The organism is Paenibacillus tyrphae, assembly GCF_027925525.1.
In the GTDB taxonomy this organism is placed as follows: domain Bacteria; phylum Bacillota; class Bacilli; order Paenibacillales; family NBRC-103111; genus Paenibacillus_G; species Paenibacillus_G tyrfis_B.
In genome coordinates, this window is sequence record NZ_BSDJ01000010.1 from 230,686 (window position 1) to 274,843 (window position 44,158).

Here is a 44,158-nt window from a genome sequence, read left to right on the forward strand (position 1 = left end):
TTAAGAACAACCTGCTGGGCACCAGCCTGCAAACCAAGCTGCTATTGGCGGTATTGCCGCTTGCCATTATTCCGCTCGCTGTATTGGGAACGTTTTCATATAACAAATCGGCGCAGGTCGTACAGCAGCAAGTATGCCAGACCATTCTGGAAAGCTTGTCGCAGGTGAATTACAGTCTGGACTATTTTGTAAAAGATATCGAGCAGCTCACGATGTACATCTACAGCAGCCGCGACATTCAGGACGTGCTGTCCAAGCCGGCGGACCGGCCGCTTGCGGAGAAGCACCGGGACAAGCAGCGGGTGGGCGAGGTGCTGGACACGTTTCTTGGCTTCAAGAACTGGGACATTTCCATTTATTTGCTCGGGGAAAACGGGGACCGTTATTTCACCGGCGATCTACTGCCTGGGGCCTATGACGATTACAACGCTTCCTGGGGGCTTTTTCGGAAAATGAGGCTTGCGGGCGGCAACGTCGTCTGGGATACGCATTACAGCATGAAGAAGACGGACGATTTCGGCATCGTGCTCAGCAGCGGCCGGCTTCTGAAGCGCATCGATACGAACGCGCCGCTGGGCTATCTGGTCGTGGACATGATGGAAAATGCGCTTGCGGACAAGTACAAAAAAGCCCATTTGCAGCCGGGCGGACAGATGCTGCTGTTGGACCGCAACGGCTATATCATCTCCAGCACGCCGTCCAAGCACAAGGTCGGGACGAAGCTGGAGGAGCCGTTTGTGGACCGGGTGCTGGCGGGCGGCAAAGGCTTCTTCGAGCAGGCCGGCGAAGGGACGCCGCCCGTCATGGTCGTGTACGATACGTCGGAGGTAACCGGCTTCAAGCTGGTAAACGTGCTGCCGGTAGCGGCGTTGACGCGGGAGAGCAGCAGCATCCGCAATCTGACCCTGCTTGTCATTGCCGTCGGCGCAGCCGTTTCGTGCGTGCTGGCTTACCTGCTGTCCGTGAACATCACCCATCCGCTGCGCAAGCTGAAATCGCTGATGCGTACGGTAGAAACGGGCAATCTGGACGTCGCCTTTCCGACGAAGTACAAGGATGAGGTCGGGCAGCTTGGCCGCAGCTTCAATGCGATGGTGCAGCGCATCAAGCAACTGATCGACGAAGTGTACAAAAAGCAGCTCATGCTCCAGGAAGCGGAGATCCGGGCGATTCAGGCGCAGTTCAATCCGCATTTTCTGTACAATGCGCTCGATTCCATCAACTGGATGGCCCGCATTCATAAGCTCGATCACATCAGCCGGACGGTCGTCTCGCTCGGCGAGCTGCTCCGGTTCAGCATCCGCAAAGGGCAGGCGCTGATTCCCGTGCGCGAGGATATGCAGCAAATCCGTAATTTTCTTACGATCCAGCAGATGCGCTACGGGGACAAGCTGGAGGTGCATATCGAGCTGGACGAGGAGGTCGAGCGGCTCTACACGCTGAAGCTGATGCTGCAGCCGATTGTGGAAAATGCGATCACGCACGGGCTCGAGATGAAGCGGGGACCGGGGCACCTCTGGATTACCGGCAAGATATTGGGGGAGCAGGTCCGTTTTGAAGTGCGCGACGACGGCGTCGGCATCCCGCAGGAGAAGCTCGAACGCATCACATCAGGACAGTTTGTGTCGGCTGACGAGCGGAAGACCGGGATCGGCTTGGAAAATGTAAAAAAGCGGCTGCAGCTCTATTTCGGAGATCGCTATGTACTAAGGCTTAGCAGCCAGCCGCAGCAGGGAACGATAACGACGATCGAGATTCCGATCATTCGGACGCCGGGGGAGGATACGCATGTATAAGGTGCTCATCGTGGAAGACGAATGGCTCGTTCGGGAAGGGCTTAAGCATACGATCGACTGGGAAGACGTCGGCTGCCGCATCATGGGCGAAGCGTCCGACGGCGAAATGGCGCTCCGGCTAATGGAGGAGGAGACACCGGATATCGTGCTGACGGATATCCGGATGCCGGAGATGGACGGCATTCAGCTCGCCAAGGAAATTGCGTCTCGGTATCCGGGAATGAAGGTCGTCTTTTTGACCGGCTTTGACGAATTTGCGTACGCACAGCAGGCGCTCAAGCTGGGAGCCGCGGACTACGTGCTGAAGCCGACGAATCCGGACGAACTGACGCAGCTGATGGGACGCATGGCGGCCAAGCTGGACGAAGAGCGGCGGCGGCGGACGGAGCGGGAACGCATGGAGCACAAGCTGGCGTTCGGCCAGCCGCTGATCGTCGAGAAGATGCTGTATGACTTGATGCTGGACCATGCGGGAGCGATGGAGCAGGAGCTGTTTCTGGAATATGCGGCCGAGCAAGGGGAGGTATTGGACGCGTTCCGCATTGCCCTGCTCTATGCGGAGCCGTCTCCGGGGGAATCCGTACCCCCAGGCGAGCTGTACCGGAGCGTCGCGGCCTGGAGCTCCGGGTTGTCGGCATATCCGCTCGTGCGCATGAACGACGCCAAATATGCGCTGCTGCTGGACCGGGAGACGGAGCGCGCGGAGCTGCACCGGCTGCTGGACTTGGCCCGTTTCAGCGTGTCGCAAGCGACGCAGCGGCAGCTGGTGCTTGGGGTCAGCGGGCGCCACAACCGGCTGGATCAGATTCCGGCCGCGTTCCAGCAAGCGACGCACGCCTTGGTGACGTCGTTCTTCTGGGGCGGGGAACGGATCGCCTGGTTTGAGGATACGGACCGGCTTGCGGCGGAGGTGCCGGCGCTGCCCGGCTTGACGGAGGAACTGATCGAGGCGGTCAAGTGGGGAACGGAAGCGTCCATCCGGGCGAAAAGCCAGGCTTGCTTCACATGGATCGTGCAGCACCCGACGAACGAGCTGGAGGCGAGAAAGGCGTTTTTCGGCTGGATCGTATCGCTCTACACCATGCTGCTTCACGAGGACGAGCTGCGGCTCATCGTGCAGGATTCCGCCCTTTTGTTGACCTCTCTGGAACGGACCGTCCGGCTGGAAGACGGGCTGGAGCGGCTGAACGGGATGCTGCTTTCTTGGAGCGTACGCTATCAGGAACAAACGAAGCCGCAGTCAAGGAGCGGGTTCGAGGAGATCGAGGACTACATCGGGCGGCATTATGCCGAAGACATCACGCTCCAGAGCATTGCGGAGCGCTGCAATATGAGCGAAAGCTACTTTAGCCGCTTGTTTAAGAAGCAGGTCGGCACGAGCTTCGTCGATTATTTGACCGGATTGCGGATGCGCCGGGCGAAGGAGCTGCTCACGAACCCGCGGCTGAAAATATACGAGGTCGGGCTTCAGGTGGGCTATCAGGACTCGCGTTATTTCAGCCAAATTTTCCGCAAATATACCGGGGAGACGCCGACGGAATTCCGCAAGCGGCTCGGGATCCCGAACGTTCCAATTTAAGTGTTTAGCTTGGCAGCGTGAGGCCGCCGGACGCCCATGTCCCGGTAGCCTCGTTAATCTGCCGATAACAAAAAGCCGGATAGCTGCGTTCCAAGCTTGCCGCTCTTCGCGGCTAAAGAGACGGATCTTTTAAAATCCGCAATCGGCAGAGCAAAAAGGTTAAGATGGCCTATGTTCATGGCTACGATTTCAGGCACAATCGCAAATCCCATGCCGGCCATGACATAGCCAAATATAAAATCTCCGAAGGATACTTCATTCACGATATGGGGCTTGTGCCCAAGCGCCTCCATTTGCCCATGAATATGGCTCCGCGTATCGCATGGAGCTTGATGGACAATGAGCGGCTCCCCGCACAGATCGGAAAGGGTCACGGTTGTTTTCGAACGAAAACGATGGTCTACCGAAAATACCGCATAATAACATTCCGTAAACAATTTGCAGTGCCACACCGAATCGTCGGTATACAAGCTATCCACCAACACGGAATCAAGTCTTCCTTCCTTCAACGATTGTAAAAGGTCCCCGGATGTGTTTTGAATCATTAACGTATGAGAGCGTTGCAAGGCTTTTATTCTTGAAGGCAGGTAATAAGTAGCCAGACTGGGAAGGCTTCCTAGTGCCAAGTGATCCGTTTGCCGATATTGTCGCAGTTCCCGGCGAATTGAAGCCAGATCGGAAATGACCGGAACAATTCTCGTATAGAAACGTTCGCCCGCTTCGGTAAGCTCGATCCCGCCGGACGTTCGATAGAACAAGGTCACATCCAGATCATGCTCCAGATTCCGAATGTGCTTGCTTAAGGCCGGTTGCGTAAGATTGAGCTCTTTTGACGCCTTGGAAAAGCTTTTGAGCTTGGCGGCTTCGGCAAAGCTATGCAGCCACTCCGTATTCATCGATCTCTCCTCCTCCATAACGATACGTTATATCCCTATAGCATAACGATTATTCTTCATGCCTTGAAGGTATGGTACCTTTTATAGTGATCCGATCTTCTTGATCATAACATAACGTTATAGGGTTCGGTCTACGGCAATCCAATCCACATAACGGATCGGTGCTATAAAAGGAGGATAACGATGAACAAGGTTTTGCTTCTTACCATAGGCATGTTTGCTCTTGGTTTTGACGCTTACGTGGTCGCAGGCTTGCTGCCCGATATCGGCGCGGCCTTTAACAAAAGCGATTCACAAGCAGGACAAGTCGTGAGCGCATTTACTTTATGCTACGCGCTGGCCGCTCCCGTCTTTGCGACGTTGTTGGCGGGAAAATCCATTCGAAAGAGTTTAATTTTTGCGCTTGCCGTATTCTCTGTCGGCAATGGAGCCAGCGCTCTCGCTCCTAATTTTTCGCTGCTGCTTATCGCACGGGCCGTGGCAGGGATCGGCGCCGGTCTGTTTTCCCCTTTGGCTTCGGTTGCGGCGGCCTCTCTGGTTTCCGCGCAAAAACGCGGCCGGGCGCTCGGGATGATCCTGGGAGGAATGAGTACAGGAACGGTTATAGGCGTTCCCATCGGGTTATTCGCTGCCGGGAAAATAGGATGGCAGGGAACGCTTTGGCTCATTACGGTCATTGGTCTTGGCGCCATGGTGGGGATTCTATTGTTTTTTCCGAACTTTTTGGCTGCGGCTCCGCCGTCTCTGCGCCAGCGCGCGGCGATGCTGACCGATAAAAAGGTATTGGCGATTGTCGGAATTACCTTTCTGGCCAGTATTGCGAGCTTAGGTCTTTACACGTATATCTCTTCCGTCTTGTATGAAATCGGTAGGATTGCCAATACCGCTCCCTATCTGTGGGCTTGGGGGATAGGCGGGGTTGCTGGAAGCTTTACCATAGGATTTCTGATCGACCGAACGGGCCATCCGGCGCGGCTCATGGCTGTGCTCCTGTCCATCTTGGCCTTAGCCATGTTCGGCATCCCCTTCGCGCTTAACATCCCGGCACTGGGCTTTCTGCCATTTCTCTTGTGGGGAGCGTCGGCATGGGCTTCGTTAGCCCCGCAGCAGCATGCCTTGCTGCTTGCACAGCGCGATCACGCTGAAGCGGTTGTCGCCTTAAACAGCTCGGCCAACTATTTAGGGAGCGCCGTAGGCTCATTTGCCGGAGGCGTTGCCCTGTTCGCGGGCTTTCGTCCATCCTTTCTTCCTTTTGCCGCGGGGAGTGTGATCTTGCTGGCCGTTCTCGGCCAATTAAGAATACTCGCGTCCGCACGTGCAACTGCGGCCAAGTCTACCCCTGTGCACCGATAAACCGTCCATATTTATGGACGCAGAGTTTCGAGAAGTGGTCTTTATAAAAATAGAGATGCAGACGGAGGTGGGGTATCCACTGGAGAAGCGATAGCGGCCGCCTTTGTCTTCGGGAAATGTCCGCTACTAAGCGGCTTCTAATCAAATTTCCCGAGGACAAGAGTGGTCGGAAGTGGATACCCCGCCCCTTCGTAACCTCTATCATCCCATTTCTCGACAAGCTTAACCGTCCATACTCATGGACGGTTTTTCTGCCTTCCCACAAAATTAGTGCAAAAAATTAAACAAAGAAGAAATTTCACCGCATTGAGAGCGTTTACTTTAGCGATTATAGTAAATAACAAGAACAAGAAATCCGGCGGGACACATCAAGCGAAGTTGACGAAAGCGCTTTTTTACGAAAGCAAGGTCCCGTTGTCCCGGATTTCAATCCACAATAAATATAAAACGGAGGGGTTCTACAGATGAAAAAAGCGTTCACGGGCATTCTCGCCTCGCTGCTTCTGGTTACGACGCTGGCGGGCTGCGGTACGGAGTCGGCGGCACCGAAAAACACCGCATCAGGAGATACGGGCACGAAAAACGAAGCGAAAAAAGGAGGCAAGCTGACGCTGTACTCGCCTAACGCCGCCGAAGTCAATAACCCGATCATCAAGGAATTCCAAGACCGCACCGGCATCGAGGTGCAGCTGATCTCCGGAGGCACGGGCGACCTGTTGAAGCGGGTGCAGGCGGAAGCGGTTTCCCCGCAGGGCGACGTGTTCTGGGCCGGCGGCGCCGATTCGCTGGAGGCGTACAAGAAATTTTTCGAGCCGTACAAAACGAAAGAAAACGACAATCTGCTGCCGGAGTACATCGACAAAAACGGTGTATGGACGCCGTTCGCCGCGCTGCCGATGGTCATCATGTACAACAAGGAGCTCGTGAAAGCGGGCGAAGAGCCGAAGAGTTGGAACGATCTGCTCGATCCGAAGTGGAAGGGCAAAATCGCTTACGCCGACCCGGCCAAATCCGGTTCGTCGTATACGCAGCTTGTGACGATGCTGACCGCTTTCGGCAAGGATGACAAGGGCTGGGACTTCGTCAAGAAGTTCGTGAAAAACCTGGACGGCAAAGTGCTGTCGGGCTCGGGCCTCGTGTATAAAGGCGTCGCGGACAAAGAGTTCGCCATCGGCATCACCCTGGAGGAAGCGGCGCTTCGCTACGTGGAAGGCGGAGCCAAGGTAGGCATCGTGTATCCGTCCGAAGGCACGTCCGCCGTACCGGACGGCGCGGCGATCATCAAGGGCGCGCCGAACATGGAGCAGGCCAAGCAGTTCATCGATTTCCTCGTCGGCAAAGACGTGCAGTCCCTGATTCAAAAAGAATTCAAGCGCCGCTCCGTCCGCAAAGACGCCGAAGCGATCCAAGGCATCGTCCAAACGAAGGACATCAAGCTGGTGAACTATGACTTCGACTTCGCCGCGAGCAAGAAGGACGACAATATCAAACACTTCTCCAAAATTATAACCGGCGCGGAATAACGCAGTCCGCCCAGGTTCCACGGGTGCCTTTGACGATCGTCCGACGAGGCGCCCTTTTTTTCCAAAGAAACGGAGGCTCGATCCATGCAAAAGATCGTATTTGACCATGTCACCAAATATTTCGGCACGCACAAAGCGGTCAACGACGCTCATTTTACGATAAACGAAGGCGAGTTTTTCACCCTGCTCGGCCCGAGCGGCTGCGGCAAAACGACGCTGCTGCGCACGATCGCCGGCTTTTATCGCCAGGAAGAAGGCGGCATTTACTTCGGAGACAAGCTGATCAACGACGTGCCGACCCATCAGCGCAATATCGGGATGGTGTTCCAAAACTACGCGATTTTCCCGCACATGACCGTGTTCGAGAACGTGTGCTACGGGCTCAAGGCGCGCAGCGTCCCGAAAAAGGAAATGGAGCAGCGTGCGATGGAAGCGCTTGAAATGGTACAGCTGACGCATCTGCGCGACCGCGTGCCATCGGATATGAGTGGCGGGCAGCAGCAGCGGATCGCGCTCGCCCGCGCGATAGTCATTCGTCCGGGGCTGCTGCTCATGGACGAGCCGCTGTCCAACCTGGACGCCAAGCTCCGGGTCAAGATGCGCTCCGACATCCGTCGGCTGCAAAAAGAGCTGAACATCACGACCATCTACGTGACCCACGATCAGGAAGAGGCGCTGGCCGTCTCCGACCGGATCGCCGTCATGAGCGAGGGCGTGATCCAGCAGATCGCTTCTCCCGAAGACATTTATTCGTATCCCGCGAACAAGTTCGTGTCCAATTTTATCGGCACCTCGAATTTTATCGAAGGCCACTGCTCCGGCTATAACGAGGCGGCGCAGGAAGCGAGCCTGCGGCTGCTGGAGACGCAGTGGAGCCAGAAGCTGTCGAGACCGTACGAGGGAAAAGTATTGTTCTCGCTTCGTCCTGAACGGATTAGGCTGCACGGCGAAGAGCCGGGAGAACGGCTGGTCCGGGGCACGATCGACAGCGTGACGTTTCTGGGCGAGAAGGTCAGCTATGCGGTCCGGCTTTCCGACGACTCCGTCATCGAAATTCAGGAGCATGCGATCGAGCCGCACCGGATGAGAAAAGTGCATCAAACCGTGTACGTCGATCTGCAGCTCGACAAGGCGACCTTATTCGACGAATCGGGCAAGGAGGTTCTGTACCGTGCAGCCTACTAATGCCGCCCCGGCGCTGCGGCCCAATCCGTTCAAACGCCTGCTTCAGCCCAAACAGTGGGATTTCTGGACTTGGGTAACGGTGATCGTGTACGTATTCCTGCTGGCGTTCATTTTGTACCCGCTCGTGTCGTTGTTTTGGAACAGCTTTTTCAATGACAAAGGGGATTTTTCTCTAGAAAATTATGGTAATTTCTTGAAACTAAAATATTACTACGGCTCGCTATGGAATAGCTTGAAGGTGTCGGCACTGGCGACGGTGTTCGCGATTCTCGTCGGGGTTCCGCTTGCGTACGTGACGGCCCGATACAACGTCAAATTTAAAGGTCTGATCCAAATTCTCGTCATCATGTCGCTGCTGTCCCCGCCGTTCATCGGCGCTTATTCCTGGATCTTGATGCTCGGGAACAACGGCTTCATTACCCGGTTTCTGCAGGACATCGGGATTCCGTTCCAGTCGGTGTACGGCTGGAAGGGCATCGTATTCGTGTTTACGCTGCAATTTTACCCGCACATTTACTTGTACGTGTCCGGTGCGCTCAAGACGATCGACACTTCGCTGGAGGAGGCCGCCGAAAGCTTGGGACGCGGCGCGTTCCACCGGCTGATGACCGTGACACTTCCGCTGATTTTCCCGACGCTGTCGGCCGGGGCGCTGATGGTGTTCATGGCTTCGTTCGCCGACTTCGGTACGCCGATGCTGCTGGGCCAAGGGTTCAAGGTGCTGCCGATTCTCGCGTACGAGCAGTTTATCAGCGAAATGGGCGGCAATCCGGCGATGGCGAGCACGCTCAGCGTGATTCTGATCTTCTGCTCGACGGCAATCTTGTTCGTGCAGCGGTATTTCGTCTCGCGCAAAAATTATTCGATGACCGGCATGCGTACGCCGAAGGTGCAGCCGCTGAAGACGCTGCCGAAGTGGCTGCTGACCTTCGGGGCGCTGCTGGTGGCCTGCATTTCGATCATTCCGCAGGCGACGGTTATCGTAACGTCTTTCATTAAAACCAAGGGGCCCGTGTTTCACCCCGGGTTCAGCTTGAACAGCTATAAGGAAATTTTGTACCGGGTGCCGAAGGCGATCGCCCATACGTACAGCTTCTCGCTCATTTCCATCGTCATTATGATCGTGATGGGCATGCTGGTCGCTTACGTGCTCGTCCGCCGCAAATCGAAGATTACCGCAATGCTTGACGGCATCCTGATGATTCCTTATGTCATGCCGGGCACGGTGCTCGGGATCAGCTTGATTATCGCGTTTAACAAGCCGCCGGTCATTTTGACGGGGACGTGGGTCATTCTGGTGATCGCTTATGTGGTCCGCAAGCTGCCGTATACGATCCGCTCCAGCACCGCCATCCTCACGCAGCTCGATAAGAGCGTGGAAGAAGCGTCTATCAGCCTCGGCGTGCCGCCGATGAAGACGTTCTTCAAGACGACGGGACGGATGATGGCGCCCGGCGTCATGTCCGGAGCGATTCTGAGCTGGATTACGACGATCAACGAGCTGAGCTCGACGGTCGTGCTGTACACCGGGGCGACCGCGACCATTTCGGTCACGATCTACAGCGAAGTGTTCACGGCGAATTACGGCACCGGCGCGGCGCTCGCTTCGATCCTGTCCATCAGTACGTTAATCTCGCTGCTGATCGCCAGCAAGCTGAGCAAAAAAGGGCTCCAGCTGTAATGAACGGGTGCCTGAATTCCGAAGGCATGTTCGTGATACAATGGAAGTAAGAAGCCGCTCGTATCAGGAACTGGAGGAATCACCATCATGAAGCTGCGTAATTGGGCGGTTCGGCTTGTCCTCGGATGCATCGCCGCAGGCGCTTTGGTTTACGGGTTAACTCACGGAAAGCTGTCGGAGGACGAGCCGAAGCCGCCGGCCCCTCCCGCGTCGCTGTCGATTTGGGTATACAGCAAAGGCTGGGAGGACGTGGTTCGCGCCTTCGGGCAAAGCAACCCTCATATCGATGTCCAAATCCGCTCGTTTCGTTCTTACGAACAGTTGTATACCGAGCTGCTCGCGTCGATCTCGGCCGGCGCGGCTCCGCAGCTTGCGGAAATCCATAGCTTCTACGGCATCGCCCAGCTTGCGGCCACCGGTGCGGTGCTGCCCGCGGGGGATGTGTTGACCGCCGGGAAGCCGGCATTTCTTCCGGCTTTTTCCGCCGCGTTCCGGTATCGGGACGAGGATTGGGCCGTCCCTTTCGGAGGCAGCGTGCCTGTGCTTTATTACCGGGAGGAGCCGTTCAAGCGGCTGGCCGGACGCGCCCCGGCGTTAGGCACCTGGGAGGAGGTCCGGCAGACGCTGTCGCTCGCCAAGGAGCCTCCGGGGGAAGAGGTGTCGAAGGGCTACGGCACGATGACCGTAGATAAAGAGCTGCCCTGGTATTTGGCGAGCCTGAGCTACGCCCCGAAGAAGTCCGGCGGACCTGCGGCGGAACGTATGCGAAGCACGCTGGAGCTGTGGCGGAATTTGACGCACGAATCCAAGCTCATGAAGCCTTTGCAGCATGATAAGGCGGCAAGCGATTTTATTAACGGCAAGGCTGGCATGTACGTCGGCTCTTCCGATAAGCTGCCCACGATCGAACGCTACATCGGCGGGAAGTTCTCGTTCGATCTGGCGAAGCTGCCTGTCTGGAAGCAGGAGGCGCTTTTGCCCGGCGTGCACGGGCTTGTGGCATTGAAGAGCGACCCGGAGCGGCTGAAGGCCGCGCAAAGCTTCGTGCAGGAACTCACGGCTCCGGAGGCGCAGTCGGCCTTGTGGAATACGGTGGGACTGATTCCGGCACGCGCGGAAGTGATCGGGAAGCTGGAGGAAGAGCCGGCTTTAAGCGAAAGGCTGAGGCGAATCTTGAGCTGGCTCCCCACCTTGGTCGGCCGCGCGCCGCGGTACGACGATTACGAGCGATGGAAACGGACGGAACGCATGCTGGAGCAGATCGAGCTGAATCCGCAAGAGCTGGTGGAGGACGTCGGAATGCTGTACTAAAGCCTTACCACTATAAGCAGAGGATCGGGTGGAGGAGACTATGAACATACAAACGTTAACCCTGAAGGGAACCGCCGAATGGAACGAGGACGCGCTGGTCGTTAACCCGGGCGTATCGATGTACGGGGTGCTTGACGGAGCGACCTCTCTGCATCCGTTCCGCGGGCCTAACGGGGAAACCGGGGGATATTTGGCTTCCCGGACGATTCAGCAGTATCTGGAATCGCTGCAGGCGGAAGACTTGGCGGGCATCGATCTGAAGGAAGCGGTTGTCCAAGCGAATGTCCGTCTGAGGGGAAAAATGAAGGAAGCGGGCATCGATCTGGCCGATCAGGCGGCGCTGTGGACCAGCGCGCTGGCGGTTGTCCGGATTCACGACCGTTATATCGACTACGCGCAGGTAGGGGATTGCATGATCGCCGCCTCCTATGCCGACGGAACGATCCGCACCGTATCCCGCGACCAGGTCGCGCACATCGATTACGAGTCCAAGAAGATTTGGGAGGAAGGCCTCCGCACCGGCGTCCAGACCCGGGAAGAGCTATGGGAGCTGGTGAAGCCGCACATCCGCGGCAACAAATCGCGGATGAATACGTTAAGCGGCTACTCCGTGCTCAGTGGGCAGCCCGAGGCGAACGATTTTATCGAATACGGCCGGATCAACCGCATCCAGCTGCAATCGATTCTGATCGTAAGCGACGGACTGTTCCCTCCGAAGACGAGCGCTCAGCCGCCAGCCGATGGCATCGGCGAACTCGTCACCCTCATCAAGGAAATGTCACTGGAAGGGTATGCGAAGTGGCTGATGAATTTGGAGGCGGAGGACAAGGAATGCCGCAAATATCCACGGTTCAAAATATCCGACGACAAAACGGCGGTACTGATTCGCTTTGACGCCGAATAGCACACAGAAGATGGGCGATCCTGAGGGACCGTCCGTTTTTTTATTGCCCGGGGTTTCTCATGAACGCAGCATCGATTTACCAGAAGAAGTCATCGTTCTCTCTATTGAATCCGAAGGCCATTGAATACAATGAGGGGGAAGAACATTCTCAAATCGCATTTGCATTTGGGGGAGGAGTCTAATGAAGCTTTCGTTAAGCATGTGGAGCTTGCATCGTACGGTAAGGGCAGGCAGTTGGACGGTCATCGATTTTCTGTCGTTTTGCCGTAAGGAGGGCATCGATTCGGTCGAGCTGCTGAACGTATTCTGGCAAAATCAAGCTGTGGAGCTTGACGAGGTCGTTCGCTACACCCGGGAGAGCGGCATCCGGGTCGCCAGCTATGCGGTCGGCAACGATTTCGTCAGCGCCTTGGAGGAAGGGCGGTCAGCGGCCTTGCGGGAAATTACGGACGCGTTCCCGGTGGCGAAGGCGCTCGGCACGTCTGTCGTTCGCGTCTTCTCCGGCAGTCTGCATCCCGGAATCGACTACGATCAGGCGCGCGGTTGGATCATAAGCGGCCTGTCCGAAGCGGCGAAGCGGGCGGAAGAAGCCGGGATTACGCTCGCTCTGGAAAACCACGGCCAGTTGGCCGGGAGAGGCGGACAGGTGAAGGACATCATCGAGCAAGTCGGGTCAAAAGCATTACGCTCGACGTTCGATACGGGCAATTTCCTGCTGGTCGACGAGCATCCTTCGCAAGCGATCGAGCCGCTGCTGCCTTATATTGCGCATGTGCATGTCAAGGATTTCAAGCGGCATCCCGAAGGACGATACATATCGCTGGGCGGCCAGACGTTTGAAGGCGCCGTGGCAGGCGAGGGCGATACGGGGCTGGCTTCGCTGATCGAACGGCTCGAAGCATCCGGTTATGCCGGGAAGTACGTGCTGGAGTACGAAGGGACAGACGATGAAGCCGAGGGCATTCGCGGAAGCTATGCTTTCGCAGACGAGTACAACCGTACGCACGGGGAGGGCAGGCCATGATCCGGGAGCGGGAGGCGGAGATCGTCGTCATCGGAGGCGGAACCGGCGGATGTGCGGCGGCGCTGGCCGCGGCCAGGCTCGGGAAGCGCGTGATCATGACCGAGGAAACGGAATGGATCGGCGGACAGCTGACGAGCCAGGCGGTGCCGCCGGATGAGCATCCGTGGATCGAGCAGTTTGGCTGCACGCGCAGCTACCGGCAGTTCCGGGACGGCGTGCGGGGCTATTACCGGCGGTATTTTCCGCTGACGGCCGCGGCAAGGGCGAATCTGCTGCTGAATCCCGGCAGCGGCGGCGTCAGCCGGTTGTGCCATGAGCCGCGGACGGCCCTCGCCGTTCTGCAGCAGATGCTGGCACCGTACGTTCACAGCGGACAGCTAACGATTTTGACGAGACATACGGCGAAAGTGCCGAAACCGATGGGGATCGCGTCGTTTCAGTGACGGTACGCTGCCTGCGGACCGGGGACCGCACCGTGCTGACCGCGCCTTATGTGATCGACGCAACCGAGTGCGGGGATGTACTGCCGCTGGCGGGAGTCGAGTACGTGACCGGCGCGGAATCCCGCAGCCAGACCGGCGAGCCGCACGCCTTGGACGGAGCGGCCGACCCGCTCGATATGCAGGGCTTCACCTACTGCTTCGCGATGGATTATTTGCCCGGCGAAGATTATACGATTGCGATGCCCGCCCAATACTCGTTCTGGCGGAACTATCGGGCCGACTTCTGGCCGGATAAGCAGCTGAGCTGGACCGGCGTGCGCCCGTCTACGCTGGAGCCGGTCACTTACGAGCTGTTCCCGGGCACGGAGCGCTATTCGCTGTTTCATTACCGGCAGATTGTCGATAAAACGCACTTTGCCGAAGGCACGTACCGCAGCCATGCGACGCTCGTCAATTGGCCGCAAAACGACTATTGGCTGGGCCCCGTCATCGAGGTGAGCGAGGAGGAGTGCCGGCGCCATCTGGAGGGCGCCAAGCAGCTCAGCCTGTCGCTGCTGTACTGGCTGCAGACGGAAGCGCCCCGACCGGACGGCGGTCAGGGTTACCCGGGCCTGCGCCTGCGTCCCGACATCGTCGGCACGGAGGACGGACTGGCGATGTATCCGTACATTCGCGAATCGCGGCGCATCCGGGCCGAATTTACCGTATTGGAGCAGCATGTGGGCGCCGATTGCCGCCCTGGCGGCCAAGCGGCGGCGTTCCACGATTCGGTCGGCATCGGGGCCTACCGGATCGATCTGCATCCGAGCACGGCCGGACGGAACTATATCGATATTTCGTCGCTGCCGTTTCAAATTCCGCTCGGCAGCCTGATTCCGATCCGCGTGGAGAACTTGCTGCCCGCCTGCAAAAATTTGGGCGTCACTCACATTACGAACGGCTGCTACCGGCTTCATCCGGTCGAGTGGAACATCGGCGAAGCGGCCGGCGCTCTTGCCGCCTATTGCATCGACAAGCGGCTCAGCCCGCGGGCCGTCCGCGGAAACGCGCAGCAGCTCTCGGCGTTCCAGTCGCTGCTGGCAAGGGAAGGCGTGGAGCTGGCTTGGCCATCGATGCACGCCATTTAGCCGAGCGGGTAAACCTTATTTGATCATAAAACGAGGTGTAGCTTTCATGAGCAATAAAATCCGCATTGCCATCATCGGAGCGGGTTCGATCTCGGAATTGCATCTGCAATCGTATCGGAACAATCCCCGAGCAGAACTCGCAGCCATCTGCGACCTGAACGAAACGAGAGCGCAAGCGAAGGCGGAAAAATACGGCATTCCGCACGTGTATACGGATTATCGCGAGCTTCTGTCCCGCCCCGATATCGACGCTGTCAGCATCTGCACGTGGAATAACGGCCACGCGCCAATCAGCATTGCAGCGCTCGATGCGGGGAAGCATGTGCTCTGCGAGAAGCCGCTTTGCAAGACGGTGGAGGAAGCGTTAGCCGTAGAACAGGCCGTGCGCCGCAGCGGGAAAACGCTGCAGGTCGGCTTTGTGCGCAGATACGCCGCCAACACGCGTATCGTCAAGCAGTTTGCGGACAACGGGGAGCTCGGCGACATTTACTATGCCAAAGCGTCCTGCATCCGCAGACTGGGCAACCCGGGCGGCTGGTTCGCGGATATCGAGCGTTCCGGCGGGGGACCGCTGATCGACGTGGGCGTTCACGTGATCGATCTGTGCTGGTATATGATGGGCAGGCCGAAGGTCAAGTCCGTATCCGGCAATACGTACCGCAAGCTCGGGAACCGCTCCAACGTCAAAAATCTCGCGTTCTACAAGGCCGCTGATTACGACGCCGGACACAACGATGTGGAGGATTTGGCGAATGCCATGATCCGCTTCGAGAACGGGGCTTCCCTGCTTGTGGACGTCAGCTTCTCCCTGCACGCCAAGGAAGACGAGCTGACCGTCAAGCTGTACGGCGAGAAGGGCGGTGTGGAGCTGGAGCCGAAGCTTGCGATCATTACGGAGCGGCACGACACGATTTTGAATATCGTCCCGCAGATCAACAATCTGTCGTTCGATTTCGCCTCCGGCTTTCAGGATGAGATCGATTATTTTATCGAGGTATGCCGGGGCGCGAAGGAAACGATCAGCCCGGTGGAGGACGGCGTCGAGATGATGAAGATGCTGTGCGGCATTTACGAGTCCGCCGCTCAAGGCGCCGAAATTCGATTTTAACTATCGCTGCGAAGAGCATACGCTACGCCCGCCTAACCCGGTTATGGCGGGTTTCGTTTTTTATAGCTTTTTTCTGAAATATTGTTGCTATAAAACGAACCTAGCCCAAATTTTGTTATAATAACAGTATCAATACTACAAAAAGTGAGCTGATTTCCGTGGAGTGGTCAGAACTTTATGAAAAGTTCTACGATATACCCCATACCGGAAAGGTCAAATTGTATGATGCCATTAAGGATACATTGTATCCAGAACAGAAAACCAATATCACAAACATGATTGAAGGCATACGTGAAGTTCGATTTAGTAACGGGCTAGCTTGTATTCACTGTGGGAGTCTGAGTTTGAAACGAAACGGAAAGTATCGTTCACGGCAACGCTATTTGTGCAAGGATTGTGGAAAAACCTTTAACGACATGAGCGGAAGTCCACTCTCTGGTATACATCACCCTCATAAGTGGCTTCGATACTTTGAAATGATGGTTGAAGGTAAAGGTAAATCATCACCCAAAATTGCGCAAAAATTAGAGATCCATATATCCACTGCCTTTTATTGGCGACATAAAATCTTGAATGCAATACGCTCACTGGGTCATACCACTCTAAGGGGTCTTGTTGAAAGTGATGAAACCCATTTCATAGAAAGCGAGAAGGGCAAAAAAGGTGGGATTTGACACCGTAAATCACGCAAACGTGGTGGTTCAGCCCAAAAACGAGGCATTAGTAATGAACAGATTTGTGTTGTTGTAGCTAATGACCGAAATGGTGGTATCTTCTCACAATTGGCAGGACGTGGGCGAATAACTTCTGTTCAAATCAATCAAGCCATTGGCAAAGTTATCCATAAGATGCTGTATTATGTACGGATTCTGCAACCAACTATAAATCATTTGCAAAACAAAAAAGTATCAACCATGAAGTAATAAATGCTCGTAAAGGCGTACATGTAAAGAAAGGTATCTATCATATCCAACATGTGAATTCGTATCACAGTCGCCTCAAAAATTGGATGAATCGATTTAATGGTGTGGCTACACGATACTTGGATAACTATTTATTTTGGTTCCGCTTCTTAGAGACGAATAAGGAAATTAGAGAAAAAATGACCCCAAAAGCAATGCTTATGGCATCATGTCAAAAGCCAAACTTTACGAAAGTAGGTTCTTTTAGGCAATCCAACTTAAATTTCTGACGACTACCTCCTTCTGGACCATTTGGAATTAACTCGTCTAACGGAATGAAACCAAACTTCTGGTACAACTTTCTTGCGGGTTGCCCATCTGGAATATCATCACCAAATGTAATAACTACTACTTCTGATGGAACAGTGATAAGTCTCAAAACATGACCTACCAAAGCTGTTGCTATTCCTGTATTTCTCGCTTTCGATGAAACAGATAACCAACCAATTTTATATTTTGGGGCATTTGATGCTGAAAATAAAATTCCACCGAGCAATTTAGAACCAGGTAATCCATCGTTCTCTCTCACACAATAAGCGCTATCTTGATTTATATTCTTCTCTAATGCTTGTATAAACTTTGGATCATTTACCATTGGTCCAAATAGGTATTCAACCTCAGAAGCTAGCTCTAACCATCCTTTAAGGTCATCCATTGTTGCGCTTGCAACCTTCATAAATAACGCCCTTTCGTTTACAATATTTACCGCTAGGTCATGCGGCTATCTTAAACTGATGCAATCATAACATTTTTAGGATAATCCCACTACTGTCATCTATAAAGCAACAATCTTTTAGAAAAAAGCTTTTTTTGTAGAGCAAAATTACTGCTTGCATTCGAGTTTACTCGAAGGTATATACTTTGAGCATGGAAAAATTATTAACCATTCGCCAAGTCGCTGCGGCTACAGGTCTTAGTGTCCACACCCTTCGGTATTATGAAAAAATAGGTCTCCTGTGCTCCATTCATCGCAATGAAAATGGATACCGTTGCTATTCATCCATGGATATCACTTGGATTGAGTTTCTAACTCGGCTTAAGGCTACCGGAATGCCGATCACCGGAATGCTGGAAATCGCTGAACTGCGGAGGCAGGGGGATTCGACTCTAACGGCAAGGAGGATTCTCCTCGAAGAACATTACAGAGCAGTTCAACAAAATATGATTGAACTCCAGAATAATCTTCATTTACTCGCCGATAAAATCGTTACTTATAAGGAAATGGAGAACAATTATTACGCCTCAAACGCCTTAAAGCAAAAGCCCGAAAAGCCACAAAAGTAAGTATGAAACAAGTCCTTTGCCGTTTTTCATAGCGAATTATAAGGCGGGACCGGATTAAAACCAACTAAAAATATACCAATACTTTGATATTGCGCAATCGAAAGGATGAACACCCTTGCAAATGAACAAGTCATTCCTCACATTTTCTATCGTTCTCGGAGTATTCGGCATAATAAATACGGAGCTTGGCATCGTGGGCATTTTGCCGCAAATTGCGGAGCACTTTCAAATAAGCGCCTCTCAAGCAGGCACGCTTGTAAGCATGTTTGCATTGATCATTGCCGTTTCCGGTCCGTGTATGACACTTTTATTTTCCGGTATAAACCGAAAAAAGATTTTGGCTGGAGTGCTCGCCGTTTTCGCCATTTCGAATCTATTTTCCGCCTTTGCCCCAACCTTTACCGCCTTATTGCTGTTTCGGCTGCTGCCCGCATTTCTTCATCCGGTTTATTTTTCTGTAGCATTCGCAGCGGCAGCAAGCTCCGTTTCGAAAGAGCAGAGCGCTACGGCCGTGGCCAAAGTTTTTATTGGGCTAACGGTCGGGATGGTCATAGGCGTTCCGATCACATCGTTTATCGGGGATCAGTTTTCGCTTAAAGCCGCATTTCTTTTTTCCTCTATCATCAATGCCATCGCACTGGCTGGAATTGCGGCTTTTATTCCGTCATTACCCGTAAAAAGCAAATTATCCTATGGCGAGCAATTGACCATTTTGACAAAACCGCAGCTATGGCTTAACGTTGCAGCGGCTTGCTTCATCCTGGCGGCCTTATATTCTGTCTACTCCTATTTTGCGGAATTTCTCAAGGTCGTCACAGGGATGAACGGTAAAACCGTAAGCGTCATGTTAGTTCTTTTTGGGCTCAGCGGTATTTTTGGAAATCTGCAAGCGGCGAAATATTTAAGCAAAAATAGGCTAAAAACCATTGTTTTTTATCCTCTTGTGCTTGGCGCCATTTATCGTTAAGGCTGAGAAGACTCCCTCTTCGATAAGGGGGAGATGAATCAGCATCTCTTGTGTACGAATGCGAACATACGTGCTATAATTGTAATAAAATCACCAAAAGAGGTAAATGCTTGCATGTTGCATCATAAAGCTTTTCGCTTTCGCATCTACCCTACGGAGGAGCAAACGACGCTGATCCACCAGATGTTTGGATGCGCTCGCTTTGTCTTTAACCACTTTCTTGCGAGGTGGAACGACACCTTCCAAGAAACAGGCAGAGGCTTGTCTTACCAGACCTGCGCAACCGGGCTGCCAGCGTTGAAAAAGGAATGGCCTTGGCTCAAGGACGTGGACAGCATTGCTTTGCAATCCGCCGTTCGCAGCCTGGCCGATGCGTTTGATCGCTTCTTTCGAAAGCAAAACGATCCGCCTCGATTCAAGAGCAAACGCAATCCCGTCCAAAGCTACACCACGAAGTTTACGAACGGCAATATTGCCGTTGCCTGCGATCTGCTGAAACTTCCGAAGCTGGGATGGGTGCGCTTTGCCAAGTCCCGTGAAATCGAAGGACGGATCTTGTCTGCTACGGTGCGTCGAAACGGCACAGGCAAGTACTTCGTTTCGATCCTGTGTGAAGCAGACATCCAGCCGCTTCCTCACGTGGATACCGCCATCGGCATAGACCTCGGCATCAAGTCGTTTGCCGTTTGCAGCAGTGGAGAAAACGTTGCGAGTCCCAAGCACCTGCACACCTACGAAAAGCAACTTGCGTTTTGGCAGCGACGTTTGTCTCGTCGACTGAAAGGAGGAGCCAACTATCTAAAAGCGAAGCAAAAAGTCGCTCGCATGCATGAGCGATCGCTAACGCTCGGCAAGACTTTCTCCATCAGCTCTCGACCAAGTGGATCCGTGAAAACCAAACGATCTGTCTGGAAGATTTGCAGGTTCTAAGTCTAATGAAAAATCACAAGTTAGCAAAGTCCATTGCTGAAGCAAGCTGGTCAAGCTTTCGCACGATGCTGGAATATAAAGCAACGTGGTATGGTCGCACAATCAGCATGGTCGCCAAAAACTATCCAAGCAGTCAACTTTGTCATGTATGCCAATCACGCAACCCCGAAGTGAAAAATCTAAACATGCGAGCGTGGACCTGTTCAGGATGCGGCATGCACCATGACCGTGACCACAATGCCAGCATGAACATCTTGCAAGAAGGACTGCGTTTGTTGGCAAAGCCCAACTGAACTGCGGGAACCGCAGGGATCGCTTGCTCAAGAAGAGAAGGATGCTTCTCTGTTCGCAAGAATCCCCCACTTCAGCGCCATTAGCGCAGGTGGTGGGAGTGTTCAATTACTGATATTTTGTGTCGGAAGCTACTCCATTCCCGTGATTGCAATCATCATCGTATGGGGGGCCGTTTTTACCGGCGGTCTGATTGTAAGCCAAACTTGGCTAACCTCGGAGGCCACGGAAGCACCGGAGTTTGCCAACAGTTTATTTGTTTCTTTTGCAAATTTGGGCGTCACGCTTGGCACCGCTCTGGGCGGGTGGTTTCTGGCCCATATGGGAACACGCCAGATTACTTGGAGCGGCGTATTGTTTCTGGTGCTCGCGTCTGTCTGCATCTGGTTAAAAATCAAGCTTCCAAACGAAGATAAGAATGATTCCCGCCAACGGCCGGCGAAAATTTAACCTCACTATCGTGAGCATATCGTGAGCAGCCCGCCGTAACCATAAAAGGTCGGGCGGGCTGTTGTGCGGCGTTTACTTGCGGCTTCTCTTGTACCATTCGTTGGCCGCTTTGGTCATGTCGCTGCCGCCGCTTGCTTTCCACTGCTCCAGAAACTTGTCGTAGGTTTCCAGCGGCTCGGCCCCGGTGACGTACTTGATGAAGGCATCCTCGGCCTGCTTTTGCAGCTTCTGCGAGTGTTTCGAGATGTCCGCCATCGGCGGGGCGTAGGTCAGCGCGTCGGTGTACAGGATTCCTTTCGCATTCGCTTGGTACGTTTCGTAATAGCTCTGGACGAACCCGTTTTTGCGAACGCGCGCCTGCCAGTACGCCTCGTAATTTTTCTCGTCCGTTCCCGTCAGGAAGTCGCTTCCGAAGTTCCATTCGTCGTTAAATTTGGGCAGGATCGGATAGTACTTGCCGCCCTTCACTTCATGGTGTACCCCTTCCTGGCCGATGGCCAGTCCCTTGAAAATATCCTTCTCCAGCTTGAGGTCCAAATACTTCATCGCTTCCTCTTTATTCGGAGACCACTTCGGGATGGCGATAAACCACGGAATGCCGCCGGTGCCGACCTGCGCCGCTTTCCCGCTGTCTCCCGTCAAGTAAGGCAGGATGCCGATCTTGGCGTCCGGGAAGTTTTTGGCCAGCGCGTTGTTGAGATTGGCGGCGTCCCACCACCCGGACCGGAACATGAACGCCTTGCCGCTCGTGAACTTCTCCAGCAGCTTGTTCGGCTGGTTGATCGCCCATTCCGCGTCGAGCAGCCCCTCGGTGTACAGCTTCTTCATGAACGCGAGATAGTCCTTCGTCTTGGGGTCTTCGACCATATGCACGATTTTGCCGTCGCTCTCTCTCCAGTTCGTGCCCGGACCGTAATACCAGCCAAAGGTGGAGCCGATCTCCGCGTGGAACGGATCTTTGCCCCCGGTTATCGGGATGACGTTTTTCTTCTCCTTGACCGTCTTCAGCACGGCATACAGCTCGTCGCGGGTCGCCGGAGGCTTCAGCCCCAGTTCATCGAGCCAATCCTGCCGGTACACGAGCGCCGTTCCGGTTGCCACGCCCGAGCTGCCTTCCGGGATGGCGTACAATTTGCCGTTCAGTCTGGCGCCGTTCCACGAGGCTGGGCCGATCGCTTCCTGCATGTTTTTGCCGTACTTCCGGATCAAGTCGTCCAGCGGCTCCAGCGCGCCGGAGGAAGACAGCTTGGCGTACTGGTTCGCGTTCAGCTTCATGATATCGTAGGGCTCCTTGTTCGCCATGAGCAGGTTCAGCTTTTCGTCGGCGTTTTCGACCGGCAGCATATCGTACTTGACGTCGTAGCCGGTTTTTTCCTTCAAGTATTTGCCGACCGGGTTGTTGTTCGGATCGAACCGGTTGTACTGTAGCAGCTGGCGCAGTTGCGGCTTCGCTGTGCCCGATTTGGTCGGTTCGGGGGCCGGACCCCCGCCGCCGCAGGCAGTTGCGATGGAAGCGAGTACGGTCACGGACAGGATGGCAGCCAGTTTCTTGGTCATCGAAAAACCTCCTTTGGATGGTCATGGTTGAAGTAAAGACATGGTTCACTACGGTTATTCCTTGACCGAGCCGACAAGAACGCCTTTGACGAAATAGTTTTGCAGGAACGGGTACACGAGCAGGATCGGCAAGGTCGCGAGCAGAATCGAGGCCGCTTGAATCGCTTGCGGCGACGTGTTCATGGCCGCGTCCACGTTCATCTGTGCGCCGAGCTGCAGGAACGTATCGCTGGAGGAGACGAACAGCTCCTTCAAATACAGCTGCAGCGGCTTGTTCTCCGGGGTGTTGATGTAGATCAGCGAAGCGAAGTAATCGTTCCAGAACGCCACGGCGTAAAACAGCGCGATCGTTGCCAGCACAGGCAGGGACAGCGGCAGCGTGATGCGCCACAGGATCGTCAGATTGCCCGCCCCGTCGAGCTTCGCCGATTCCTCCAGACTGTCGGGCAGGCTCTCGAAATAATTTTTAATGATGAGCATGTTGTAAACGCTGATCATGGCGGGCAGGAACAGCACCGGCAGCTTGTCGATCAGCTGCAGGCTTTGCATCAGGAGATAGGTCGGGATAAGCCCCCCGCTGAACAGCATGGTGAAAATGTACATCAGAATGAACCATTTTCGGCCGCGCAGCCGGGGTTTGGACAGCGGGTAGGCCGCCAGCGTCGTCATGAACAGCGCCAGCAGCGTCCCTGCGACCGTAACGAACACCGAGACTTGAAACGAAGCGAGGAACAGCGATTGGCTCATGACGTACCGGTACGTGCCGATCTGCCAATCTACCGGCAGCAGCGAGACGCGCCCGGAGACGACGGCTTCCTCGCTGCTCAGCGATTTGGCGATCAGATTCAGGAAAGGGAACATCGTAGTCAAGCCGAGCAGCACGAAGAACGCGTAGTTCAGCGCCGTGAACGCCCGCCCGGCGGGCGAAGCCGACATGCTGCCGCGGCGTGGGCGTTGGCGGAGTGCGGACTTTGCAGCGTGTGACATTTTGATCATGAGGCTCCTCCTTTTACCAGATGCCGCGCTTTAAATATTTTCGCGCCATCCCGTTGCCGGTCACGATCAGCACGAAGGCGATGACGGATTCGAACAAGCCGACCGCCGTGGAGAAGCTGTAATCCTGCTCCCCGAGGCCGATCCGGTACACGTACGTTCCGATGACGTCGGCCACGTGGTAGACGCTCGGGTTGTACATGACGAGAATCTGCTCGGTTCCTGCCTCCAGAATCGACCCGAGCCGCAAAATGAACATGAGCAGGATGATCGGCACGAGGCCCGGCAGCGTAATGTGCAGCGTCTGCTTCCATTTGTTCGCCCCGTCCATCTTGGCCGCTTCGTACAGCTGCGGATCGATGCCGGTCAAGGCGGCCAAGTAGACGATCGTGCTCCAGCCGACCTCCTTCCAGCCGGCGGAGGCGACGAGCACAGAGCGGAAGACCTCACCGTCCAGAAAAAACTTCACCGGCTCCCCGCCCAGCAGGGCGATCCACCGGTTCACGATCCCTCCGTTGACCGACAGCAGATCGATGAACAGCCCGCTGACGATCACCCAGGACAAAAAGTGCGGCAGGTAGACGATCGTCTGAATGGTGCGCTTGAACAGCATATGTTTCAGTTCGTTCATCAGAATGGCGACGATAATCGGGAGCGGAAAAAAGAAAACGATTTTGTATACGGAAATGAGCAGCGTATTGCGAAACACTTGCAGGAAGCCGGAGGAGGTCAGCAGCTTCTCAAAATGCTTGAAGCCGACCCACGGGCTGGCACTCATGCCGTCGAAGATGTTGAAGTCCTTGAACGCGATGACGATGCCGTACATCGGCGTATATTTGAACAACAACAGAAACAGCAGGCCGGGAACAAGCGCGGCATACAAATCCCAGTCTTGGCGGACATCGGCCCAGAGCCGTGCCCGTTTAATTTTGCCGGTTCGCACGCGGTGCGGCACCTCCTTAATTCGACGACAGTTTGCGGTGCGGGGAAGCTTGATTTCAGTGTACCGGGGGGAGGCCCGGGAGGGTAGAAGAGGGCGATGACCTTTTTTGGTAGTTTGATTGTTTTTTGGCGGAAAGCAAACGGAAACGGTGCTGAGTTACCACGGGTTGTCATGTGAATACCAAATAAAGTAATTATATTCCCTTATATGGATTTGTTTGGATCTTGTAGACTTAAAGTGGAAATTCCATTTAAAGCCAAGGAGAGTGGTTTGGATGAAGAAAAGGTTTGTTTTATTGGCCGTCGCGGCAGCGGTCATGGCGGTGTTCCCAACGGCGATAAGCGCCAGCGATGCGCCGGGGCGTTCGAAAAGCGGAGACGCACCGGCGTCGATCGAAATGAGCGGAGTGGAGGTGACGGACTTTACGCGGACGGCGACGGCTGCGAAAATCGACGAGGTACTGGCCAAGGCGCGCAAGGCGGGAATGGAGAGCGTACAAGCCCAAGGCTTGCAGAGAAGCTCGACTGCGGCCGGGCATACGGTCGACTACACGTTAATCGACGGGGATACCGCGTATTTCTATGAGAAGAGCCCGACGCAGGAGAAGGAGAAGGTTTACGTCTACGAAGCCGCAGCCTCGGAAACGGGCGGCGGTGCCGGCCAGCGGATCGCGGCAATGGCGGGCAACCTTCCCGATGGCATCGGAGGCCGGGCGATCGTCAATGGGAACGGCTCGTACCTTAACTCTACGGTGCGATTGGCGGCGTCGAATCAGCTGACGGGCTCGCCTTCAGGGGCAACGTACATTTATGCCGGGTTTAGCGGCACCTCCGGCAGCCAAGGGGTAGAAACCGATATGGGCTTGCAGTACAGCAATGCGTACAATAATCAAAAGTGGCTGCCCGTGCTGTCCGTATTTAAAGGCTCCAAGCAATTCGGAACGTTGGTGCCGCCCTATAATCAGGTGCAGTATAAGAACGGGTATAAGCTCGGTACGGATGTAAACCTGACGGCTTACCGGAACTCGAACGGCAGCGTGCGGCTGTCGCTCAGCGGGTATGCCATTTGCTCCGACATGAGCTGCTCTTCCCAAACGGATACGTACCTCACGACGGTTGCGGAGGTGGCGAATATGAATGTTTCCAGCGTAAGTAAATGGAAAATGCTTGCGACCCTTGCCGGCTCTGAAAGCGTGACGGGAAGGAACTATGCCGAATTCAAAAACGTAAATGTGGACGGAGCGGCGCGAACTCCGGTCAAAGATGTAGAGGATTACGCGACTGTGACCGTTTCCGGAAACAACGTGACGATTAACGTCTCCAGATAACATCTGATTGTTGCAATTTTTGCGAAATCGAATCGAACAAGCCCTTACCCGCGGCTTGTTCGATTTTTTTGTTCCGGCGCCGGTTCACGGCTTCAGGGCTTCATCTCCCCCGGCGTGACGCCCCAATATTTACGGAACACCTTCGTAAAATAGCTCACGTCCCGGTACCCGGTCAGCATGGCGGCGTCGTACACCTTGGCGCCTTTGAGCAGCGCGGCTTTGGCGGCTTCCATCTTGCGCTCCAGCACGTACGTGGAGAACGGCTTCCCGGTTTCCTGCTTGAACAGCCTGCTCAAGTAGGACGAATTGACGTACAGCCGGTCCGCGACCGTATGCAGGGTGAGCTCGGAATCCAGCTCCTTCTCGACGATATCCAGGATCGTCCGGACCGTATCATGGCTGATGCATCGGCGCTGGTTCTGCACGTATGCGGCGATATGACGTACCGTACGGCTCAGCCATGCCTGAATCTGTTCCTTCGTCGTCATCAGCAGCGGATTGTGGAAGAACACGTAGTCGTCCCCGGTCGCTTCCTTAACCCGCCAGCCTTGGCGCTGGATCGTCCGGGTCAGCAGGCTGACGAAATAAAGCACATGCTCGTGCACGTCATCCACGGACCCGGCCCGGCCCATTCCTTCCGCCCACAGCGCGGAAGCCAGCTCCTCCGCCTTGCCGGGATCGCCTGTCTCCAGTGCAATCTCAAGCCCCTTCTCCAATGTCGGCTGCAGCGTAAGCGCGGAAGTCCCTTCCGGCTCCTCCCGGTACGGAATCGCGATATCCCGCCCGTACATTTTGCGGCACAGCAACGCTTTGCCTGCTTGAGCATACAGCTTGTGCAGCTTCCCGGGGCCGCCGGTCGCCCCGCTGATGCCCGCGCTCGCCGTGACCTTCAGACATTCCTTCACCTTCCCGAGCAGCCGGGTCACCGTCGTGTGCGCATGCAGCAGAACGCCGTTCGGTTCCTCGTCCGGCCCCGCATCGAACAGGATGACGGTACGGCCTTCCGGATCGGTAAAACTCGAATGCCCGGACCGTTGAAGCAGCTCGCTGACGATGCTGTGGAGGGAAAATAAGAGCAGCTGCCGGTCCTTCGGGCCGAAGCGGGTTTCCGCTTCGGGGAGCGGGTCCATATCGAGCACGGCAACCGCCAGTTGTAGGTCCGGCTTCAGATCGAGCTGCACATCCTTGCCGTACTGCACCGCTTCGCGCAGGCTGTAAGCTCCTTCCGCCCAGCGCCGGAAGAAGCTGCTGCGCAGCTGCGGCAAATGCTGCCGCCATTTCTCCTGCAGCATCGCCTGATTGCTGATCCGCTCCAGCTCCTGCCGAAGCTGTTCGGCCGCTTCCAGCACCGCTTTCAGGATTTCTTCGTCTCCGGCGGGCTTCAGCAAATACTTCATCACCCCGGCGTCCATCGCGGCCTGTGCGAATTCGAAATTGTCGTGCCCGCTCAGGATGATCAGCTTCACCAGCGGGTCGAGCTCCTGCAGCTTGCGGGCCAGCGTGATGCCGTCCATCTGCGGCATTTCGATATCCAGCAGCACGATATCCGGCTTCTTGCGTTCGAAGAGCTCCAGCGCTTCGAGCCCGCTCTCCGCCGTGCCGATCACTTCGATGCCATGGTCCTCCCACGGAATATGATGCATCAGGCTGTTGCGCAGGCGGATTTCGTCTTCGACAATGAATAAGTTCATGCCAGCTTCACCTCTTGCTGCAGCCCGGGGCGGGCCGGCTCCAACTCGTGATTCTCCTTGCACTTCTCCAGCGGAAGAATCAGTGTCGCCGTCGTGCCCTGGCCCTCCGTACTGCCTATTTTCAGTTCGGCCCGTTGGCCGTAGACGATGAGAATGCGCGACATGACGTTGCGCAGGCCGAACAAGTCCTTGGGGTTGCATTGCCTATACGATAGCGCCCCCGATTCATATGCGGCCAGCTTGGCCAGCTCGCTGCGGATATGCTCCAGCCGTGCCGGGGGAATGCCGGTCCCGTTGTCCTGCACGGTCAGCACCAGACAGCGTTCCTCGATGCGGCTGGCGATGAGCAGATGACCGTCTCTGCGCTTCTCCAGCCCGTGAAGAATCGCATTTTCCACCAAAGGTTGCAAAATCAGCTTCAGCACGGGGACGTTCTTGCTTTCCTCGGCCAGCTCGTAGCTGACCGTGAACGAATCGAGAAAGCGAAGCTGCTGCACCCGGATGTAATAATGGAGGTGCGTGACTGTTTCTTCCACGGAGAACGTTTCCCGTCCCTTGCTCAGGCTGAGCCGGAAGAAGTTCGATAAATTCAGCACCATTTCGCTGATTTCGTCGGCATCGTAATTTTTGGCCGTCCAATAAATCGAATCGAGCGTATTGTAGAGGAAGTGCGGGTTAATCTGCGACTGTAAAAATTTCAGCTCCGTATTGGCGAGCTGCAGCTGCTGTTCGTAGTAATTTTCGATCAGGTGGCGCTGCTCTTCGACCATCTTGTTGAACGCCCGGGTCAAGTAACCGAGCTCGTCGGCCCGGTCGTTTTCCAGCCGGACGTTAAAATTGCCGCTTCCGACCCGTTTCATCCCCTTCAGCAAACGCTGCACGGGAGAAGCGATGCCGCTGTACACCCCCCAGGAGATGAGGCAAGCGAGCACGATGCTGATTCCGATAATAATGTAGGTATACATCCGGTTTAGATTCGTTTCCCGGTACAATTCTTCCTTCGGCTGGGACAGCACGAGCGACCATTTGTAGTAGGCCGAATCGACCTTCGTCGAAATCTCGGACCCGCTTTCGCTGCCTTCGTCCGCGCTGGTCCGCGTCCTCTCGGCGCTTTCCGTTCCTGTCACGAGATGTCCCTTATCGTTATATAGGGCAATTTGCGCTTGGGGCGACGGCAGCAGCGACAGGAGCAAGTCGAGCAGCTTGTCTTTGTTCAAAGTAATGATGAGCAGATTCGGCTCGCGGTCCGGGTTGTTGAGATCCATCGTACGGACCAGTGAGATACTGTCCGTGTCCATGACGGAGCCGAACGTCTTCCGTTCCAGAAACTCCACGTCGGGCATGACGTAAGCAATGGCAGAGCCTCCGGCCTCGGCAAGCTCCTGCAGCCTCAGCACCTGAAGCGGATGCTCGATCTTCTTGCTCCCGCTGCCGGTGGACAACAGCATTCGGGAGGAAGCGTGATACAGCAAAATTTGAGAGACCATCGGGCTAATCGAGGTGATGCTTGAGAGCTCCCTTGAGATCTCGGAAAAGTTAATATACGATTGCGCCGTCAAATCCGGCCCCGTCTCGTTCAGCAGCTTCAGCAGGTTGTTGTTCGTGGCAGCCAGCGTCGAGATTTGCTCCACATTTTGCAGCGTGACATCGATATAGTCCATCGAAGAGGTCAGCGCGCCTTTGGTCCGCTCCTCGGTTTGCTCCAGCAGGATGCGCTGAGAACGGAAGTTGACGAACAGACTGACGATGACGAGAGGGACCAGCACGAGAACGAAATACACGGTGAGACGAAGCTGGATTTTTTCCGTATACCGCTTGTACAACCAAGGCCACAGTCGCATCAACGCACCTCCCGCTGCTTTTGATACCACTCGTTTACTTCCTTCGTGATTTCATCGCCGCCCTCCCGCCTCCACCAGTCCGTATACGACTCGAACTGGTCCAAGGGAATGACGCCGACGACCATTTTGACGAAAACGTCGCGGAGCGCGGACAGCTTCTTCTTGTACTTTTCCATGGCGGGGGTGGGGGGACCCTGAAATTCGTCGCGAATGATATTCCGCTCGACCGCCTGAACGTTCGAGTACAGCTGGAAGCGGGGGCCGAGCGAATCGAGCCGCTCCTTCAATAAGGCGGGGGAAGGGACATCGACAAGCGATGAATACATGCCCCGGTACAGATGCTTGTCATGCTCCGTAAAGTCGGTCACGATGCGCCCGTCCCGCTCGCTCCAGACTTGGTTCCGGAAGCCGAGCTTCAGCTCGCGGTTGCCTTCCCCGGCGATGAAGTTCAGCATTCGGATGACGGCTCCGGCCCGGAGGCTGTGGGCAGGAACGACTTGATACTGGCGGATCAGAGAAGTCTCGTACGTGCCCTTGCGGCCTGCCGGTCCGACAGGGTAATCAAGGGGAATCCACTCGGCCTGCGGGTCGTTTTTCCGGCTCAGCTCGATCGCCCCGCGCGTATCGTACCAGGTCGCCGACAACAGCCCGACTTGCCCGGATGCGACCTTTTGATCGAGGTTCCGATTTTTGTTGATCGGAAATTCGGGATCCAGAAGCCGCTCGGCGTACAGGCGATGGAGAAAAGTAAGCGCTTCCTTCGTTTCAGGCAAAATGTCCGCATACACCAGCTTGTCGTCCCGTTCCAGCCATTGGCCGAGCTGAACGCCGAACGCCCCGAAGAAAGGGGAGGACCGTCCCAAATTTTCGATGAGGATCAGCCCGTGCGTCTCGGGCTTGCCGCTGCCTGCGGGACCGCTGCGGGCAAACGCCCGAATGACCTCGTAATATTGCTCCAGCGTTTGCGGCGGCTTCAGGCCGAGCTTGTCCAGCCAATCCTTCCGCGCGTACATCAGCTCGGTGCCGCGTATATCGTTGACGCTGGGAATCGCATAGATTTTGCCGTTGAGGGTGACTTTATCCCAGGCCTCCTTCGGGATGCCGGACTTCAGCGCGGGGCCGTAGCGGTCGATCCAATCGTTCAGCGGCTGGAGGAGGCCGCTCTTGGCATAGTTGGCGACCCAGACGTCGCTGAACACGCTCAGCATATCCGGAGGATTGCCGGAAGCCATGAGCGCGTTCAGCTTCACTTCATATCCTTCGGAAGGCGGTACAATGACGCGGATATCCAGATTCGTCCGCTCTTTGATGTAGTCGAGATACGGGTTACGGTTCTCGTTCAGGCCCTTCGGGAACGTAAATCCCAAGCTGTTCAGAACGACGGAGACCGGCTCCGGCGGAGTGGCTTCCGGATTGCCGCCGGTCCGGTAACACGAAGTCAGTCCGACGATGCCAAGGATCGATGCGAGCAGCACGGAGCAACGAATCCGTTTCGCATTCACGGCCATCTACTCCTTTTGGAAAAGGTGGTTTGGCTTTTACTTGCTTATCCCTCACTTCGAAGCACGCTTTTGACCGCCTCTTGCCAGATGTCCTCATAGTTGAATTTGAAGCCGATCATCATAAAGTTGCCGATGTTGTCGATGACCATGGTGAGCATATGCGCCTTGGCCGTAATCCGCTCGTCCGGAACGACGCCAAGCTTCGTGCCGTGCTTCAGCAGCTCCTCGAATCCGCTGGCGAATCCCCCGGTCACCGCGTGGAACCGCTGCTCGTATTTCGGTTCGTTGCGGGAGCCACGGATCAAGTATTCGTTCAGGATGCGGGGGAAGTATTCGTCCTGCCGCTGGTCCTCGATCATCCGGCAGCCGTCGGCCAGCAGCTTTGCTTCGAAGTTGTCTTTCGTATAGTCCTGGATGGAGAAGGATTTCGAAAAATCGATTTCCTTCGCGATTTCATCGAAAAGAACGTCGATCAGCACATCTTTGGAAGGAAAATGATAGTAGATCGCGGGCTTGGAAATTCCGACTTCTTTGGCTATCATCGACAGGCTTGTTTTGTCAAACCCATGCTCCGCGAACAGCCGGTAGGCGATTTCCAAAATTCTGGTGTAGGTTTCGTTGATAACAATCACTCCGTCAAACGTTTTGTTGTAAAATACCCCAAAAATTCCTAGTTACCAATACTTCTGCATCCCTATGTTAAATCCCTCCTTTTCGAATGGGCGACATTCGGCCTGCCGTAAAACAAGCAAGCCCTCTTCGAGAACCGGAGAAACCGGATCGGAGAGGGCTATGGCGCCGGGAGCGGGCAAGCTTACCAAAGCAGAATCAGCATCAAATTCGACAGCGCAATAGCGAACACGGCGTAGTCGCGCGGGCGAAACCGGTATATGCGGATCGGCGTCCGTCCGGTATCGCCTTGGTAGCAGCGGGACTCCATCGCAACGGCCAAATCTCTGGCGCGCAGGATGGAGAGCACGAACAAGGGCAGCAGCATCGGCAGCACGCCCCGGAAGCGGGCCGCTACTCCTTTGCGGTGAAAGCCTCCACCCCGGGCCGTCTGCGCCTTGCGGATTTTATCGAACTCGTCCAGCAGCAGCGGGAGGAAGCGAAGGGCGATGGAGAACATCATCACCGCTTCGTGCACCGGAACCCTCAGCTTCTTCATAGGGCTAAGCAGCAGCTCCAGCCCTTCCGCGAGCACGATCGGCGAAGTCGTCCGCACGAGCAGCGACAAGAGCAGCACGATCCCGGCGATCTGCTCGCACATGACGACGCCCTTCACCGCGCCTTCCGCCGAGAATGTGACGAAGCCGATCGTGATCCACGTATCCCCCGGAACGGGGGTGAGGATCGCCTGGTAAATCATCGTGGACGTAAAAAATAGCAGCAAGGACAAAAAAGTCAGCGCCAGCACGCGCCAAGAGAGCTTGGCTACGCCCCAGAGGGCGATGAGCAACGCGAGCTGGGCGCTTTTCAGGAGCAGGTGGTGGTTCAGCAGCAGACTGAGGCCGAACAGCAGCACGGCGACAATCTTCATGCGCGGGTCCCAGCGCTCCAGCCACGAGTTTCTTTTTTGGTAGATCAAATCGCTTGTTGCGGACATAGGTCAGGCACTCCTTAGGAAAGTAGGACTGGATTGGACCGCTCCGCATACCTTCGCGCGATCCGTTGAGCGGTCTCTTCGACCGATTCGGGAAGGACCGGGCCGTCTCCAAGCATTCGGCGTATAGCCAGCGCCGGAGGCTCCTCCCAGCCGAAGGCCGCCAGAAGCTGCGGATCGGACAACAATCGCGCCGGATGCCCGTCGGCCACAAAGCGGCCATCCTTCAGCGCAATGAGCCGGGAAGCGTGCTCCAAAATTTCGTCCAGCTGGTGGCTGACCCACAGAATCGTCATCCCGTTCTCCCGGTTCAAACGGTGCAGCAGCTCGAACAGCGCTTGGCGCGAAGGGAGATCGAGACCGGCCGTCGGCTCGTCGAGAATGAGCACGTCCGGCTCCAGCACGATGACGCCGGCGATGGCGGCACGCCGCTTCTCGCCTCCGCTCAGCTCGAACGGACTCCGGCTTGCGAACGCGTCATCGTCGAGGCCGACCGCCGTCATCGCCGCCCGGACCTGCGCCTCCTTCGCTTCGGGCGTCAGCCCGGCATGCTGCAGGCCGAAGGCGATGTCCTCGAACACCGTCGCCGCAAACAGCTGATGCTCGGGATATTGAAAAATGTACCCGACCCGGTCGAACAGCTCCGGACGCTTGGCGGTATGCGGGTTGACCCCGTCCAGCAGCAGCTCGCCCTCGGTCGGGGACAGAAACCCTTTGAGCAGCTGCGTGAACGTCGACTTCCCCGAGCCGGATTTGCCGGCAACGGCCAGCATCTCGCCCTTGCCGATCGTCAGCCCGATTTCCCTGAGCACCGCCGGAACCGAGGAGGAAGCCTCCTTTTTGCGCCGCCGTTTGCCATAGGCGCCATAGGCGAACGACACGTTCTTCAGCTCGATACGCATAGCAGCTTCCTCCATTCCTCCGGCCGGGGCGAATCGGAAACGGGAACGCCGAGTCTCCGCGCCGCCAGCGCCAGTCGGCGCGGGTAAGGCAGCTCCAGTCCGCAGCCGGAGAGCAGCTCTTCCTGCGTCCACAGGTCCGCAGGCTTCCCGACGGCCTGGACGCCGCCTTGCCGGAACAGCACCCAGCGGTCCGCTTCGAACACTTCCTCTAGGTGGTGGGTGATGTAGATCAGCGTAAACGGATGCTCGCGACGAACCTCGTGCAGCGTCTCCACAAACTGCTTCCGGGAGACGGGGTCCAGCATCGAGGTCGCTTCGTCGAGAATCAGGCAGCGGGGGGCAAGCGCCAGCACGGAAGCCAGCGCCAGCTTCTGCTTCTCTCCGCCGGACAGCTGCGTTACGAGGCGGTCTTCGTCGGCGTCAAGCCGGACCGCATTCAACGCCCAGCGAATTCGGCGCTGCATGTCCTCTTGCGGCCAGCCGATGTTCGATAGCCCGAAAGCGATGTCTTCGCCTACTGTCAGGCCGACCTGCTGGTTTTCCGGGTTTTGAAATACGATTTGGACGCGCCTGCGGATGGAAGGGACCGCATGGGGATCGGCAGTATCGTCGCCCTCGACAAGGATCGAGCCTTCCGTCGGCAGTTCGATGCCGTTCAGCAGCCTCGTTAGCGACGATTTGCCCGAGCCGTTCGGGCCAAGGAAGGCGACGAATTCGCCGGGCTCAAGCTCCAGGCTGACGTCGCGAAGCGCCCAAACCGGCGGTTCGCCGCCGGTATAAGAAAACGATACGTTTCGAATCGAGATCATAACTCGTAGTCACTGCCTTTCCGGAGTGGCGATCGGGCCGTAGACGCTTCTCGCGTCGGCGGGATCGAACAAGCCGTCCTCCGTATTCGGAATTTGCCAGAAGAAGTCGATATGCACGCCTTTTTCTGCCGCCAGCGCCAAAAAGTCCTGCATGAAGACGCCTTTGCCCGGATCGCAGGAAGGGCTTCCGCTAATGCCGAGCCCGCCCGCAATCGTGTAGCCGTGATCCTGATATACTTTCAACTGCTCAACGTACGGCAGCAGGATATTCCGGTTATGGGCGTGAAACTCCGGCGTGTCGTACTCCGCGACCGTCATCGGGGGCCGCTCCGGCCCGAGAAACGTGAACTCGGGGCAGGGCAGCTGCACGATGCCGTATCCTTGTTCATTCGCCCAATCGACCGCCGATTTCATCACGCCCGGACTCCGGGCTTCCTCGGCGACGACGGCGTTCTGATTCAGCACGCAATGGGATGCGACGATGATTTTTTTACTGCGCTGCATGGGGAGCCCCCTTCGATCCGCGTTTGGTCGGCCGCTTGAGGAGCGACTGCGGAATGCCTTTGATCACGTAGTAGACGAGCAGGGCCGACAAGATTTTGTCGATTAAATTTTCAGCCAGACGGGGCAGAAACGCCGAAGCGAATAAGCTGCTGCCGGCTTGCTTCAGCCACAGCACCGCAATATCCTGTACGCCGCCCGTCAATCCGCCGAATACGCCGATCGCGATGACCGTTCCGATGGCGGGGCAGATGATGCCCAGCAGGAGGCCCGAGACGAGCGCCGACCGCAGCGTATATCCGTATTTCCGTGCAGTATAGCCGACAATCAGCCCGACGGTGGCGTTCACAAGCGCAAAAGGTATCGAAGAATAGCCGGACGTCACGCCCAGGACCAGATTGGTCAGGATGCCGACCAGCGCGCCCCAGAACGGGCCGTAGACGGCGGCGATAAAGATCGTGCCGATGACGTCGAGAAACAGGAACGGAATTTTTAGGCTTCCGACGACCGTTCCCGCAATGACATTGATCGCAACGGCCAAAGCGCCGAGCGTGATGATTAACGTTTTTTGATTCATGCCGAACGACCTCCAAGGATTCATAAAATAAATAGCGGACTATCTTCGATCTGTCTTCGATCAGAAGGTCTTGCTTTATTTAAAGAATCCGATTCCCCCTTTGTACATAACGAGAAACGCATGGGAGCGCGGGCTTGAAGCGTAAAGGACTTCCGGCTGCGGCTCTGACGCAGATTCTACAGACGAGTGGAACAACTTAAAACCAAGTAATTTTATCTACTTAGTTTAGTATCATTGTAGTGCTTTTCATTTGGTTGTCAATGATGATAATTGGATGCAGTTGAAGAAAGTGGGACTTCGGCGGCTGACCGGGACCGTTCGTCCGTTCATTTCGTTCGTCCGCTGCGGGGGCCGTTATTATCTATATTCCGCCGGCGGACAATTATCCTAAACCAAACCTTCCCTTGACCGACCCGGTTTCCAAGGATAACCTATTCAAGTACCTTTTTATTTATTTTTTGTGATCAAGGAGTGGGCAATGAGATTTCGGGATTTTCATCCGAACGTTAAACTTCGTATTATGATGAGCTTTTTGACCGGGGCGCTCGGCAGCATGGTTGTGCCGTTCATGTCCGTTTATTTTGCCAAAACGCTCGGGGCGACGGCCGCAGGTTTCGTGGCGATTTTCAATATCGCGGTGGGGCTCGTCTTCGCCACCTTGGGCGGCTATTATGCGGACCGGGTCGGACGCAAGCGCATGATGCTGATCTCCGAAGCGGCGATCGCCGCGGCTTATTTGGTGATGGCTGCCGCCAACTCGCCCTGGTGCCAATCGCCGGTCGCGACGCTCGTCATGACGGTTGTCGTCAGTGCGAGCTGGGGACTGCACAAGCCCGCCATCGAAGCGATGCTGATCGACGTGACGGAGCCGCATGCCCGCCAGGCGATGTACCGGATTTCGTATTGGACCAACAATCTGTCCGTTGCCTCAGCAGGGATGGTCGGAGCGTTTCTGTTCGCCGATTACTTGTTTGAGCTGTTCCTTGCCGTCGGGCTCATGACGCTCGTTTCCTTCGCCGTCACCTGGGTCTTCATCACCGAAGCCTGGAAGCGTCCCGAAAGGGAGCCAACCGGAGCGCCGGAGCCGAAGAAAGGCAAGCTGTGGGCCAATTACCGGCAGGTGCTGCGCGATAAAGTGTTTATGGTGTATGTCGGCGCCTTTTTGCTTCTCTACTCCGTGGAGATTAATCTGGTCGACTATATCGCGATTCGTCTGGAGAAAGAAATGCGGTTGACGCCGTGGCTGCCATGGACGGACTGGCAGATTGACGGTATGGAAATGCTGGGGGTGCTGCGGACCGAGAATACGCTGCTTGTCGTTCTGCTGTCGCTTGTGATCGCAGCGCTGATCAAGAACCGCTCGGATTCGCGGATCATGTACGCGGGGCTTGTGCTCAACATCGCAGGATACAGCTTTCTCACGTACAGCAACCAGCCGGCGCTGCTCGTGTTGATGATGTTCGTCGCGACGGTCGGCGAGCTGATTTACGTTCCGCTCAGCCAGGCACTTCTGGTGAATATCGTACCGGATCACGCGCGCAGCTCTTATATGGCGATTAACGGCATGGCATTCCGGGGAGGCATGTTCCTGGGTGGAGTGAACATCATACTCGGCGGCTTGCTGCCGAGCTGGGGGATGGCGGTCGTTATTTTCATGACCGGGGTAGCAGGGCTGCTGATGCTTCGTTCCGTGATGCCGGTGCTGAAGAACCCGCACAGTCGGTCGACGGCGGCGGGAACAGTCGTATCCAAACCGGTTTAAACCAATTTCGAAAACAAGGAAGGGGAAATTTTCATGCCGCATATCGTAGTTAGAGGAATACAGGTAGAGCAGCTCAAGGAGATCAGCACGGCTTTGGTGGAGGAGCTGGCGGCCATTTGCGGCTGCGGCACCGACAATTTCATGATCGAGTGCTTGCATACGACGGCCGTCTTTCAAGGGAACGAAGTGAACTCGTATCCGTTCATCGAGGTGGCATGGTTCGAGCGGGGACAGGAGGTAAGGGACCGGTTCGCGCAAGCGGTTGCCCGCCATGTGCTGTCGTTGGGCATCCCCGAGGTGGAAACGGCGTTCGTAGCGTACCGGAAGGATAGTTATTATTTGAACGGGGAACTTTGTTTCAAGTAATGGGGTAAAAGGCCGATCCTGTAAATTTGTACAGGGTCAGCCTTTTTTATTGTGTAGTCTACTCGTTTTTAAGCAAACCTTAGCTTGAGCGTCACCGTCCGTCCTGCGGGCAAATGCACGAGGCGGTGCCGGGTTGCTTTGTCCAGAGCTTCGGGCAAGCTGACCGCAGCTTCGGCATCATCGCTTGTCGCCTCTTGCAGCGCGAAGGGAAACTCCACCTCCACCGACTGCGTCCGTGCGGAGACGAAGGATGCTTCGGCGATGCCCGCCGCCAAGCTCCAAGCCATCGACACCTCCGCGCCTCCCCGGCAGCGGAGCCCCCGGAACCGGCCTTCGCGCCACGCATCCGGCAGTGCGGGCAGCAGCTTGATGACGCCGGGGGCGGAAAAGAGCAGGAAGAAGTCGAAGAACGGCAACGCTGTCTCCGCCATATGGCCTGGAAGCGCCTGCCAATAGTATTTGGATGTTCTCGTTAACGAAAAAAGCGCTGCTCCACGCCGGCGCGTAATCACCGTTCCAGACGCCCTGCAGATTGGCCGGCAGCCCGCCGGATCTGGAGCTGGAAAGCAGCAGGTAGCGGCCGTAATCGTACATACGCTCGATGAGCGCCGTCGGAACGCTGCCGCTGTAGGCGTCGAGCAGCAGCTGCTCGTTGCCGATCGGGTTAATCCTGCCGTTCGGCAAGCACATTGCGAGCCATTCATTCGGCATGGATATTATGGCCGGGGCCGAAGAGAAGGCGTTTGAGCAGGACTACATGATTCTGATTGGTAATTCCTGAAAAAAAAACGCGAGCATGCGGAGCTGCTGGCTGCGAGCGGCATTCCGATGCTGCTCGTCGACCAGAAGATGGAAGGCGTGGAGGCGCATTTGGTGCGGGGAGACAACTTTATGGGCTCCGTCGCGCTGATAAACCACCTGCTCTCGCTCGGTCACCATCGCATCGCTCTGCTATCGCCTACCCGGCATTATACGCACCGGGAGCTTGAGGTCCCGCCGAGCTACGAGGTGCTCGTGGAGAGCGGTGTTTCGCCGGAGGCGGAGCTGCGCGCCCTGCTGGGAAGCGAGGACCGGCCGACGGCGATTTATGCGGCCGATCCGGGGTACCTGGGGACACTGATCAGGGTGGCAGGTGAGCTTCGGCTGCGCATTCCCGAGGAGCTCAGCGTCGTTACCTTCGACGATACGTATGCGGCGCTGCCGGAAGGGTATGCCAACTTTTTTACGTCGGTCAATCAGTCTGGCAGGCTGATGGGAAGCATGGCCGTGGAATTGTTGTTCCGGCAGTGGCGCGATCCGGAGCTGGGAGCGCAGAAAATCGTGCTGCCGGGCAAGCTGAACGTCGCCGATCGATCTGCCGGTTGTAATCGGACGGCAAGGCGAGTCCGCCGAATATGCCACGATACCGCACTACAATTCATTATCGGTGGGACCAAGCGGGAGGCAAGCAAGTCGACGATTGGTATGCCAAGTGGTATGCAGAGAACAAAGACACGGCGCTGCTGAAGGATAAGCTGTATCAGTTTAAGTAATCTGCGCGATGGGCCTTGGGACCGTATTCGCTTAACGTGCGTGGAACGTCAGAGCGGTAAACGGCGCAGTTATTTTGGCAGCATAAGAAGCGGCGTCCCGGGCATAAGCGTTGTATGCTTGCGGGGCGCCGCTTTTTTTGCAGGGAGGAAACCGGCTTAGCTTTGCGCGCTTTCCGGAGCCGTATGGATGACGACACCTTCGACGTCTTGCGGATTTTTTAGCAGGTGAAAAATCGGGCATACCCGCTCCACCGCCTCATGAAGCTCGGCGATCGTCTGTTCCGATTCCGATGAGACAATGTGCAGCTTATACCGGATGTTGTGCGGGTAGATCGGAATATGCTCGAAGCCGGGCTGACCGGCTAAGGCATGCTGCTCCCCGGTCACTTCCACCTCCAGCGACTCCAAGGACACGCCCCGTTCGGCGGCTTGAATCAAGGTGATATGCGTCAAGCAACTGCCGAGCACCCCGAGCTGAAGCTCCGGTGACGTCGGCCCGAGATTGTACCCGGCAAAGTCCGGTGGACTGTCGCTGATAATCTGAAAATCGCGGATGCGGATTTCGCGCACCCCGCTTCGCCCGGCCGCACGCACATTCGCTTTGATCGCCTGCCTGGCTGTTTCCGGCTGCTTCAAAGCTTGCTCGTTGCGCTGTAGGCTCGCTTCCCGTTTTTGAACCAGAAATTCGTTCAAAGTGGACATCGTTCGATCACTCCCATATGATTAAATTTGGTACCCAAATAAAAAGACTCCATGATTATTCGGCCAAGTGACGTTTCCGGTGCGGTCGAATAACTGGAGCCTCCAAGGGCATGGTGGGCTGGTTGGAATGGTTTGTTTATACAAAATTAAGGCGATTTACTAAAATATAGCATCAAATGGCAGAGGAAGCAACTCGAAAATTTTTAAGTTGACGCTGGCAAGACTCTCCTGTTAAAATAGCATACAACACTGTATAACCTATTAAACCTATCGGAAATTGTCTACCGGACTGCCGGAGGCATGACGAACCCGTATTCATGACAGGAATACGCGGGCCGTTATGTCTCTTTTTTGCATACTATCCCATACTATCTCAAACTTTGGAGGATGAAAACGATGGCTAACGAAACTCAATGGCAACCCGAAACTTTGGCGGTTCACGCCGGTCAAGAAATCGATCCGACGACGTTCTCCCGGGCAGTCCCGCTATACCAGACGACTTCTTACGGCTTCCGGGATACGGATCACGCCGCGGACTTGTTCGCTTTGAAAGAGTTCGGCAACGTATATACGCGGATTATGAATCCGACCACCGACGTCTTCGAGAAGCGCGTCGCCGCGCTGGAGGGCGGGGCTGCGGCGCTGGCAACGGCTTCAGGACAAGCGGCTATTACGTACGCGATCTTGAACATTGCCTCCGCTGGGGATGAGATCGTCTCGGCCACCAGCTTATACGGCGGCACGTACAACCTGTTCGCCTCCACGCTGCCGAAGCTGGGCATTCAAGTGAAGTTCGTCGATCCGTCCGATCCGGAAAACTTCCGCGCCGCCATTACGCCGCAGACGAAAGCACTGTACGCCGAGACGATCGGCAATCCGAAAGGGGACGTGCTGGATATCGAAGCGGTGGCCCGCATCGCTCACGTGAACGGCATCCCGCTTATCGTGGACAATACGTTTCCGAGCCCTTACCTGCTGAAGCCCATCGAGTTCGGCGCGGATATCGTCGTCCATTCGGCCACGAAGTTTATCGGCGGCCACGGCACATCGATCGGGGGCGTTATTGTCGACAGCGGCAAGTTCGATTGGACCGCGAACGATAAGTTCCCGGGGCTGACGCAGCCTGACCCGAGCTATCACGGCCTCGTTTTTACCGAAGCGGTGGGGCCGATCGCTTATATCATCAAAGCCAGAGTGCAGCTGCTGCGGGATCTCGGAGCCACATTGTCACCGTTCAACGCGTTCCTGCTGCTGCAGGGGCTTGAAACACTCCACCTGCGGATGGAGCGCCACAGCGCCAACGCGCTCAAAGTCGCCCGCTTCCTGGAGAAGCACGAAGCGGTCGATTCGGTGCAATACCCGGGACTGGAGAGCCATCCGTCCTACGCGCTGGCGCGTAAATATTTGCTCAAAGGCCAGGGCGCGATCCTCACGTTTGAGGTCAAGGGAGGCGTCGAAGCAGGCAAAAAGCTAATCAACGCCGTGAAGCTGTTCTCCCATCTCGCCAACGTCGGCGATTCCAAGTCTCTGATCATCCATCCGGCCAGCACGACCCACCAGCAGCTCTCCGGCGAGGAGCAGCTTGCCGCAGGCGTTACCCCGGGCCTAGTCCGCCTGTCCGTCGGCACGGAATCGATCGACGATATTTTGGCCGATCTGGAGCAGGCGCTGCAGGCAAGCCAGGAGGAAAGCCGGGTGTCTGTTTAACGGTAAAATGAAAAAAGCCGCAATGCGAGGTTTTTTGCTCGTGTTGCGGCTTTTTTTTGCGACAAAATTCGACAAAATCAGTCAATGATTTCTAGTTGACATCCGATTATAATACCTACATATGGTCCTATGGCTACATCTTTCGACATATGGCATAATTTTGTGCATTTAACTTGCGGAAGGAGATAAGCAGTGCTAAGAAGTACGGTATATTTTCAACAGTTCGTGTTCATTGCGATGGTTTCACTTGCTATTTTTTTGTTTCCTCAATTAACAATGGCCGAGACTTATTATGAATATAAGGATTCGAAGCTGCTGAATATTTACTCAAAAGATAACGGGAAGTTTTATAAAGCAACCTTTATACATGATAAGAACGGAAACATCATAGGTAAAAAAATGGTTCCAGCAAAAGCAATTGATTATCCTGCAGAAACGAGTTATTCCAATGCATCTTACGATATCGTTCTTTTCAATGTTGATCCTAAGGCAATGCAGGTAGAGTTCCCGACGTGGACGGAGAACAATGGTCAGGACGATGTCATTTGGCATCAAGGGGAAAAGGTAGGGGACGGAATATGGAAAGTGACTATTCCGTTTAGTAAACATAAGGATGAAAGCGGGAAATACATAACGCATATTTATGTGGATAAAACAATGTGGGCTGTAAGCGAGACAGCAGTAAAATTAACGACCAGCACGCGCATCCCTCCGACCGTGAATCTATCTTCGGGCAGCTATGATATCTATCTAGATGGTGTTGGAGAACCTGTTGCTAGAGTAGCCTTTCCGACATGGACGCTGCATAACGGTCAAGACGATATTGTTTGGAACGAGGGAGAAAAGGTTTCACCCGGCACATGGAAAATAACGATTCCTTTTAGTGAACATAATCAAGAAATAGGCGAATATATCACTCATATTTATTCATACGATCGACGAGGGAATGCTGTGATGTCAGGCTTCGGTCAAACTACAGCAGTTGGTGGAATAAGCGCTCCTGCTGAAACGAGCTATTCGAATGCCTCCTTTGACATTATAGCCTATGGAATTGATCCTAAGGCAACACAGGTGGAGTTCCCGACGTGGACGGCGAAAGACGGTAAGGATGTCATTTGGTATCAAGGGGAAAAGATAGGTAATGGAGCCTGGAAAGTAACCATTCCGTTCAATAAACATAAAGATGAAAGTGGAAAATACATATCGCATATTTATGTGGATAAAACAATGTGGGCTGCAAGCGAGACGATGGTAAACCTAACGACCAGCACACGTATTCCTCCGACCGTGAATCTATCGTCAGGCAGTTATGATGTTTATATTGATGGCGTGGGTGAACAGGTTACCCGTGTTTCATTCCCGACATGGACGCAACGTAACGGTCAAGACGATATGGTTTGGAAAGAAGGATATAAGGTCGGGATCAATACGTGGAAAATAACGGTTCCGTTCAGTGAGCATAATCAAGAAACAGGCGAATATATCACTCATATTTATTCGTATGATCGACACGGAAATGCAGTAATGTCAGGCTTTGGTCAAACAACGGCAGTCGGTGGGATAAGCGCTCCGACAGAAACAAGCTATTCCAATGCATCCTTTGACATTACAGCCTATGGAATTGATCCAAAGGCGACACAGGTAGAGTTCCCTACATGGACCGAGAAGAACGGTCAGGACGATGTCATTTGGCATCAAGGGGAAAAGGTGGGGGACGCAATATGGAAAGTGACTATTCCATTTAGTAAACATAAAGATGAAAGTGGAAAATACATAACGCATATTTATGTGGATAAAACAATGTGGGCTGCAAGCGAGACCATGGTAAACCTAACGACCAGCACGCGCATCCCTCCGACCGTGAATCTGTCGTCAGGCAGCTATGATATCTATCTAGATGGTGTTGGAGAACAAGTTGCAAGAGTAGCCTTTCCAACATGGACTCAACTTAACGGTCAAGACGATATCGTTTGGAAAGATGGGTATAAGGTCGGGGCCAATACATGGAAACTAACGATTCCATTCAGCGAGCATAATCAAGAAACAGGCGAATATATCACTCATATTTATTCATATGATCGACAAGGGAACGCAGTAATGTCAGGCTTTGGTCGAACTACAGTGGTTGGTGGAATAAGTGCATCTGCCAAAACAAGCTATTCGAATGCATCCTTCAACATTACAGCCTATGGAGTCGATCCAAAGGCAACGCAGGTAGAATTTCCGACGTGGACCGAGAATAATGGTCAGGACGATGTCATTTGGCATCAAGGGGAAAAGGTAGGGGACGGAATATGGAAAGTGACTATTCCGTTTAGTAAACATAAAGATGAAAGCGGGAAATACATAACGCATATTTATGTGGATAAAACAATGTGGGCTGCAAGCGAGACGATGGTAAACCTAACGACCAACACACGCATCCCTCCGACTGTGAATCTATCTTCAGGAAGCTATGATATTTATATTGATGGTGTTGGAGAACAGGTTACCCGAGTTGCGTTCCCAACATGGACACAAAGTAACGGACAAGACGATATTGTTTGGAAAGAGGGATATAAGGTCGGGGCCAATACGTGGAAAATAACGGTTCCGTTCAGCGAGCATAACCAAGAGACCGGCGAGTATATCACTCATATTTATTCGTACGATCAGAAAGGGAATGCGGTAATGATAGGTTATGGTTCTGTTTTAGTTAATTAACAATTATAAGGACAACAAAATATCATGAAGGATGTATGACAAAAATGTACCTCTCTGGCCATAAAAAAAGTTTATTTCTGTTATGCCTTAGTTTATATTTGGTTTTATTTCACTTCATGGTCGCCGCAACAGCGGCGGCTTCTGAGTCACAAGCAGGTGGATATAATTATGTTTACGATAGTCTTGGAAGAATAAAATACATTAAGTTTCCAAGTGGCCTTTTTGAGGAGTATATCTACGATAAAAATGGCAATTTAATTTCCAAAAACATGAGTATAAACGGCAGCTTTGAAATAGATGAAAACGGGAACAACTTACCGGACTTT

Annotated in this window: 37 protein-coding genes and 4 pseudogenes (1 of these 41 cut by a window edge); 24 read left to right on the plus strand and 17 right to left on the minus strand. The window is 54.9% G+C overall.

All coding sequences use genetic code 11. The annotated features are described in order from the left end of the window. Together QMG93_RS14560 and QMG93_RS14565 are read left to right on the plus strand one after the other, a co-directional pair. Positions 1–1,796, plus strand: the 3' portion of a protein-coding gene (locus QMG93_RS14560; RefSeq protein WP_281937588.1) for a sensor histidine kinase. Its footprint begins 22 nt before the window's first position; 1,796 of the gene's 1,818 nt are visible here — the last part of the coding sequence; the start codon falls outside the window, past its left edge; its stop codon occupies positions 1,794–1,796. Continuing rightward, the gene (locus QMG93_RS14565) at positions 1,789–3,375 is read left to right on the plus strand and encodes a response regulator transcription factor (protein ID WP_281937589.1); all 1,587 of its coding nucleotides are present in this window, start codon (positions 1,789–1,791) and stop codon (positions 3,373–3,375) included. The genes QMG93_RS14560 and QMG93_RS14565 overlap by 8 nt, the downstream gene beginning before the upstream one ends. A gap of 53 nt (positions 3,376–3,428) precedes the next feature. Here QMG93_RS14565 and QMG93_RS14570 read toward each other — a convergent pair whose 3' ends face one another. Beyond that, positions 3,429–4,271, minus strand: coding sequence for a LysR family transcriptional regulator (locus QMG93_RS14570; protein WP_281937591.1), 843 nt, complete (start codon positions 4,269–4,271; stop codon positions 3,429–3,431). Between the two features lie 183 nt (positions 4,272–4,454). Between QMG93_RS14570 and QMG93_RS14575 the strand changes: the two genes are divergently transcribed. From QMG93_RS14575 to QMG93_RS14620, 10 genes and pseudogenes are all read left to right on the plus strand, one after another. Continuing rightward, on the plus strand, positions 4,455–5,624 hold the full coding sequence (locus QMG93_RS14575) for an MFS transporter (RefSeq protein ID WP_281937593.1): 1,170 nt from the start codon (positions 4,455–4,457) through the stop codon (positions 5,622–5,624). A gap of 464 nt (positions 5,625–6,088) precedes the next feature. Beyond that, a complete protein-coding gene (locus QMG93_RS14580) occupies positions 6,089–7,147 on the plus strand; it encodes an ABC transporter substrate-binding protein (RefSeq protein ID WP_281937596.1) in 1,059 nt (352 codons plus the stop codon). Positions 7,148–7,231: 84 nt separating this feature from the next. Beyond that, complete coding sequence (locus QMG93_RS14585) at positions 7,232–8,332, plus strand: ABC transporter ATP-binding protein (protein WP_281937597.1); 1,101 nt, start codon at positions 7,232–7,234, stop codon at positions 8,330–8,332. Further along, positions 8,319–10,013: an ABC transporter permease gene (locus QMG93_RS14590; RefSeq protein ID WP_281937599.1), complete on the plus strand. Its 1,695-nt coding sequence runs from the start codon at positions 8,319–8,321 to the stop codon at positions 10,011–10,013. The genes QMG93_RS14585 and QMG93_RS14590 overlap by 14 nt, the downstream gene beginning before the upstream one ends. An 87-nt stretch (positions 10,014–10,100) precedes the next feature. Continuing rightward, positions 10,101–11,324, plus strand: a complete 1,224-nt coding sequence (locus QMG93_RS14595) for an extracellular solute-binding protein (protein ID WP_281937600.1) — start codon at positions 10,101–10,103, stop codon at positions 11,322–11,324. Between the two features lie 40 nt (positions 11,325–11,364). After that, a complete protein-coding gene (locus tag QMG93_RS14600; protein ID WP_281937602.1) occupies positions 11,365–12,228 on the plus strand; it encodes a protein phosphatase 2C domain-containing protein in 864 nt (287 codons plus the stop codon). Positions 12,229–12,409: 181 nt separating this feature from the next. Continuing rightward, complete coding sequence (locus tag QMG93_RS14605; protein WP_281937604.1) at positions 12,410–13,252, plus strand: sugar phosphate isomerase/epimerase family protein; 843 nt, start codon at positions 12,410–12,412, stop codon at positions 13,250–13,252. Then, a pseudogene (locus tag QMG93_RS14610) lies at positions 13,249–14,822 on the plus strand (FAD-dependent oxidoreductase). Before QMG93_RS14605 ends, QMG93_RS14610 begins: the two are co-directional and overlap by 4 nt. A gap of 46 nt (positions 14,823–14,868) precedes the next feature. After that, positions 14,869–15,930: a Gfo/Idh/MocA family protein gene (locus QMG93_RS14615; protein WP_281937606.1), complete on the plus strand. Its 1,062-nt coding sequence runs from the start codon at positions 14,869–14,871 to the stop codon at positions 15,928–15,930. A gap of 152 nt (positions 15,931–16,082) precedes the next feature. Beyond that, a pseudogene (locus tag QMG93_RS14620) lies at positions 16,083–17,122 on the plus strand (IS1595 family transposase). On the opposite strand, the gene QMG93_RS14625 reads toward QMG93_RS14620, so the two are convergent. Then, positions 17,065–17,568 (minus strand): GNAT family N-acetyltransferase, encoded by a 504-nt coding sequence (locus tag QMG93_RS14625; RefSeq protein ID WP_281937607.1) that lies wholly within the window; start codon positions 17,566–17,568, stop codon positions 17,065–17,067. The pseudogene QMG93_RS14620 and the gene QMG93_RS14625 overlap by 58 nt on opposite strands. 191 nt (positions 17,569–17,759) lie before the next feature. On the opposite strand from QMG93_RS14625, the gene QMG93_RS14630 reads away from it, so the two are divergent. From QMG93_RS14630 to QMG93_RS14645, 4 genes and pseudogenes are all read left to right on the plus strand, one after another. Beyond that, positions 17,760–18,176 carry a MerR family transcriptional regulator gene (locus QMG93_RS14630; RefSeq protein WP_281937671.1) on the plus strand — a complete coding sequence of 139 codons (417 nt, stop codon included), beginning with the start codon at positions 17,760–17,762 and terminating at the stop codon, positions 18,174–18,176. A gap of 121 nt (positions 18,177–18,297) precedes the next feature. Beyond that, complete coding sequence (locus QMG93_RS14635) at positions 18,298–19,143, plus strand: MFS transporter (RefSeq protein WP_281937674.1); 846 nt, start codon at positions 18,298–18,300, stop codon at positions 19,141–19,143. 114 nt (positions 19,144–19,257) lie between these two features. Further along, a pseudogene (gene tnpB, locus QMG93_RS14640) lies at positions 19,258–20,366 on the plus strand (IS200/IS605 family element RNA-guided endonuclease TnpB). Positions 20,367–20,445: 79 nt separating this feature from the next. Beyond that, positions 20,446–20,814: an MFS transporter gene (locus QMG93_RS14645; RefSeq protein ID WP_331488642.1), complete on the plus strand. Its 369-nt coding sequence runs from the start codon at positions 20,446–20,448 to the stop codon at positions 20,812–20,814. A gap of 72 nt (positions 20,815–20,886) precedes the next feature. Here QMG93_RS14645 and QMG93_RS14650 read toward each other — a convergent pair whose 3' ends face one another. The 3 genes from QMG93_RS14650 to QMG93_RS14660 are packed head-to-tail and all read right to left on the minus strand — an operon-like array spanning position 20,887 to position 24,307. Then, positions 20,887–22,371, minus strand: coding sequence for an extracellular solute-binding protein (locus QMG93_RS14650; protein ID WP_281937610.1), 1,485 nt, complete (start codon positions 22,369–22,371; stop codon positions 20,887–20,889). A 54-nt stretch (positions 22,372–22,425) separates the two neighbouring features. Beyond that, positions 22,426–23,367 carry a carbohydrate ABC transporter permease gene (locus QMG93_RS14655; protein WP_413789297.1) on the minus strand — a complete coding sequence of 314 codons (942 nt, stop codon included), beginning with the start codon at positions 23,365–23,367 and terminating at the stop codon, positions 22,426–22,428. Positions 23,368–23,380: 13 nt separating this feature from the next. After that, positions 23,381–24,307 (minus strand): ABC transporter permease, encoded by a 927-nt coding sequence (locus QMG93_RS14660; RefSeq protein WP_281937612.1) that lies wholly within the window; start codon positions 24,305–24,307, stop codon positions 23,381–23,383. Between the two features lie 274 nt (positions 24,308–24,581). Here QMG93_RS14660 and QMG93_RS14665 point away from each other — a divergent pair, with 274 nt between their 5' ends. Continuing rightward, positions 24,582–25,634 (plus strand): YrpD family protein, encoded by a 1,053-nt coding sequence (locus tag QMG93_RS14665; protein WP_281937614.1) that lies wholly within the window; start codon positions 24,582–24,584, stop codon positions 25,632–25,634. Positions 25,635–25,726: 92 nt separating this feature from the next. Here QMG93_RS14665 and QMG93_RS14670 read toward each other — a convergent pair whose 3' ends face one another. From QMG93_RS14670 to QMG93_RS14710, 9 genes are all read right to left on the minus strand, one after another. After that, positions 25,727–27,325 carry a response regulator gene (locus tag QMG93_RS14670; protein ID WP_281937616.1) on the minus strand — a complete coding sequence of 533 codons (1,599 nt, stop codon included), beginning with the start codon at positions 27,323–27,325 and terminating at the stop codon, positions 25,727–25,729. Continuing rightward, on the minus strand, positions 27,322–29,166 hold the full coding sequence (locus QMG93_RS14675; RefSeq protein ID WP_281937618.1) for a sensor histidine kinase: 1,845 nt from the start codon (positions 29,164–29,166) through the stop codon (positions 27,322–27,324). The genes QMG93_RS14670 and QMG93_RS14675 overlap by 4 nt, the downstream gene beginning before the upstream one ends. Beyond that, the gene (locus tag QMG93_RS14680) at positions 29,166–30,674 is read right to left on the minus strand and encodes an extracellular solute-binding protein (RefSeq protein ID WP_281937620.1); all 1,509 of its coding nucleotides are present in this window, start codon (positions 30,672–30,674) and stop codon (positions 29,166–29,168) included. Before QMG93_RS14680 ends, QMG93_RS14675 begins: the two co-directional genes overlap by 1 nt. 38 nt (positions 30,675–30,712) lie before the next feature. Continuing rightward, on the minus strand, positions 30,713–31,300 hold the full coding sequence (locus tag QMG93_RS14685; protein ID WP_281937622.1) for a TetR/AcrR family transcriptional regulator: 588 nt from the start codon (positions 31,298–31,300) through the stop codon (positions 30,713–30,715). Positions 31,301–31,482: 182 nt separating this feature from the next. After that, positions 31,483–32,274, minus strand: coding sequence for an energy-coupling factor transporter transmembrane component T family protein (locus QMG93_RS14690; RefSeq protein WP_281937624.1), 792 nt, complete (start codon positions 32,272–32,274; stop codon positions 31,483–31,485). Between the two features lie 14 nt (positions 32,275–32,288). Further along, positions 32,289–33,173 (minus strand): ATP-binding cassette domain-containing protein, encoded by an 885-nt coding sequence (locus QMG93_RS14695; protein ID WP_281937626.1) that lies wholly within the window; start codon positions 33,171–33,173, stop codon positions 32,289–32,291. After that, positions 33,158–33,982: an ATP-binding cassette domain-containing protein gene (locus QMG93_RS14700; RefSeq protein ID WP_281937627.1), complete on the minus strand. Its 825-nt coding sequence runs from the start codon at positions 33,980–33,982 to the stop codon at positions 33,158–33,160. Before QMG93_RS14700 ends, QMG93_RS14695 begins: the two co-directional genes overlap by 16 nt. A gap of 9 nt (positions 33,983–33,991) precedes the next feature. Further along, entirely contained in the window at positions 33,992–34,486 is a 495-nt protein-coding gene (locus QMG93_RS14705) for a CD3072 family TudS-related putative desulfidase (RefSeq protein WP_281937629.1), read from the minus strand. Further along, a complete protein-coding gene (locus tag QMG93_RS14710) occupies positions 34,473–35,060 on the minus strand; it encodes a CD3073 family putative ECF transporter S component (protein ID WP_281937631.1) in 588 nt (195 codons plus the stop codon). Before QMG93_RS14710 ends, QMG93_RS14705 begins: the two co-directional genes overlap by 14 nt. A 478-nt stretch (positions 35,061–35,538) precedes the next feature. Here QMG93_RS14710 and QMG93_RS14715 point away from each other — a divergent pair, with 478 nt between their 5' ends. Together QMG93_RS14715 and QMG93_RS14720 are read left to right on the plus strand one after the other, a co-directional pair. Next, positions 35,539–36,822 carry an MFS transporter gene (locus QMG93_RS14715; RefSeq protein ID WP_281937634.1) on the plus strand — a complete coding sequence of 428 codons (1,284 nt, stop codon included), beginning with the start codon at positions 35,539–35,541 and terminating at the stop codon, positions 36,820–36,822. Between the two features lie 33 nt (positions 36,823–36,855). After that, positions 36,856–37,188: a DUF1904 family protein gene (locus QMG93_RS14720; RefSeq protein WP_281937636.1), complete on the plus strand. Its 333-nt coding sequence runs from the start codon at positions 36,856–36,858 to the stop codon at positions 37,186–37,188. A gap of 68 nt (positions 37,189–37,256) precedes the next feature. Here QMG93_RS14720 and QMG93_RS14725 read toward each other — a convergent pair whose 3' ends face one another. Further along, the gene (locus QMG93_RS14725) at positions 37,257–37,619 is read right to left on the minus strand and encodes a glycoside hydrolase family 95-like protein (RefSeq protein WP_281937638.1); all 363 of its coding nucleotides are present in this window, start codon (positions 37,617–37,619) and stop codon (positions 37,257–37,259) included. 37 nt (positions 37,620–37,656) lie between these two features. Then, a pseudogene (locus QMG93_RS35385) lies at positions 37,657–37,899 on the minus strand (glycosyl hydrolase family 95 catalytic domain-containing protein); the annotation flags it as partial. Here QMG93_RS35385 and QMG93_RS14730 point away from each other — a divergent pair. Next, positions 37,841–37,969, plus strand: a complete 129-nt coding sequence (locus tag QMG93_RS14730; protein ID WP_281937639.1) for a hypothetical protein — start codon at positions 37,841–37,843, stop codon at positions 37,967–37,969. The pseudogene QMG93_RS35385 and the gene QMG93_RS14730 overlap by 59 nt on opposite strands. 47 nt (positions 37,970–38,016) lie before the next feature. Continuing rightward, on the plus strand, positions 38,017–38,694 hold the full coding sequence (locus tag QMG93_RS14735; protein WP_281937641.1) for a substrate-binding domain-containing protein: 678 nt from the start codon (positions 38,017–38,019) through the stop codon (positions 38,692–38,694). A 182-nt stretch (positions 38,695–38,876) separates the two neighbouring features. On the opposite strand, the gene QMG93_RS14740 is transcribed toward QMG93_RS14735, so the two are convergent. Then, entirely contained in the window at positions 38,877–39,422 is a 546-nt protein-coding gene (locus QMG93_RS14740) for an OsmC family protein (RefSeq protein WP_281937643.1), read from the minus strand. A 396-nt stretch (positions 39,423–39,818) separates the two neighbouring features. On the opposite strand from QMG93_RS14740, the gene QMG93_RS14745 reads away from it, so the two are divergent. From QMG93_RS14745 to QMG93_RS14755, 3 genes are all read left to right on the plus strand, one after another. Further along, positions 39,819–41,129, plus strand: coding sequence for a homocysteine synthase (locus QMG93_RS14745; RefSeq protein WP_281937645.1), 1,311 nt, complete (start codon positions 39,819–39,821; stop codon positions 41,127–41,129). A 192-nt stretch (positions 41,130–41,321) separates the two neighbouring features. Next, positions 41,322–43,832 (plus strand): GBS Bsp-like repeat-containing protein, encoded by a 2,511-nt coding sequence (locus QMG93_RS14750; RefSeq protein ID WP_281937648.1) that lies wholly within the window; start codon positions 41,322–41,324, stop codon positions 43,830–43,832. 35 nt (positions 43,833–43,867) lie between these two features. Then, on the plus strand, positions 43,868–44,158 hold a 291-nt coding region (locus tag QMG93_RS14755), incomplete at its 3' end, for a hypothetical protein (RefSeq protein ID WP_281937650.1).

Bases quoted from the DNA above. Each gene is read 5' to 3' on its own strand.
- QMG93_RS14565 (WP_281937589.1), top strand. From the start codon at position 1,789: ATGTATAAGGTGCTCATCGTGGAAGACGAATGGCTCGTTCGGGAAGGG.
- QMG93_RS14570 (WP_281937591.1), bottom strand. From the start codon at position 4,271: ATGAATACGGAGTGGCTGCATAGCTTTGCCGAAGCCGCCAAGCTCAAA.
- QMG93_RS14575 (WP_281937593.1), top strand. From the start codon at position 4,455: ATGAACAAGGTTTTGCTTCTTACCATAGGCATGTTTGCTCTTGGTTTT.
- QMG93_RS14580 (WP_281937596.1), top strand. From the start codon at position 6,089: ATGAAAAAAGCGTTCACGGGCATTCTCGCCTCGCTGCTTCTGGTTACG.
- QMG93_RS14585 (WP_281937597.1), top strand. From the start codon at position 7,232: ATGCAAAAGATCGTATTTGACCATGTCACCAAATATTTCGGCACGCAC.
- QMG93_RS14595 (WP_281937600.1), top strand. From the start codon at position 10,101: ATGAAGCTGCGTAATTGGGCGGTTCGGCTTGTCCTCGGATGCATCGCC.
- QMG93_RS14600 (WP_281937602.1), top strand. From the start codon at position 11,365: ATGAACATACAAACGTTAACCCTGAAGGGAACCGCCGAATGGAACGAG.
- QMG93_RS14605 (WP_281937604.1), top strand. From the start codon at position 12,410: ATGAAGCTTTCGTTAAGCATGTGGAGCTTGCATCGTACGGTAAGGGCA.
- QMG93_RS14615 (WP_281937606.1), top strand. From the start codon at position 14,869: ATGAGCAATAAAATCCGCATTGCCATCATCGGAGCGGGTTCGATCTCG.
- QMG93_RS14625 (WP_281937607.1), bottom strand. From the start codon at position 17,568: ATGAAGGTTGCAAGCGCAACAATGGATGACCTTAAAGGATGGTTAGAG.
- QMG93_RS14630 (WP_281937671.1), top strand. From the start codon at position 17,760: ATGGAAAAATTATTAACCATTCGCCAAGTCGCTGCGGCTACAGGTCTT.
- QMG93_RS14635 (WP_281937674.1), top strand. From the start codon at position 18,298: ATGAACAAGTCATTCCTCACATTTTCTATCGTTCTCGGAGTATTCGGC.
- QMG93_RS14650 (WP_281937610.1), bottom strand. From the start codon at position 22,371: ATGACCAAGAAACTGGCTGCCATCCTGTCCGTGACCGTACTCGCTTCC.
- QMG93_RS14655 (WP_413789297.1), bottom strand. From the start codon at position 23,367: ATGATCAAAATGTCACACGCTGCAAAGTCCGCACTCCGCCAACGCCCA.
- QMG93_RS14665 (WP_281937614.1), top strand. From the start codon at position 24,582: ATGAAGAAAAGGTTTGTTTTATTGGCCGTCGCGGCAGCGGTCATGGCG.
- QMG93_RS14670 (WP_281937616.1), bottom strand. From the start codon at position 27,325: ATGAACTTATTCATTGTCGAAGACGAAATCCGCCTGCGCAACAGCCTG.
- QMG93_RS14675 (WP_281937618.1), bottom strand. From the start codon at position 29,166: ATGCGACTGTGGCCTTGGTTGTACAAGCGGTATACGGAAAAAATCCAG.
- QMG93_RS14680 (WP_281937620.1), bottom strand. From the start codon at position 30,674: ATGGCCGTGAATGCGAAACGGATTCGTTGCTCCGTGCTGCTCGCATCG.
- QMG93_RS14690 (WP_281937624.1), bottom strand. From the start codon at position 32,274: ATGTCCGCAACAAGCGATTTGATCTACCAAAAAAGAAACTCGTGGCTG.
- QMG93_RS14695 (WP_281937626.1), bottom strand. From the start codon at position 33,173: ATGCGTATCGAGCTGAAGAACGTGTCGTTCGCCTATGGCGCCTATGGC.
- QMG93_RS14700 (WP_281937627.1), bottom strand. From the start codon at position 33,982: ATGATCTCGATTCGAAACGTATCGTTTTCTTATACCGGCGGCGAACCG.
- QMG93_RS14705 (WP_281937629.1), bottom strand. From the start codon at position 34,486: ATGCAGCGCAGTAAAAAAATCATCGTCGCATCCCATTGCGTGCTGAAT.
- QMG93_RS14710 (WP_281937631.1), bottom strand. From the start codon at position 35,060: ATGAATCAAAAAACGTTAATCATCACGCTCGGCGCTTTGGCCGTTGCG.
- QMG93_RS14715 (WP_281937634.1), top strand. From the start codon at position 35,539: ATGAGATTTCGGGATTTTCATCCGAACGTTAAACTTCGTATTATGATG.
- QMG93_RS14720 (WP_281937636.1), top strand. From the start codon at position 36,856: ATGCCGCATATCGTAGTTAGAGGAATACAGGTAGAGCAGCTCAAGGAG.
- QMG93_RS14725 (WP_281937638.1), bottom strand. From the start codon at position 37,619: ATGGCGGAGACAGCGTTGCCGTTCTTCGACTTCTTCCTGCTCTTTTCC.
- QMG93_RS14735 (WP_281937641.1), top strand. From the start codon at position 38,017: ATGCTGCTCGTCGACCAGAAGATGGAAGGCGTGGAGGCGCATTTGGTG.
- QMG93_RS14740 (WP_281937643.1), bottom strand. From the start codon at position 39,422: ATGTCCACTTTGAACGAATTTCTGGTTCAAAAACGGGAAGCGAGCCTA.
- QMG93_RS14745 (WP_281937645.1), top strand. From the start codon at position 39,819: ATGGCTAACGAAACTCAATGGCAACCCGAAACTTTGGCGGTTCACGCC.